At 39.4% G+C, this 57,671-nt stretch carries 53 protein-coding genes (2 of these 53 cut by a window edge); 11 read left to right on the forward strand and 42 right to left on the reverse strand.

The window, feature by feature from the left end:
* Positions 1-629 carry the final stretch of an ATP-dependent Clp protease ATP-binding subunit ClpX gene (gene clpX / locus BMY14_RS14700; protein WP_091833333.1) on the forward strand. Its footprint begins 679 nt before the window's first position, so the window shows 629 of its 1,308 coding nt (coding positions 680-1,308); its start codon lies beyond the left edge, outside the window; its stop codon occupies positions 627-629.
* Positions 630-689: 60 nt separating this feature from the next.
* Here clpX and BMY14_RS14705 read toward each other — a convergent pair whose 3' ends face one another.
* Positions 690-1,559, reverse strand: a complete 870-nt coding sequence (locus tag BMY14_RS14705) for a serine/threonine protein kinase (RefSeq protein WP_091833336.1) — start codon at positions 1,557-1,559, stop codon at positions 690-692.
* A 144-nt stretch (positions 1,560-1,703) separates the two neighbouring features.
* On the reverse strand, positions 1,704-1,850 hold the full coding sequence (locus BMY14_RS14710) for an aminoglycoside phosphotransferase (RefSeq protein WP_091833337.1): 147 nt from the start codon (positions 1,848-1,850) through the stop codon (positions 1,704-1,706).
* Positions 1,851-2,036: 186 nt separating this feature from the next.
* Here BMY14_RS14710 and BMY14_RS14715 point away from each other — a divergent pair, with 186 nt between their 5' ends.
* Together BMY14_RS14715 and BMY14_RS14720 are read left to right on the forward strand one after the other, a co-directional pair.
* Positions 2,037-3,824, forward strand: coding sequence for a MutS-related protein (locus tag BMY14_RS14715; protein WP_091833340.1), 1,788 nt, complete (start codon positions 2,037-2,039; stop codon positions 3,822-3,824).
* Positions 3,825-3,901: 77 nt separating this feature from the next.
* Complete coding sequence (locus BMY14_RS14720) at positions 3,902-4,252, forward strand: PTS glucitol/sorbitol transporter subunit IIA (protein ID WP_019553873.1); 351 nt, start codon at positions 3,902-3,904, stop codon at positions 4,250-4,252.
* Positions 4,253-4,314: 62 nt separating this feature from the next.
* Here the strand turns inward: BMY14_RS14720 and BMY14_RS14725 are convergent, their stop codons facing one another.
* From BMY14_RS14725 to BMY14_RS14760, 8 genes are all read right to left on the reverse strand, one after another.
* Positions 4,315-4,989 carry a uracil-DNA glycosylase gene (locus BMY14_RS14725; RefSeq protein WP_091833343.1) on the reverse strand — a complete coding sequence of 225 codons (675 nt, stop codon included), beginning with the start codon at positions 4,987-4,989 and terminating at the stop codon, positions 4,315-4,317.
* A gap of 254 nt (positions 4,990-5,243) precedes the next feature.
* Positions 5,244-5,771 (reverse strand): 2-oxoacid:acceptor oxidoreductase family protein, encoded by a 528-nt coding sequence (locus BMY14_RS14730; RefSeq protein ID WP_091833346.1) that lies wholly within the window; start codon positions 5,769-5,771, stop codon positions 5,244-5,246.
* A complete protein-coding gene (locus BMY14_RS14735) occupies positions 5,768-6,589 on the reverse strand; it encodes a 2-oxoacid:ferredoxin oxidoreductase subunit beta (RefSeq protein ID WP_091833349.1) in 822 nt (273 codons plus the stop codon). The genes BMY14_RS14730 and BMY14_RS14735 overlap by 4 nt, the downstream gene beginning before the upstream one ends.
* Positions 6,589-7,737, reverse strand: a complete 1,149-nt coding sequence (locus BMY14_RS14740) for a 2-oxoacid:acceptor oxidoreductase subunit alpha (protein ID WP_091833352.1) — start codon at positions 7,735-7,737, stop codon at positions 6,589-6,591. Before BMY14_RS14740 ends, BMY14_RS14735 begins: the two co-directional genes overlap by 1 nt.
* Positions 7,734-7,934, reverse strand: a complete 201-nt coding sequence (locus tag BMY14_RS14745) for a 4Fe-4S binding protein (RefSeq protein WP_091833355.1) — start codon at positions 7,932-7,934, stop codon at positions 7,734-7,736. The genes BMY14_RS14740 and BMY14_RS14745 overlap by 4 nt, the downstream gene beginning before the upstream one ends.
* A 253-nt stretch (positions 7,935-8,187) precedes the next feature.
* A complete protein-coding gene (gene ptsP / locus BMY14_RS14750; RefSeq protein WP_019553879.1) occupies positions 8,188-9,894 on the reverse strand; it encodes a phosphoenolpyruvate--protein phosphotransferase in 1,707 nt (568 codons plus the stop codon).
* 23 nt (positions 9,895-9,917) lie between these two features.
* A complete protein-coding gene (locus tag BMY14_RS14755; RefSeq protein WP_019553880.1) occupies positions 9,918-10,181 on the reverse strand; it encodes an HPr family phosphocarrier protein in 264 nt (87 codons plus the stop codon).
* A gap of 394 nt (positions 10,182-10,575) precedes the next feature.
* Positions 10,576-12,291 carry an HPr family phosphocarrier protein gene (locus BMY14_RS14760; protein WP_425438923.1) on the reverse strand — a complete coding sequence of 572 codons (1,716 nt, stop codon included), beginning with the start codon at positions 12,289-12,291 and terminating at the stop codon, positions 10,576-10,578.
* Between the two features lie 303 nt (positions 12,292-12,594).
* On the opposite strand from BMY14_RS14760, the gene BMY14_RS14765 reads away from it, so the two are divergent.
* The 3 genes from BMY14_RS14765 to BMY14_RS14775 all read left to right on the forward strand — a co-directional run bounded on the left by BMY14_RS14765 (position 12,595) and on the right by BMY14_RS14775 (position 15,924).
* On the forward strand, positions 12,595-13,605 hold the full coding sequence (locus BMY14_RS14765; RefSeq protein ID WP_091833360.1) for a tetratricopeptide repeat protein: 1,011 nt from the start codon (positions 12,595-12,597) through the stop codon (positions 13,603-13,605).
* Positions 13,606-13,623: 18 nt separating this feature from the next.
* Complete coding sequence (locus tag BMY14_RS14770; RefSeq protein WP_091833363.1) at positions 13,624-14,475, forward strand: PRC-barrel domain-containing protein; 852 nt, start codon at positions 13,624-13,626, stop codon at positions 14,473-14,475.
* Between the two features lie 114 nt (positions 14,476-14,589).
* Positions 14,590-15,924 carry a VanW family protein gene (locus tag BMY14_RS14775; RefSeq protein WP_091833366.1) on the forward strand — a complete coding sequence of 445 codons (1,335 nt, stop codon included), beginning with the start codon at positions 14,590-14,592 and terminating at the stop codon, positions 15,922-15,924.
* 125 nt (positions 15,925-16,049) lie between these two features.
* Here the strand turns inward: BMY14_RS14775 and BMY14_RS14780 are convergent, their stop codons facing one another.
* The 7 genes from BMY14_RS14780 to BMY14_RS14810 all read right to left on the reverse strand — a co-directional run bounded on the left by BMY14_RS14780 (position 16,050) and on the right by BMY14_RS14810 (position 25,997).
* Positions 16,050-16,988 carry an AEC family transporter gene (locus BMY14_RS14780; RefSeq protein ID WP_091833369.1) on the reverse strand — a complete coding sequence of 313 codons (939 nt, stop codon included), beginning with the start codon at positions 16,986-16,988 and terminating at the stop codon, positions 16,050-16,052.
* 69 nt (positions 16,989-17,057) lie between these two features.
* A complete protein-coding gene (locus tag BMY14_RS14785) occupies positions 17,058-18,170 on the reverse strand; it encodes a D-alanyl-D-alanine carboxypeptidase family protein (RefSeq protein ID WP_177177616.1) in 1,113 nt (370 codons plus the stop codon).
* A gap of 240 nt (positions 18,171-18,410) precedes the next feature.
* Positions 18,411-19,703 (reverse strand): O-acetylhomoserine aminocarboxypropyltransferase/cysteine synthase family protein, encoded by a 1,293-nt coding sequence (locus BMY14_RS14790; protein WP_091833376.1) that lies wholly within the window; start codon positions 19,701-19,703, stop codon positions 18,411-18,413.
* A gap of 227 nt (positions 19,704-19,930) precedes the next feature.
* Positions 19,931-22,996, reverse strand: a complete 3,066-nt coding sequence (locus BMY14_RS14795) for an efflux RND transporter permease subunit (RefSeq protein ID WP_091833379.1) — start codon at positions 22,994-22,996, stop codon at positions 19,931-19,933.
* A complete protein-coding gene (locus BMY14_RS14800; protein WP_091833382.1) occupies positions 22,993-24,087 on the reverse strand; it encodes an efflux RND transporter periplasmic adaptor subunit in 1,095 nt (364 codons plus the stop codon). The genes BMY14_RS14795 and BMY14_RS14800 overlap by 4 nt, the downstream gene beginning before the upstream one ends.
* 101 nt (positions 24,088-24,188) lie before the next feature.
* On the reverse strand, positions 24,189-24,626 hold the full coding sequence (locus BMY14_RS14805) for a MarR family transcriptional regulator (RefSeq protein ID WP_091833385.1): 438 nt from the start codon (positions 24,624-24,626) through the stop codon (positions 24,189-24,191).
* A 120-nt stretch (positions 24,627-24,746) separates the two neighbouring features.
* Positions 24,747-25,997 carry a M20 family metallo-hydrolase gene (locus BMY14_RS14810; protein ID WP_091833388.1) on the reverse strand — a complete coding sequence of 417 codons (1,251 nt, stop codon included), beginning with the start codon at positions 25,995-25,997 and terminating at the stop codon, positions 24,747-24,749.
* 264 nt (positions 25,998-26,261) lie between these two features.
* Between BMY14_RS14810 and BMY14_RS14815 the strand changes: the two genes are divergently transcribed.
* Positions 26,262-27,425: a TAT (twin-arginine translocation) pathway signal sequence gene (locus BMY14_RS14815; RefSeq protein ID WP_091833391.1), complete on the forward strand. Its 1,164-nt coding sequence runs from the start codon at positions 26,262-26,264 to the stop codon at positions 27,423-27,425.
* 64 nt (positions 27,426-27,489) lie between these two features.
* Here the strand turns inward: BMY14_RS14815 and BMY14_RS14820 are convergent, their stop codons facing one another.
* The 13 genes from BMY14_RS14820 to BMY14_RS14880 all read right to left on the reverse strand — a co-directional run bounded on the left by BMY14_RS14820 (position 27,490) and on the right by BMY14_RS14880 (position 41,495).
* Positions 27,490-27,918: a HutP family protein gene (locus tag BMY14_RS14820; RefSeq protein WP_019553893.1), complete on the reverse strand. Its 429-nt coding sequence runs from the start codon at positions 27,916-27,918 to the stop codon at positions 27,490-27,492.
* On the reverse strand, positions 27,890-29,353 hold the full coding sequence (locus BMY14_RS14825; protein WP_091833393.1) for a sodium:solute symporter family protein: 1,464 nt from the start codon (positions 29,351-29,353) through the stop codon (positions 27,890-27,892). Before BMY14_RS14825 ends, BMY14_RS14820 begins: the two co-directional genes overlap by 29 nt.
* 280 nt (positions 29,354-29,633) lie before the next feature.
* Positions 29,634-30,305, reverse strand: coding sequence for a deoxyribose-phosphate aldolase (gene deoC / locus BMY14_RS14830; RefSeq protein WP_091833396.1), 672 nt, complete (start codon positions 30,303-30,305; stop codon positions 29,634-29,636).
* An 11-nt stretch (positions 30,306-30,316) separates the two neighbouring features.
* Positions 30,317-30,772, reverse strand: coding sequence for a ribose 5-phosphate isomerase B (gene rpiB / locus BMY14_RS14835; RefSeq protein WP_091833399.1), 456 nt, complete (start codon positions 30,770-30,772; stop codon positions 30,317-30,319).
* A 215-nt stretch (positions 30,773-30,987) separates the two neighbouring features.
* Positions 30,988-32,019 carry a zinc-binding dehydrogenase gene (locus tag BMY14_RS14840; RefSeq protein WP_091833402.1) on the reverse strand — a complete coding sequence of 344 codons (1,032 nt, stop codon included), beginning with the start codon at positions 32,017-32,019 and terminating at the stop codon, positions 30,988-30,990.
* A 75-nt stretch (positions 32,020-32,094) separates the two neighbouring features.
* Positions 32,095-33,018 (reverse strand): transketolase family protein, encoded by a 924-nt coding sequence (locus BMY14_RS14845; protein ID WP_091833405.1) that lies wholly within the window; start codon positions 33,016-33,018, stop codon positions 32,095-32,097.
* On the reverse strand, positions 33,018-33,839 hold the full coding sequence (locus BMY14_RS14850) for a transketolase (protein ID WP_091833408.1): 822 nt from the start codon (positions 33,837-33,839) through the stop codon (positions 33,018-33,020). The genes BMY14_RS14845 and BMY14_RS14850 overlap by 1 nt, the downstream gene beginning before the upstream one ends.
* An 11-nt stretch (positions 33,840-33,850) precedes the next feature.
* On the reverse strand, positions 33,851-34,891 hold the full coding sequence (locus BMY14_RS14855; protein ID WP_091833411.1) for a galactitol-1-phosphate 5-dehydrogenase: 1,041 nt from the start codon (positions 34,889-34,891) through the stop codon (positions 33,851-33,853).
* Positions 34,892-35,050: 159 nt separating this feature from the next.
* A complete protein-coding gene (locus tag BMY14_RS14860) occupies positions 35,051-36,313 on the reverse strand; it encodes a PTS galactitol transporter subunit IIC (RefSeq protein ID WP_091833414.1) in 1,263 nt (420 codons plus the stop codon).
* Positions 36,314-36,382: 69 nt separating this feature from the next.
* Positions 36,383-36,670 carry a PTS sugar transporter subunit IIB gene (locus BMY14_RS14865; protein ID WP_091833416.1) on the reverse strand — a complete coding sequence of 96 codons (288 nt, stop codon included), beginning with the start codon at positions 36,668-36,670 and terminating at the stop codon, positions 36,383-36,385.
* Between the two features lie 55 nt (positions 36,671-36,725).
* On the reverse strand, positions 36,726-37,196 hold the full coding sequence (locus BMY14_RS14870) for a PTS sugar transporter subunit IIA (RefSeq protein ID WP_091833419.1): 471 nt from the start codon (positions 37,194-37,196) through the stop codon (positions 36,726-36,728).
* On the reverse strand, positions 37,186-40,128 hold the full coding sequence (locus BMY14_RS14875) for a sigma 54-interacting transcriptional regulator (RefSeq protein ID WP_091833421.1): 2,943 nt from the start codon (positions 40,126-40,128) through the stop codon (positions 37,186-37,188). The genes BMY14_RS14870 and BMY14_RS14875 overlap by 11 nt, the downstream gene beginning before the upstream one ends.
* Before the next feature lie 356 nt (positions 40,129-40,484).
* The gene (locus BMY14_RS14880; RefSeq protein ID WP_218144909.1) at positions 40,485-41,495 is read right to left on the reverse strand and encodes an ROK family protein; all 1,011 of its coding nucleotides are present in this window, start codon (positions 41,493-41,495) and stop codon (positions 40,485-40,487) included.
* Between the two features lie 287 nt (positions 41,496-41,782).
* Between BMY14_RS14880 and BMY14_RS14885 the strand changes: the two genes are divergently transcribed.
* Together BMY14_RS14885 and BMY14_RS14890 are read left to right on the forward strand one after the other, a co-directional pair.
* On the forward strand, positions 41,783-42,499 hold the full coding sequence (locus BMY14_RS14885) for a phosphatase (RefSeq protein ID WP_091833424.1): 717 nt from the start codon (positions 41,783-41,785) through the stop codon (positions 42,497-42,499).
* Positions 42,500-42,709: 210 nt separating this feature from the next.
* On the forward strand, positions 42,710-44,140 hold the full coding sequence (locus tag BMY14_RS14890; protein ID WP_091833427.1) for an amino acid permease: 1,431 nt from the start codon (positions 42,710-42,712) through the stop codon (positions 44,138-44,140).
* A 69-nt stretch (positions 44,141-44,209) separates the two neighbouring features.
* On the opposite strand, the gene BMY14_RS14895 is transcribed toward BMY14_RS14890, so the two are convergent.
* From BMY14_RS14895 to BMY14_RS14945, 12 genes are all read right to left on the reverse strand, one after another.
* Complete coding sequence (locus BMY14_RS14895) at positions 44,210-44,656, reverse strand: YaiI/YqxD family protein (protein ID WP_091833430.1); 447 nt, start codon at positions 44,654-44,656, stop codon at positions 44,210-44,212.
* A 105-nt stretch (positions 44,657-44,761) separates the two neighbouring features.
* A complete protein-coding gene (gene gabT, locus BMY14_RS14900) occupies positions 44,762-46,069 on the reverse strand; it encodes a 4-aminobutyrate--2-oxoglutarate transaminase (RefSeq protein WP_091833433.1) in 1,308 nt (435 codons plus the stop codon).
* A 164-nt stretch (positions 46,070-46,233) separates the two neighbouring features.
* On the reverse strand, positions 46,234-47,493 hold the full coding sequence (locus BMY14_RS14905) for a PucR family transcriptional regulator (protein WP_091833436.1): 1,260 nt from the start codon (positions 47,491-47,493) through the stop codon (positions 46,234-46,236).
* A gap of 279 nt (positions 47,494-47,772) precedes the next feature.
* Complete coding sequence (locus BMY14_RS14910; protein WP_091833439.1) at positions 47,773-49,188, reverse strand: aldehyde dehydrogenase family protein; 1,416 nt, start codon at positions 49,186-49,188, stop codon at positions 47,773-47,775.
* Positions 49,189-49,400: 212 nt separating this feature from the next.
* On the reverse strand, positions 49,401-50,087 hold the full coding sequence (locus tag BMY14_RS14915; RefSeq protein ID WP_091833441.1) for an energy transducer TonB: 687 nt from the start codon (positions 50,085-50,087) through the stop codon (positions 49,401-49,403).
* 6 nt (positions 50,088-50,093) lie between these two features.
* Positions 50,094-50,504, reverse strand: a complete 411-nt coding sequence (locus BMY14_RS14920; protein WP_091833444.1) for an ExbD/TolR family protein — start codon at positions 50,502-50,504, stop codon at positions 50,094-50,096.
* The gene (locus BMY14_RS14925) at positions 50,491-51,138 is read right to left on the reverse strand and encodes a MotA/TolQ/ExbB proton channel family protein (RefSeq protein ID WP_091833447.1); all 648 of its coding nucleotides are present in this window, start codon (positions 51,136-51,138) and stop codon (positions 50,491-50,493) included. The genes BMY14_RS14920 and BMY14_RS14925 overlap by 14 nt, the downstream gene beginning before the upstream one ends.
* A 71-nt stretch (positions 51,139-51,209) precedes the next feature.
* Positions 51,210-53,141, reverse strand: a complete 1,932-nt coding sequence (locus tag BMY14_RS14930; RefSeq protein ID WP_245741434.1) for a TonB-dependent receptor plug domain-containing protein — start codon at positions 53,139-53,141, stop codon at positions 51,210-51,212.
* Positions 53,142-53,157: 16 nt separating this feature from the next.
* Positions 53,158-53,322 carry a hypothetical protein gene (locus tag BMY14_RS20635; RefSeq protein WP_177177617.1) on the reverse strand — a complete coding sequence of 55 codons (165 nt, stop codon included), beginning with the start codon at positions 53,320-53,322 and terminating at the stop codon, positions 53,158-53,160.
* Between the two features lie 93 nt (positions 53,323-53,415).
* Complete coding sequence (locus BMY14_RS14935; protein WP_091833450.1) at positions 53,416-54,444, reverse strand: ABC transporter substrate-binding protein; 1,029 nt, start codon at positions 54,442-54,444, stop codon at positions 53,416-53,418.
* Positions 54,444-55,229, reverse strand: coding sequence for an ABC transporter ATP-binding protein (locus BMY14_RS14940; RefSeq protein ID WP_019553922.1), 786 nt, complete (start codon positions 55,227-55,229; stop codon positions 54,444-54,446). The genes BMY14_RS14935 and BMY14_RS14940 overlap by 1 nt, the downstream gene beginning before the upstream one ends.
* 11 nt (positions 55,230-55,240) lie before the next feature.
* A complete protein-coding gene (locus tag BMY14_RS14945) occupies positions 55,241-56,257 on the reverse strand; it encodes a FecCD family ABC transporter permease (protein ID WP_245741435.1) in 1,017 nt (338 codons plus the stop codon).
* Between the two features lie 252 nt (positions 56,258-56,509).
* Here BMY14_RS14945 and BMY14_RS14950 point away from each other — a divergent pair, with 252 nt between their 5' ends.
* Both BMY14_RS14950 and BMY14_RS14955 read left to right on the forward strand, forming a co-directional pair.
* Positions 56,510-57,181: a PDZ domain-containing protein gene (locus BMY14_RS14950; RefSeq protein ID WP_091833456.1), complete on the forward strand. Its 672-nt coding sequence runs from the start codon at positions 56,510-56,512 to the stop codon at positions 57,179-57,181.
* Positions 57,182-57,426: 245 nt separating this feature from the next.
* On the forward strand, positions 57,427-57,671 hold the beginning of the coding sequence (locus BMY14_RS14955; protein ID WP_019553925.1) for a ribonuclease J. 1,417 nt of this gene lie beyond the right edge of the window; only the first 245 of its 1,662 coding nucleotides appear in the window; it begins with the start codon at positions 57,427-57,429; its stop codon lies beyond the right edge, outside the window.

Here is a 57,671-nt window from a genome sequence, read left to right on the forward strand (position 1 = left end):
AAGCACTTTTAAAAATGCTGGAAGGCAGCGTCGTTGAGTTTACGGCCAGAGGTCAGCGCAAACATCCGGAAGCACCAACAATTAAAGTGGACACGAAAAACATTTTATTTATCGTTGGCGGTGCTTTTATTGGTATCGATAAGACCATTGCTAAACGTATCCAGCAAACCGACACCAATATAGGTTTTGGCGCTAAAGTAAAAAGCAGTGCCAATAAGCCAAAATACGATGAGCTCATCCATCAAGTTCGACCGGAAGATTTGATGAAGTATGGAATTATCCCCGAAATATTAGGGCGTCTGCCGATTATTTGTACTCTTGAAACCTTAGATGAAGCTGCTCTGCTGCGCATTTTAACGGAACCTAAAAATGCACCAATCAAACAATATGAGAAACTGCTTCGTATGGATAACGTTGAACTTACATTCAGTGAAGATGCCCTGCGGGCCGTAGCCAAAAAAGCAATAGAACGAAAAACCGGTGCACGTAGTCTGAAAGGTATTATTGAAGATGTGATGCTCGATATCATGTTCGATATTCCAAAGAGCAATGAACATCGCAGAGTAGTGATCACTGCTGACTGCATCAACAATCACACTGCACCACAGCTCACAGAACTCTCTGACTAACCAATTTGTAAAAATAGTAAAACCCCATTGGCTTTAAAGACCAATGGGGTTTTACTATTTTTATAATCCAGCTTCATTACAAGCTAAGTTAAATGCCGTTTCCATTTCGCTCATATTTTGAAATCGATCTGCCAGTTTTAAAGTACAAGCTTTGTCAGCCCATTGTGCAATTGCCACTGGCAAATCACCACGAAAATGTTCTAATGGAATAAGTTGCTGGCGCTCATCCACTAAACCAGCTTGGAATGGGAATTTTCCATTTGATAAGATGCCATATGCAATAAGTCCCACCGAAAAACAATCCGTTGCCAAGTTCAGTTTCCCATCACGGCTCTCGGGTGATAAATATTGCAAATACTCCGTTTTTTGTGTAGCTATATCAAGAACAGTATTCAGGCTAAAATCTAATAAAACCGGTTCATTCTCCAAATCAACGATAATATTAGCTGGTGTTATTTTAGCGTGAATGACGGGTTCAGGCTGTTTTTGCAAATAAACAACGACTGACAATAGTGATGTAATCCAATGTTTTTTCACAGTCCAGTCAATCGTTTGTATAGAATTTTCCAAAATATCCGCCATTGTTTTTCCAAACAGATATTCCATCGGCAGCACACCCAATTTTCCGTTAGCAATCCAGTCAGGTCGTTCCACGCGAACAATATTGCGATGTTTAAGCTGGGATAAACGGCGATATATATCTAATGCTAATGGTGTTTGTTCACCATTTTTAAATACTTTCACCGCAAAAATCTTTTTCATTGGAATAAATTCGGCCTTGTAAACACGCCCTAATGCCCCTTTGCCCAAATACTCTAAAATCCGATAACGATGATCAATTACTTGTTCCGCTGAAAAAGGAACTGTATCATCCGTTGTATCTATGCCTGTAAAAGAACCTGTTTTAAGAAAATCGAACTTTGACCTCATCTAAATCACGCTCCATATCCATACCATGCAAACCTATGAATTCTTTTTACATACTGTATATATTATATCATGATTTATCGTTTTTGCGCGAACTGCATTCCATTTAGGGACATAAAACTTATTCGCAAAAAAGAAAGGAACCCTCTATTTTTTATCCAAAACTCTTTGCAAATCACGCATCATATGTAAATGCGTTTCATAATCGAGATCATTTGCATCATATTGCATACGTTTTTTTAGTTCATCAATTTGTCCCTGGATTTTTATTCTGATTTCTGGTTTCAAACTCATATATATCATGTCTCCTAATATTATTTCTCAGTAACCATATATATATTATAAGCTTCAACAACAAGCCTGTCTATAAGCTCAAGCACAACGAGCAAAAATCTGAAACTATTTATGATTCATACAATTTTACTTTATGGTATAATTAAATAATTCAGGAAAAGTAGACTGAAATCGAGGAGACTTTGTATGAAAATCGACTATTTTAAAAACAGTTTAGCAAAAGCACATCTAGACGAAAAAGTTTGTCTTGATCGCATCAATCGAATCACATTCTTACGATTTGCTGCCTTTTGCAGCATGATTATCATCTGGGCCTTTGGTTATGATCAGCAAAACCGGCTGTGTTATTTTTTAGCAATGCTTTGTTTGGGGTATTTTGTATATTTAATCAAAAGCCAGCAAAAATTAAAAAATACACAGCGACTGCTAAAAAGTCGTCAAACCGTTTTACAGCAATACCTTGATCGTTTTTCGAAAAACTGGCATGCTTTTACCGAAAATGGCAAAGAATATTTGACCGAATATACAACGCAAGCGAAAGACTTGGATCTTTTAGGAAGTGCCTCACTCTACCAGTATATCTGCGCTGCCTATACAGCATATGGCAAACAAAAGTTATCGCATGCTTTGCTTGACGCACCGCAGACCCCAACAAGTATAAAAAAGCGACAGCAAGCCGTGTCAGACCTTGCTAGAAAGCAAGACTTATCAATTGATTTGCAAGTCTTGCTTAATCTTTTACCAGCAAAACAATCTACCCTTGCTGACAGTGAAAAATTTCTAAACCAAATCGAAGCAACCGAAGCTTATGCCGGACCAGTCTTAAAGTTTTTCATTTCAGTTCTGCCTATTCTGACGGTCTTAAGTTTAGTTTGTGGAGAACTTGGCATATTTTCATGGCAGATAGGCTTGATCTTTTTATTCGTTCAATTTTCCCTTTCAGGTTTTTTTTATGGAAAAAACAGTAGTTTTCTCGCACCACTTTCTTCATTTGATCAACAACTGAAAATGTATGAACAAATTTTTTATACGATCGAAAAAGCAGCCTTCACATCACCGTTACAAGAATTACAAAGCAAACTCACAAAAGACGGCGGCGCCTGCAAAAAAATTCGCAAATTATACAGGATTAGCGAATGTGCAAAAATGCGTGGTAACTTATTTTTTTATTTTCTCGCCAATTCATTATTTCTCTGGGATTTCCAGTGTGCTCTCCATTTCACAAAATGGAAACAAGATACGGCCCAAGACGTACGAATTTGGCTTGATACCCTGGGCGAATTCGAATTGACTTTGAGTCTTGCTGTGCTTTGCCGCATTAAAGACAATTATGTTTTCCCAACCATAACAGACTCAAACTCGCCCATCGTCCAGGCTATAGATTTATCACATGTCTTACTGGAAGAAAACTCCGCTATTGCGAATTCACTTGAAATCAATGCCACGACCTGTATTATAACGGGGTCTAATATGTCCGGCAAAACAACATTTTTACGAAGCATTGGTATCAGTAGTGTCCTAGCCTATGCCGGAGCTCCTGTTTGTGCGAAATCTTTTACGGTATCTCCGATGAATATTTTCACCTCCATGCGTATCGAAGATGATATTTCTAAAGGAATTTCTACCTTTTATGCAGAACTGCTTCGCATAAAAGGCATGGTTGAATTCAGCAAAAGCCATCAGCCTATGCTCATTTTAATTGATGAAATATTCAAAGGTACAAATTCTGCAGATCGCATCATCGGTGCTGCAGAGACAATCCGAAAGTTAACAAATCCCTGGAGTATTACTTTTGTATCAACTCATGATTTCGAACTCTGCCGCCTTGCTGAATCAGAACATCTCCCCATCACGAACTATCATTTCGAAGAATATTACACCGACAATGAAATCCATTTTGATTACAAACTAAAACCAGGTCAATGTCAAACAACAAACGCCAAATATCTACTCAAAATGGCGGGGATTTTATAAAAGAATCTATCATTTGATCCACTATCTGCTATAATATTAGATAGTGGATTTTATATTATATAAGGAGATTAGATTGAATGAAATACGAAGCTAGTATTACCTCAATTGGTAACCTCGCAAGAAATTTTTTAGAAAGCAATAAAAGTATCATTATCCTGGATGAAGGTATACGCCCAAATTTAGCTGAAATGGTCGTTGCACATACAAAAGCCGAACTGAAAGAAGATATTGTCGCTGGTGATACTTTAGTTTGGGGCAAACACGCTTTCAGCATAACATCCGTTGGTGAAGATGCAAATAAGAACCTCCGCGATGAAGGTCATTGCACCATCGTTTTCAATGGTGACAATAACATGCCAGGTCAAATTTCTGTTAAAGGCGATATGGAACCAAGACTGCATCGCGAAGATCTGATTCAAATTAAATAGCTATTGCAAAAGAGCATTCTGGAAATTTTCCCCGGGATGCTCTTTTTTTGTGAAAAAATCTTTTAAATATTTGGCAGCTGCCAATCAATAGCAGTTTGTCCTGTTTGTTCCAGAAACGCATTCGTTTTAGAAAATGGCCGACTGCCAAAAAAGCCTCGATGTGCCGAAAGCGGGCTGGGATGCGGTGCTTCCAAAATGAAATGATTTGGATTGGTAATCATTGCTTTTTTCTTGCGCGCTGGTGAACCCCACAAAATAAATACCAGTGGTTTTTCCCGCTCATTTAATAAAGAAATTATTTTGTCCGTAAAAGTTTCCCAGCCTGCATCATGATGTGAATTGGCCTGATGAGCCCGAACCGTAAGAACTGTATTCAAAAGAAGCACCCCCTGCTCAGCCCATGGCTGCAAGCAGCCATTATTGGGTAGTGAACAGTTTAAATCGGTTTTGAGTTCTTTAAATATATTCAGCAGCGATGGCGGTGGTTCAACTCCTGGCTGCACGGAAAAGCTCAAGCCATGTGCCTGCCTGGGTCCATGATACGGGTCCTGTCCTAAAATCACTACTTTCGTTTTTTGATAACTCGTATAATGAAGCGCATTAAATATATCATACACTCCGGGATATATGCTCTGCGTTTTGTATTCATGAATAAGAAATTCACGTAATTTTAGATAATATGGCAGCTTTAGTTCTTCCGATAAAAGCTCTGCCCAATCATTTTTAAAAATTTCCATATATGTCGCTCCTTATGTACACTATCCGATACTAAGTATATTATACTAAAAAAATCGTACAATGCCAGCCAATCATAAAAAAAACAAAAAAATAAAATGTTGAAATACCTTTGCAGCTATTTCAACATTTATTTTTTAAAGCATTGATTCTTATCTATAATATAAATACATTAAATAAATTACAGCTAGCCTGTCAAGCTGTCAGGAAGGGGATATAGAATATTTAATGCAACTTATATAGGATAAAATTACTCTTATTTTGTTACAGCATCGTAACCAACTTGGAGTGCCTGCATATTACGATCAATTGTAGCCGGCGGCACACGCTGGGCAACCGCTTTTTTTATTGTCTCAAAGTCTACCAATTCCGTAATTTTAACAAGCGCACCCAGTGCTACAATATTCGCAAATAAAGATTTCCCTATTTTATCCACTGCAAGTTTTGTTATCGGAATCGAAATAATATTAGGGAAGTTTGGTGGATTCGGTACCAGGTCTGTATCAATCACCAGAGTCCCTCCCACCGCTAAATCCTTAGAATATTTATCAGCTGCAGCCTGCGTAAGTGCCAACACTAATTCCGGCACTAAAACTTTAGGATGATATATCGGCTGATCGGAAATAATAACTTCCGCTTTCGAAGCACCACCGCGTGCTTCCGGGCCATAAGACTGTGACTGCACTGCTTCTTTACCTTCACGCACTGCTGCCTCCGCTAAAATAATAGCCGCCGTAATAACACCCTGACCCCCTGAACCTGATAATCTTATTTGCGCCATTATTTTGCACCTCCTGCCACGTCAATAACTTCTTGATATGCTGTCGTATATTCAAGAAAATCAGCTTGGTAGAATAAACCAATGGGGAATTTTCCTTCTCTTTTATCTTCTGGTAATTTATCCCAAGCTGCTTTCATGACCGCTGTATCTCGCATCCATTTCATCATATCCGGTGCATCCCCCATCTTGTTTTTACGGCCAAATGCAGTTGGACATTGAACAACAGCCTCAATAAAAGAAAATCCTTTGTTATCAAATCCAGCAGCGATCATATCAGAAAGATGTTTTACATGAAAAGCTGTACTGCGTGCTACATAGGTAGCACCAGCAGCTTCAGCAAGATGACAAGCATCAAATGGACGGTCAACGGTTCCGTATGGAGCTGTCGTCGCTTTTTTATGAAGCGGGGTCATCGGCGAAGCCTGTCCACCCGTCATGCCATAAATGTGATTATTAAACATGATAACCGTCAAATCAACATTACGTCGTGCACCATGGATAAAGTGATTACCACCGATAGCCGTGCAGTCGCCATCGCCAGTAATAACAACAACATTAAGTTCAGGATTCGCTAATTTAATCCCTGTAGCAAACGGAATAGCCCGGCCATGTGCCGTATGGAGTGTATCAAAATTCATATACCCGGAAGCTCTCGATGAACAGCCAATACCAGATACAATAATCGTTTTATCTTGATCAAGATTTTTCGTTTCAATCGCCTGCACGATTGATTTCATAGCCGTACCATTGCCACAACCAGGACACCATAAATGCGGTAAACGGTTTTGTCTAAAATATTTCTCATATGATCTTTCAAGCATTATTCATCAACCCCCGCACAAAGATTTTCAATAGCTTCGACCAGTTCCTGCGGTGTAAAAATCTCAGTATTATATTTCGCCAAAAGTTTGACACGAGCACTGCCGCCTGCAGCACGTTCTACTTCGCCGACCAACTGTCCATAGTTAAGTTCTGGTACAAGAATCGCTTTGACCTGTTTGGCTGTTTTTTTGATAATTTTATCAGCAAATGGCCAAATGGTCATCAAACGAACCATTCCGACTTTCAAACCATGCTCACGTGCCGTACGAACTGCTTCATAAGCTGTACGAGCCGTACCGCCATAGGCTACAACTGCATACTGGGCATCTTCCATAAAAAATTCTTCAAAGTGAGTAATTTCATCTTGCACATGCATAATTTTTTCATGCATACGGCGGATGGCATCTTCTGTTACCTTTGGACTGCCTGATGGAAAACCTGTTTCATCATGGATTAATCCTGTCACATGAATATGGTAGCCTTGCCCAAAATCAGCAACATTCGGAACCATATCTTCGTCCGGGCGATATGGTTCATACCCTTCCGCCCTGGTTATTTTAGGTACACGCCGCGGGTAAATTTCAATATCTTTTAATTCTGGTAAAACTACTTTTTCTCGCAAATGACCCACAATTTCATCCATCAATAAAATAACAGGCGTCCTGAAACGTTCGGAATAATTGACTGCTAAAATAGTAGCATCATATGCTTCTCGAACCGTCCATGGCGACAGTGCGATCATTGGATGATCACCATGTGTTCCCCAGCGTGCCTGCATCACATCGCCTTGAGCAGGTGAAGTTGGCTGGCCAGTAGATGGCCCCACACGCTGCACATTCACAATAACAATTGGAATTTCTGCACAGGCAGCAAAACCGATCAACTCTTGCTTGAGTGAAAACCCCGGTCCGGATGTTGCCGTAAGCGCTTTTTGGCCAGCGAGTACCGCCCCCAAAACGACGCCCATACTGGCAATTTCATCTTCCATTTGGATAAACTTACCGCCTAAGCCTGGCAGCTTTTGTGCCATCGTTTCTGCAATCTCTGTAGAAGGTGTAATTGGATAGCCGCCGAAAAAACGCACACCAGCAGCCAATGCGCCTTGGGCACAAGCTTCGTTTCCTTGAATCAATCTTGCTTCACTCATAATTCCACCTTCTTATCTACAAAAATCGCATAATCCGGACAGCGCAATTCGCACTGGCCACAGGCAATACAAGCTTCGCTATCAACAACTTGAACTTTTCCTAAAAGATTGATCCCCAAAACTTTTTTCGGACAAAAAGCGACACAAATGCCACACCCCTTGCACCTGACCGACTTAATCGTAATTTCGGACTTCATTTTGCGTTCCTCCCCTATGCATAAGTGAAAATAATCACCACATTGAATTTATATAAAATTCATTCATGAGTTCACTAATTACAATAATAACAAATATACAAAAAAAAATCCATTGTCTTTGTACATTTATTCTCCAAGTATCCAAGTATACAATACAATTATGCAAAGACAGAATAATTATACAAAAATTTAATAACAAAAGAGATGGCAGGTGCAAAGCACCTGCCATCTCTTCATTGAAATACGCAATAATTTATAAACTTTTATATAAGTATTCTTTAATTGCGTCGCCATCTTCCATTTTCATAATGGCATCAAGCGTTGCTTTTGCTTTCGTAAATGTAACCGAACGAATCTTATCTTTAACTTTTGGAATCGACGGTGCACTCATGCTAAGTTCATTAATCCCCATAGCCATTAAAATAACAGCTGCATATGGATCACTAGCCATTTCGCCGCACATCCCAGCCCAAATACCATTATCGCGTGCTGCTTTAATCGTCGTTTGGATTAAGTTAAGTACGGCCGGATTGAAATGATTATACAAATAACTTACATTGTGATTTACTCGGTCGACAGCAAGCGTATATTGTACCAAATCATTGGTCCCTATACTGAAAAAGTCAACATGTTTTGCCAACATCGGTGCCATAACAGCAGCGGCTGGTGTTTCTACCATAATGCCCAGCTGAACATTATTAGAGAAGGCTTTTTCTTCATGAGCAAGCTCTATTTTTGCCTGTTCGATGAGTTCTTTTACTTGCTTAATTTCAGCAACATTAATTACCATTGGAAGCATAATTGCTGCTTTACCATAAACACCCGCACGTAAAATCGCTTTCAACTGCGGCATAAACAAATCACGTCTCTGTAAGCTGATTCGAATAGCCCGCCAGCCAAGAAACGGATTTTCTTCTTTTGGTATTTCCAGATAAGCCAATGGTTTATCTCCGCCAATATCCATAGTCCGGATAACACAAAGATTACCATTGCATTTTTCTACAGCTTCTTTGTAGGTTTTAAACTGATCTTCTTCGGTTGGGATATTCTGACGTCCCATGAACACAAATTCTGAACGGAACAACCCAACACCTTCGCAGCCATACGCAAGGGCACTTTCCACATCCATATGGGTTCCAATATTAGCCATTAGCTCTACACGAACTCCATCGGTAGTTTCAGCTGGAAGCGGTGCAAGTTTCGCATAATATGCTTTAATTTCCGATTGTTTTTGCATTTTTTCTTTATAGGAAGTGATCATATCTTCCGTTGGTGAAATAATAATTTCACCCGTTTCACCATCAAGTAAAACGGAATCACCATCTTTGATTATATCCACGCGTTCACCCAAGCCAACCACCGTAGCAATCGCACGAGCTTTCGCAATAATAACAGCATGACAAGTAGTACTGCCTTGACCTAAAATAACGCCAGCAATTTTTTCAGTTGGAATATTGGCAATAACCGATGGTTCAATTTCGTTACCGCAAAGAATAACCGCCGCTGCACCAAGTTCCGGCTCTTTTACGCCTAAAATATATTTGGCAATGCGTTTACAAACATCGCGGATATCAACAGCGCGTTCACGAAAATAGGCATCATCCATACGTTCAAACATTGCAGCGGACTCTTCAGCAGCCGCAAGAACAGCACGAGGTGCTGAACCAAATTCTTCGACTTTGCTTTTCATGGAATCTTCCATCATTGGATCTTGCGCCATCATACGATGCGCTTCCATAATAGCTGCCTGTTCCGGCATGTCTCTTTCCTGTAATGTTTTCACATTTTTCTGTAAAATCTCAGTAACCGCCTGCAGTGCTTTTTCAACCTTTGCAAGTTCGGCATCTTTGCTTTCTGGTTTATAATCGGCTAAATACCCATCGATATTCTGTCCGACAAGCAAAATTTTGCCAATTGCAATTCCAGAAATAACACCTTTTCCACGTAAAACTTCTGGCATTTCCCGGGTCCTCCTCTTGTTTATTATTCTTCACCGAATTTTGAATTTACTAAATCTTTTAAAGTAGTTACTGCTTTATCCGCATCGTCGCCTTCAGCACTGATAACAACTTCTGTACCATTTACAAGGCCCATGCTCATAATCATAAGAATGCTTTTTGCATCAACCGTTTTACCTTTTGCAGTTAATTTTATTTTAGATTTGAATTTGGTAGCTGCCTGTACGAGCATTGATGCTGGACGTGCATGAATACCTGCTTTGTTGCTGATGATTACTTTTTGTTCCATAATTAAAATCCCCATTCATTTTTTATTTAGATCTCACATAGACAACCGTCTAATTGAAAATCAACATTAAATACATTCGACAACCAGACGTTTGTTTCCCTGCTTTCACTAACAAAATAACGATCTCTATGATAAAAAATCACTTTATTTTATGTAAGTACAAGCCGTTATATATTATTGCAAGTATCGTGCCAACTTTCATCACACGAGTTTTTAGACAAATTAAGTTACACACAGTCCTTAAAACATCACTTTATTTTTAAAATAGTGTAACAAAATTGTAAATTTTGAATTTTATGAAAATATTTTTATTTTACACTATAGTAAAAAGTATCAGATTTAGGTGTTTCCTTGATACTTTTTACTATATCTTGATATAAATTACCATGGTAAATTATATCAACCCATACTTTCTAGCTTTTGCTGCGACCGTTTTATGCGTTAATTTCAACATTTTTCCGGCTGCATTGAAACTACCACACTTTTTTAGAGCATTGCCGATTATTTGTTTTTCATACTCTTCCCACGGCAGTACTGCATCAAAAGCAAAACTTTTCATTTGTTTCACAACAGCTTCACCAGTGATATAGGATGGCAGGTGCTCAATTTCAATAAAATCAGAATCCGTCAACGTAATAACCCGTTCAATGATATTTTCCAGTTCTCTAACATTCCCCGGCCATTTATAGGCCATAAGAACCTCCATAGCCGCAGCCGTGACGCCTTGAATGTGTTTGTGATTTTGCAAACTGATTTTATTGACAAAATGTTCTGCGAGCAAGGGAATATCTTCTACCCGTTCACGCAATGCTGGTAAAAAAAGCGGGATAACATTAAGACGGTAATATAGATCATCTCGAAAGGTTCCCTCACGAACCATGTCTTCCAAATTTCGGTTCGTTGCCGCAATAATCCGTACATCAACCTTTACCGTTGTTTCACCGCCAACACGATCGAATTCCCGCTGCTGTAGTGCCCGCAGAAGTTTTACCTGCATGTTTTTATCCATCTCCCCAATTTCATCAAGAAAAATCGTCCCATTATTCGCCAATTCAAATTTGCCTAATTTACGTTTAACAGCTCCGGTAAATGCACCTTTTTCATGCCCAAAAAGTTCTGATTCCAACAACGTTGACGGAATCGCACCGCAGTTCACACGAATAAAAGGCCCCTTACGCCGCGTACTTGCATAATGTATCCCTTCAGCAACCAATTCCTTACCCGTCCCGCTTTCACCACGAACCAGTACCGTGGCACTGCTGGCAGCAGCTTTTGATGCCATAGCAAGCACATCGACAACACGACCACTGCGACCAATATAATTTGTAAAGGCTTTGCCCATTTTTTTGGTTCGCAAGAGCTCCTGTTCCAGATATTCCGCTTTCGCTGACATTTGATTTAATTTTTCTATCAAAGTTTGAACTTCTGTAATATTTTTTATAACGGATACAACCCCAGATATTTCGCCATCCACAAAAATTGGATTTACATTGGCCACAATGGTTGTACCGTCTTTCTTGTGACTGAGGCTGCCAATACGGGCAACCCCTGTTTTTAAAACATTCGCCCGATTCCCGTTTGGTGCTACCTCATAGACATTTTCACCAATCACCATCTCTTCTGTTTTATGGAGAATCCGTAAATAAGATGGATTTACATAGGTAACTGCACCAGTTTTATCAACAACACAAATTCCATCCTGTACTGCCTCTAATATTAGTTGCAGCCGTTCCTGCATCAAAGCATTTTCATGTAATAGACGATCTACTTCGTGAAGCTCACCCGGTGTCTGAACCATAAAATCCCCTTCAAGAAATATCACCATCGCCAAAACAGCTTCTTCTCTATTTTCGCCTTCCGCCGACACAAAGACAGAATCGCCATTATTGATTTTCAGAGCAATCAACATCATAAGACTGCGCATCTCAACCCGCTGACTATGTTCACTGCGCAAATAAATTTTACAGGCATATTTTTCGTAGAGTTCATGCGATTTTTGGACAATCATAGCTGCAACTCTGGCATGGATTCCACTTTCATAATGAATGATTGCTTCTTTTTCAAACAGCATACTTTCAGCTTCCTTCTCTTTCAATAAAACAGATATCATTACTATTATACTTGATAAAAAAAATCCTGACTATGCCTGAAAAATCAATTATTTTTTTTGTTACTAAAAAAGCAGGCAAAAATAGTGTATAATATTAAAATATCGATAAAAACCGCAAAAAACTATTGGATTATTTAGAAAAGTTACAGGATTTTTATTAATTTTGTCGAATTGAAAAACCTTGTATACATATTTAATGTTGATAATATTATATAGTTATAAGTTTTTATGTAAAATTGTGTTTATAAATAAATCATCTATACATCTTAATGTAGAATAAATTCAGAAATTATGGTGATGTGAATGAATTTCATGATGATTACACTTGTCGTAATGCTGATTAGCGTATTGGTAATTTTTAAAACCACCAATTATTTTGGTTTACAGCTAAAATTCAAGCCTTTACTGCTTTGTGCTGTTTGTGCATTTGCGGTAAATATCATCACACTTTCAATCTCTTCTTATTTAACGTTTTCTCATTTAATTTTTATTTTTTCTGCAGTGCTGCTTTCTGCCTGCGCTGTAACATTTTATAATGAGAAGTTAACGCTGCGGAGTGATTCCAGCATGTTAACTAAGTGCAACAGTACCGACATCGCACCCATTACCAAGGAAGATGTTAATCACGCAAGTACCGAAACTGTACCACCACCCATTGTCCCATTTGCATTTACAAACCGTACAGTTGAAGAACCTGATTTGAATCAATATATTACGGAAACACCCGATGAACTTGTTACTGTGGAATGGTCTCAAGTTGATGAAGGTCTTAGCACTACCGAACCAATCATGCAGAAAAATTTAGCCAAATCCACGTATAACCTGCCCGCACTTATTCCAGTGACAGTGCAGGAACAAATCAAAGCCGATATAGAAAAACACAAGCTAGCTGAACTAGATACTGTACTGCAAAAGCTTACTTCTTTAGATGCCCTGCTTGATTATGCTTATGCACAAAACACGCGGCATAATTATTCAATCGCGATTGCAGCATTTCAAAAGACTTTACATAAATACAGCAGGGACAGCTATGCACCTTTTATCATTATCGAGTTAGGCAACATTTATAAAAACATCGGTTCTTACGATGAGGCACTTGCTATTTATGCAAAAGCATTTACCTTACCTGCAGTTTCAGTCGATAACGTAGTGAAAGAAAATTTTCAAATGAATATTGATTATCTACGTATCATAAAAGTGATTCTAAACAAACATAATTGTTTTAAAACACCATTTAGTCAAATTCCAAAAAACATTATGCAGGAAATTGAAATGACGCTCCAAGAGGAACAAAAAAAAGAACAGGCACTATAATAACTAGGAGGACGATTCATGAAAAAAAGTGTAGAAATTTTAGGTTTACCCATTATCAGTATCACCGAAGGTCGTGAGCTCGGTATTAGTAAATCCCTGTTGATGGATGCGCAAAATGGCCGCGTCTCAGCATTAATTATTGAAGATGAAGATTGGTATCGCGGGGTCAAACTATTACCTTATGAATCCGTCATCGCAATTGGTGATGATGCTATCACGATTATCAGCAGTGAAAATATCTTAAAACTAAATGAGGCTACTGAATATGAACCTTTGCTGGATGCAAATGTCCGTGTAATCGATACAAAAGCTATCACAAAATCCGGCAGTATCCAAGGTAAAGTTACGGAAATATTTATTGATGATGATGGACGAATCGCAAAATGCGAAATCAATGCCGAACATCCTGACAATGCTGGTGAAGTAAAAGAAATCACCGCCGATCAAGTGTCGATTTTTGGTAAACAAGTTACCATTATTGACAGTAAAGTACCTGAAAAAGGCACAAAACTCGTCGGTACAGAAAAAAAAACTGAGCTCGGTAAAATAGAAACAAAATCGGCCGAAAAAGTCGAAGTCGCTCCAGCCATTGAAGTTGCTGCACCAATAGTACCAGAACCAGCAGCAGAATCAGAAAAAAAACCTGCTGAAACGATAAAACATGAATCAGAACCTGCTAAATCAAATGCTGATACTAAAGCCGCTGAAGAAAGACATCGCCGTTTTCTACTCGGCAAAAAAGCTGGCCGTCGCATTACAACCGATAATGGCATTGTGATTGTCGAATCTGGTGCGGATATCACCGAAGAAGTATTGCAGAAAGCAAAATTGGCAAATAAATTTGTTGAGCTTTCCATGAATGTTCAATAAACGTATTCTACTAAAAGCCCCTGCTGATTCACGCAGGGGCTTTCTGCTTAACAATGCGTAAAGGGAGGACTTTGTATTTTTCTAAAAAAGTTTAATCTATCGAAACGCCAAACCATGATTCTGCTTTTTTTTAGCATCATCCTTGTTTTTTCTACGATCTCCATACTCACATCTGCTCTCGTCTTAATAAATTCAAGCCGCATCAGCTATGGAATAAGCGTAAATAATGTACCACTCAGTGGACTCAGTAAAGAAGCGGCACTGGAAAAACTAAAGCAAGCCTATGCAAAAATAACCGAAACATCAGAGCTGGTACAGTTGCACTATCAAGATCAGTCCTGGTCAATCCACCCGCAGGATATTGATTTTAAGATTGATATGAATGCTACCGTCAATAAAGCCTATTTAATTGGTCGTAATAAAAATATACTTCAGGGGTTCATTGACCGTGCGGACAGCGCGATCAATGGCAAAGAGCTGCCTGTTACTGTGACTTATGATGAAGACAAGTTGAAAACAATCCTACGAAATATAGCAAAAAAAACAGATCATCCCAGTAAAAATGCGGAATGCAATCTCAGTGCAAAAGGCGAACTGCTAATTACCCCCGAAGTACTCGGTCAAGTTCTACCAATTGATGAAGTTGCCGATGACCTCAAAAATTTCATTACTACGGTGGATTTGCCGAAATCCATACAACTAACCCTGACTGAATCGCCCCCACAAATAACCACCAATGATTTAAAGAGCATTGACACCATACTAAGTTCCTATTCAACTAAATTCAACAATGGCAACTATAATCGCAGTGAGAATATTCGGATTGCTGCGGCAAGCCTGAATCATGTTATCAGCAAGCCAGATGAAACCACTTCATTTAATGCTTTAACAGGGCTTCGTCTCGCTGAATCCGGATATCAGGAGGCGCCTGTTTTGATTGATGGAAAATCCGTCCCAGATATCGGTGGGGGCGTCTGTCAGGTGAGTTCTACATTATACAATGCCATTTTATTAGCTAATTTAAAATCTGTTGAACGCACTTCTCATTTTTATCCATCTGCTTATGTTCCCATGGGGCTTGATGCTACTGTTGCGGATCATCTGCTTGATTTTAAATTTCAAAACAATTTGAAACATCCAATCTATCTGCTCACTCAAGTCAGCCAGGGAACATTATCGATTTACATAGCCGGTAATCATGAAGATTTCAGTCTTTATAAAATCAGCTTACAGTCAATAGTCGATAAAACGACACCACCATCCATTACATTCAACTATGATAAAACGCTGCCAACCGGACGGCGTATCACTGTCGACAGCGGCAAAACAGGGTATACTGTATCTGCCTATCGCCTCAAGCTGCAAAACGGGCAGGAAATAGACCGTGAGCTTTTGCATACGGATACATATTCACCCGAAAACAAAGTTATTCTGATTGGCACAAGATAAAAACATACAGAAAAGTCCAGCTAATGCACATCATTTAGCTGGACTTTTTATATAATAAAATTTTTAAAACTCGACTGCTTGAAAGAAATTGCCTGTACCTCAATCATCAAACTATAAATTATAATTTATGATAACAATAACATAAAAATGGGGATTGTCACAATGGATAACAGGGTACTCGCTGAAACAACCACCGTCGCATATTCTGTATCCGTCTTATAAAAACTCGATAAAACGACAATTTGTACCATTGCCGGTAAAGACGCCATGATGACAAACACTTTATACATGAGTGCCGGAATTGGAATAAAATACGCAACCAGCATGATACTTAGGGGGCTAATAACAAAACGTCCCAACAATACCCAGAGCAAATCCCGATTCAAACGAATCTTTTTTAAGTCCATACCATACAACGTTATCCCGATCAAAATCAGTGCCAGCGGCGTTGTCATATTGCCTAAATATTGTGCGGCATTTAAAATAAAATCTGGCAGCTGAATGTTTAACAAAATGAGTATAACAGCTGTTAAAAAGCCGATAATCGGTCCAGAAAAAATTCGTTTTACTGTGGAACGACTAAATAATTTTACTTTTGCCTGTCCTGAATCTCCACTTAGTGAATAATTACCAATCGTCCAAAAAAATGTCGTATTCGCAAAAAAATACAGTAAAGTATAAGGTATGGCTTTTTCACCAAAAAGCGCTAAAGTCACCGGTAATCCAATAAAAATAGAATTTGATGTCGTAAAAGCTGCATGGAATATACCGATATGTTTTTTATTGATATGCAGCAATTTACCTAGCAATAGACTCAAGACAAAGCAAATAATCATCGAAATAAGCGGCACAAGAGCACCATATACTAAATGGATTAACTCATCACGATGAAAAGCATGGACTAAGCTGTATAATAAAAATAAGGGCAGAGAAACATAATTCACCAGCTTCGGAATAATCGCTTTTGTATCCGGAGTAAACCATTTTTTATATGCTAACACATACCCAACCAACCCCATTAAAATAAGTGTTAACACGCCTTCAACTGCCTGTATTAAAACCATTGTATCCCTGCTTTCTTTTTTCTACCTTTATATTTTACACAAAAATTCATACAGCTTTTCGTTCTCGTATTAGGCAAAACCTAAAAGTGAAAAAATTCCGTCATATAGTTCACCGAAAAAAGAAAAAAGATTAAACCCTGCCGGAGCAGACTCATCTGCCAGCAAATCAATCCGATTTACTTCCTGACCATCATACAAGATAGAAACATATCCTACGACGGTGTCTTTTTGCACAGGTGCCTTTACATAACGATCTGGCTTAATCTGAATCGAAAAGCGACTACTGTCATCACCTGATATTGGATATAGAATGTCCGCTTTAGGACGTGCTGTCAGCTGATATATTTTACCGCCATGCACGCGAATATTCTGTACAACTTCATCTTTGGCAAAAGCTTTCACCATCTTCACATTTTTAAAGCCATAATCAAGCAGCTTCGCTGCTTCTATAAAGCGTTCATTATCCGCTGCATGCATGACAACAGCAATCAGGTTAACCCCATTACGCTCAGCTGAAGCAACCAAACACTCGCCAGCTGCCTGTGTATAGCCAGTTTTCATTCCATTTGCACCAGGGTATACACCTAAAAGCTCATTGGTATTTTCAAATTTTATTTTTTTTGCAGACGGAAACTGCCATTGAATTTCTTTTTCTTTCGTACCAACAATTTGGCGAAAAATTGGATTTTTATAACCATATGCGGCTATACGTGCCAAATCATGTGCCGTTGAATAATGGTCGGAATTTGGTAAGCCGCTCGAATTCGCAAAATGGGTATTTGTTGCACCAATCGCTTGCGCTTTTTCCGTCATGTATTCAGCATAGTCCTGCACCGAGCCAGCTAAATAATCAGCGACAGCGACGGTGGCATCATTGCCTGATGCCAGCATCATCCCCGTCACAAGGTCTTTCAATTTTAGTTGATCATCGGTCTCCAGATGCATTGAAGAACCTTCGACAGCTGCCGCTTGAGCATCTACGGTAATTGTATCGTCAAGATTCGCATTTTCAATCGCCAAAAGCAGCGTCATCATTTTTGTTGTACTTGCCGGATATTGCCTGGACTCTGCATTTTTTTCATAAATCACCTTACCAGTCGAAGCTTCAATCAAAATCATCGATGTCGCTGTCATATCATCTAATGCCTGCGGATTATCCTCCGCAAAAACAGTTGCTATCATTGAAAAACAAAATATAGAAATTAAACATATTCCCTGTAAAAACCGCACATTTATATCCCCTTATCGTATCGCCAAACATTCTCATAAATGTCATTCTACCACTCCTTGCAGACTCCTGCAAACATTGGAAAAAGCGAAGCATGACGGCAGATTGCCATTGCTTCGCTTTTTGCATTGTACTTTATAGATTTATCGTGATTTTGCGGGGGCAAATTCGCGATAATATTTTTACAAAATGGTTTAAACAACAGCCAGCGCCTGTGTTAAATCATCGATAATATCATCAATATGCTCCGTACCAATCGAAAGACGAACCGTGTTTGGTTTGATACCACTAGCCAGGAGTTCTTCACTGTTCATCTGTGAATGTGTCGTACTAGCTGGATGAATAACCAACGATTTCACATCAGCTACATTGGCAAGCAAAGAGAATATTTTTAAATGATCAATAAAGTCTTGTGCTTCTTTTTCTCCACCTTTGATTTCAAAAGTAAAGATAGAAATTCCGCCATTCGGAAAATATTTTTTATAAAGTTCATGATCCGGATGCGAACTTTGCACTGGATGATTTACTTTTTCTACTTTAGGATGTTTGCTTAAAAAATCAACTACTTTTAGAGAATTTTCTACATGCCGTTCCACGCGCAATGACAATGTTTCAACGCCCTGTAACAATAAAAATGCATTAAAAGGCGAAAGAGTTGCACCGGTATCTCTAAGCAGCAGTGTTCTGATATAAATAACATAAGCTGGTGCACCCACATCTTTGGCAAAGCTCAGCCCGTGGTAACTTGCATTTGGTTCAACCAAATGCGGGAATTTACCGGAACCAATCCAATCAAATTTACCACTGTCAACAATAATACCACCAAGCGTGGTGCCATGGCCGCCAATGAATTTCGTTGCAGAGTGAACAACAATATCTGCACCATATTCAAAAGGTCTTAATTGGTAAGGTGTGGCAAAGGTGCTGTCAACAACGAGGGGAATTTTGTGTTTGTGAGCGATTGCGGCTACAGCGGCAATATCAATTAAATTTGCATTTGGATTACCAATGGATTCAATAACCACAGCGCGTGTATTTTCTTTTATTGCATCTTCAAATACCTGTACACCTTTTGTTGGGTCAACAAAGGTGGTTTCTATACCTCGATCGGGAAAAGTATGCTCAAGCAAATTATAAGTACCACCATAAATTGTTGTGGCTGCAACGAAATGCTGACCATTATGAGCTAAAGCCTGCAAGGCATATGTAACAGCCGCTGCCCCTGATGCCACAGCAAGTGCCGCCACGCCGCCTTCAAGAGCAGCAATTCGTTTCTCCAGTACATCTTCCGTAGGATTTGTAAGACGTCCATAAACGTTACCAGCGTCTCTTAATCCGAAACGATCGGCAGCATGCTTTGAATTATGGAACACATAAGATGTCGTCTGATAAATCGGTACGGCTCTCGCATCCGTTGTTGGATCTGCTTCTTCCTGACCTACATGTAATTGCAGTGTTTCAAACTTATATTTTTTTTCTTCACTCATAACAATCTGCCCCTTTTCCTATTATGTATTAAATATTTTCGAGTAATGACCATCGGCTTCGTTTCCTTAAACATATATGATTAATATGTTTACAATTATATAGTCCAGTTTACAATATGTCAATAGTTTTGTAAGAAATATTTAATTTTGCTCTGATTTTATACGCATTTGTTTTTTTAATATTCCATAAAAAAATCGGCACAGTTTTCACTGTACCAATTTTTCAATCAATCTGTTTTTTCTTTATTTTTCTTTACACGAAACCATGAAGCATACATGGTAGGTAAAACCAGTAACGTCAAAATGGTTGCAAGGAACAATCCGCTGGCAATTGCTACTGCCATAGGTCCCCAAAACGTATTGCGAATTAAAGGAATCATACCTAAGATAGCTGCTACTGCCGTAAGCATGATTGGGCGAAACCGCAAAACTGCAGAATCAATGATTGCATCCCATTGTTCTTCACCATCAGCAATATGTTTTTGGATCTGATCAATGAGAATTACCGCATTCCTGATAATCATCCCACTTAATGCCAAAATACCAAGTTCAGCCACAAACCCCATAGCTTGATTTGTGACGAGCATACCGATACTGACACCAATAAGGCCCAAAGGAGCTGTCATAAGCGTCAAGAACATTAAGGACATACTTCGAAGCTGGAACATCAACAATGTTATGATTGTAATAAGCATAATAGGGATTGGCACCATAAGGAATTTCATGGAATCATTACTATTAGCTAAAGCACCATCAACATCGATTGAATACCCCATTGGTAAATCTGCACGGATAGATTGTGTAGATGCATAGGCCTTCTGTGTTTCATCATTCGCTGTACCGGAAATAATATTCGCGCGAATGGTAATTGTCGGTTCTAAATTACGCCGCCAAATTAAGCCATCTTCCGCATCATAGCTTATTTTAGCAATCTGTTCCAGCGGCACATAACCGCTTTTGCCAAGATAAATTGGAATATCTTTCACTTTTGCCAAGTCTGAACGGTCATCATCTTTTAGTTTAAAAACAATATCAATCGTTCTATCTTTCTCATAATACTCCGCCACAGATGCTCCGGAAAGCTGCGTATATAAAGTTTTTGATAAATCCTCTCCCGTAATGCCCAGGTTACGAAGTTTATCCTGGTCCACCGTAAGATGCATCACCTTGCTTTTTTCATTCCAATCATAATTGATCTGCTCAATATTAGGGTTCTGCGCCATTTGTTCGCTAACCCTGCCGGCGATTTCACGAACTTTTTCATGATCATAGCCGGAAACGCGCAGCATAATTGGGTAAGCTGCTGGCGGACCCGTTTGAATGAATTTTATATTCCCTCGAACATTCGGGAACTTCATATCAAGTTGTTCATTAATTTTTGCGGTAAGTGCCTTACGCGATGCAACATCTTTCGACACAACCACAAATTGCGCATAGTTTTTCGCTGGCAAAACAGGTTCTGTCGTGAGCACAAAACGTGGTGCACCTTCCCCCACATAATATGAATAGTTTTTAATATCACCAGTTTCCTGATCGAGAAAATCAGCAAAACGTTTTGCTTCGTTTTCGGTCGACTTAATGGATGACCCCTCCGGCAAAGTCATTTCAACAATAATTTCCGGACGCAAAGATGGTGGGAAAAATTCCTGTTTGATAAACTGCATCATATAAACAGATATACAAAAGCTTACCAAAGTCGCCCCAAGAATCAGTTTGCGATGATCCAAACACCAAATGAGAATTTTTTTAAATATTTTATAAAATTTACTTTGATAAGGATCAATTTTGCCATCTTCTTTTTTATGAACCTTAACCTTAATAAGCTTATAGCCAAATAGTGGTGCCACCATAACCGATACCACCCAGGAAATAAGCAGCGCTATACCGATAACTGGAAACAATGCTTTGGTAAACTCCGCTGCCATCCCCTTCGAAAAAGCGACTGGTATAAAGCCGGCACAAGTAATCAAGGTACCCGTTAGCATTGGCATAGCCGTTGCTGAATAAGCATAACAGGCGGCGCTGAAACGATCACAGCCTTCTTCCAGTTTAACGCTCATCATTTCAACCGCAATGATAGCATCATCAACCAAAAGGCCCAACGCTATAATCAAGGCCCCAAGTGATACTTTTTGCAAATCAATTGACATAATCTGCATAGCACAAAAAACACCGGTAAGGACAAGTGGAATACAACAGGCTACCACAAGGCCCGTACGCCAGCCCAGGCTCAAAAAGCTGACAGCCAAAACAATAATAATTGCCTCCCGCAACGTACTGACAAAATCACTAATAGCGTCTTTAACAACGAGCGGCTGATCGGAAACTGGATTGATCTCCAGTCCCAATGGTAAATCTTTTTTGACATTCGCAACAATATTGTTTAAGTTGTCACCCAGTGTCAAAATATTGCCACCCGATTCCATCGACACAGCAATCCCGATTGCTTCCTGCCCATTATAAAACATTTTCGGTTCGGCAGGTTCGACATAACGCCTGTCCACCGTTGCAATGTCTGCCAAACGAAACGTTTTGCCATTCCCCCGAATCGGCAAATTGCGAATTGCTTCAATATCATCAAACATGCCAGTAACACGCATATAGACATTATCCGTTGATGTTTCGATCATTCCCGCGGGTGTCACTGCATTTTGTGTTTTTACAGCATTGGCAATCGTATTGGCATCAATACCAAGCTCAGCCAATTTATTATTAGCAATTTCGATATAAACTTTTTCCGGCTGTTCGCCGACCAGTTCTACTTTTTTTACATTCGGCGTTTGCAGCAAAAGACGGCGAATTTTTTCTGCCTGCTGCCGCATTTCTTCATATGAATATCCATCTGCCGTCAACGCATAAATCGAACCATATACATCATCAAATCGATCATTAAAATACGGACCAGCTACACCCTCTGGCAAATCTTGTTTCATATCGTTGACAAGATTGCGAACTTCCAGCCAGGTGGATCGAATCTTATCAGAATCGACATCCTGACGCAGCGTTACATAGATTACCGATGAGCCAGCTCGTGAATAACTTTTTACATAATCAAGACCTGGCGTATCCTGTAATTTTTTTTCAATTTTATCAGTAATCTGTTCTTCCATCTGTGATGCCGTTGCCCCTGGCCACGCAACGTTGACAATCATTTGCCTGATAATAAATTCTGGATCTTCCATCCGACCAAGTCTCATATAGGAAAAAATCCCCATGACAAATACAACAATAATGAAATACCAGACGAGTGTTTTATTGTTTAATGAAATTTCACTTAAATTGAATTTTTTCATTGGTCATCACCAGACATTACACGAACTTCTTGATTATCTCGTAATTTATGCACCCCGGCAATCACGACGACGTCCTTATTTTTAAGCCCTGACGTCACCTTCACTTGATTGTCACCAAATGATTCCACAGTAATATCCGTCAAATGAACGAGGGAATCATCATCAACTACCCAAACTTGCGGCTGTGCACCCGTCTGATAAATAGCTGATAAAGGCAATAAATATAAATAATTGCTATCTGTGCCTGTTGCATTGACCGCATTCACGCTCGCCGTCATTCCTAACTGAATAGATTCCGGTGGTTCTAACAAACTAATACGAACTTTATAGGTACGCGCTACACTATCTGCCATAGGAGATACTTCACGAACTTTCCCCTGCAGCTGCAAGTTATTCATGGCCCAAAAACCAACTGTAACATCTTTGCCCACTGACATATCCTGAACACGATTTTCTGGTACATTGATTTCCACTTCAAGTTCATTCGTTTTTATGAGAGTAAGGACACTTTGTCCCGATGCTACAACCTGTCCCACTTCTCCATTTAAAGCTGATATGACTCCGTCACTATCCGCAATTAAATCCGTATACCCAAGCGAATTACTGTTTTGTGCATACTGTGCCTGCGCCTGCTGATAATCTGCTACTGCCGCATCATAAGAGGTTTGATATTGATCAATTGTTGATGCACTGATTGCCGCTTCATTATAGAGCTGCTGATACCTGGCAAGATTGGCCTGCGCTAAATTAAGCTTAGCCCGGGCTGCTTCGACTTGAGCTGCACTCATATTAACACTTTGTGCAACATCTTTCGCATCAAGCGTCATAAGGATATCACCGGCCTTCACCCGACTGCCAAGCTGCACATTCCGTGCAATGATCTTACCACCAACCTGAAAAGCCAAATTACTTTCATAGCGACCACGTACTTCACCTGAATAAGTTGACGTCTCAGCTCCGTCTCCCAGTGAAACCATCTGTGTTTTCACCATAGGCGGCACCGCTTGTTCTTCTGCTTTTTTCCCACATCCCGAAAACAATAGAATGACGACAAAAGCAATCAACCACAAAGAATTATATTTATTTCGCATAAAAATCTCCTTTCAAAATGATTATCAAATATGGAATCTATCCTATTTCTATCAACAAAACGATATTGCACAATCAAGCTATATAAGTTGCATTATATATGTTAAATTTTATCCAAATCGGCACTATACGCTTTTTGTGATAGATAATGGAAGCCCTGCAAAACAATTTCTACGGTTTTCGAGTCTAATCCCTCACTCAAAAAATCAATCCAGCGACAAACTACATTACGCAGGAATTCTTCCTGTTCATTTCCTTTTTCTGTTGTATAAATTCGTTTGATCCGCTTGTCCACTTTACCTTGTACGCGTCGTACATAGCCTTTCATTTCCAGCGATTTAATCGTCCGCGCAACGACAGCTTTATCAACGAACATTAACCCTGCCATATCCTCCTGACTTACTCCCTCATGATCATAAAGGTTCAGAATCAATACATATTCTGAAAATGTAATATCCAAAGGCTCACAAGCTTTCACAATATACGCCTGCGAACGACGATTTAATATACCAAACCAACGACTTGCATTTCTATAATCCATAGTTTCCTCCCCAGATGGTTGATTTAATCAACTTAATTGTAACAAACAATTCACCTAATTACAATCATTTACGTAAAAATAGCCGCTGAAGCAACTGCTTCAACGGCTACAATCTAATAATTATACAGACTGCTTCCAGCTAAATTCTTTTTGTGACAATTTACAGATAACTTGATAGAGCACATCTGTCGCTGCTACAATATGTTCCATCGATGCCGATTCAGCTGGATTATGGCTAATGCCGCCTTTACATGGAATAAAGATCATTCCAGTCGGAGCAAAAGCAGCAAGGTGCATCGCATCATGTCCGGCACCGCTTGGCAGCTTCATATAAGAATAGTCTGCCTCTTTGCAGATATTGATTAAGGCATCCTGCACCATTTCTTGAATGATGACAGGAGTTTCATTGACGATTGTTTTAATATGGACTGGAATATCCCGCTGTGCGGCAATTTCTTTTATCTTTGGCAAGAGCAGCTTTACCATATGAACTTTTGCTGGCATAGATATGCTGCGAATATCAACCCCAAGCTCAACACGCCCTGGTATGACATTCATGACACCAGGCGAAACTTGAATCGCGCCCACTGTACCAACAAGCTGACCCTTGGCTTCTTTAGCCAATGTTTCGACCAGCAAAATGATTTCGGCTGCCGCACATAAACCATCATGCCGCAAGTGCATCGGCGTGGCACCTGAATGATCCGCATCACCTGCCAATATTATTTTTAAGCGAGTTGGTGCAGCGATGCCGGTAACGATCCCAATTTGTTTACCAGCCGCTTCTAATAGTTTACCTTGCTCAATATGGATTTCTATAAAAGATTTAATTTTTCCCGTATATTTTGCTGTAGCAAGCAAAGCAGGATCAAGACCCCGATAACGCAGCATATCAGCAAGTGAAATCCCCATATCATCAACCAAAGCATCCAATTCCGGGCTGGTTAACGTACCGCAAAAAGCTCTGCTGCCAAGATTTGCCGCGCCAAAACGACTGGATTCTTCCGCCATAAAAACAACAACTTCTAATGGGTTTTCACTGACAAAGTTATTTTCATTGAGCCAATTAATTACTTCAATTGATGCCAAAACTCCCATAACACCATCAAAGTTCCCACCCTTGGGAACACTGTCAATATGAGAACCAAACATAACTACATCTGCTGCAGGATCTGAGCCTTCACGACGACCGATTAGATTACCAAACGAATCGCTGCGAACAGCAAGACCAGCTTTTTTCATCAAACCGATAATAAACTCACGCGCCCGCCAATCTTCATCTGAAAAAGCCAGTCGTGTAATGCCGTCTTCTGTATCCGTAAATTCTTTCATAGCATTAAAATTATGCAATAATCTTTCTTGTGATAACATATCCATACCCCTTTTCCTTTGCCAAAATGTGCTTGTTGCCCACCGTATATGGTAATAAAAAATACATCCATCCTGTTTATATTGTTTACACAAAAGAACATTTTCTTAGGCCTTAAGTAGTGGCTTATTCTTGTATCATAGCACATCTATATCAAAAATCACATATCGAAACCAAAAATCTTAACAGACAATTTACATTACGATAACATGCCAGCTTGGCAAAATCATTATAATGAAAATAGATATATACAGGAGGTAGATGCAATGAATCCATTCTTTACTTTTGCGAACCAAAAATGCAGTCGTAAAAATTTTTTGCAAATATCCATCGGAGCCGCAGCAGCTGTTGCACTTATGAAGATGCCCTCTTTATCGGCAGCTGCACAAATTGAGTTTACCCCGATTCCACTTGCCCAATGCCCTACTGATCCTTTGATCATAGCGCAAAAATCACAAAATGTTCAAAACGCTTATAAAAAAGTTCTAACTTTTGTTAATAAAATTACCGATCGGACTTTACGAGAAAAAGTTTTAGCTATCATTCAATATCCGGCACCAACGGTAATGGAACAATATACCAGCAATAGTTCTGTTGAAAGAACGTATCAAAAATTATTGCAGAAAAAGCTTGTCGATCCAGCCATTATCACTTGGGAAACTTTATTCCCACCGTATCAAAAACCAACAAAACCGGTTCAGCTTTTTATATCCGCCCCCGGCAGCGGCTATAGCAGCCACCATTCTTATCCTGGTGGGCTTGCCATACATACTGCTATTAATCTAGGTATTGCGGATGCCATCTGTAGCATCTACCAAGATACTTTATCCTATGAAGTGAATCGTGATGTTGTCCTGGCCGCAGAAGCCTTACATGATTTGGCCAAGCCATGGGTCTTTCAATGGAATACAGACGGTTCCTGCCTTAAAGAATTAACAATCGCCGGCACTGGTTCCCACCATATATTAAGTATTGCGGAATCCATCCATCGCAAATTGCCTGCAGAAGTTATTGTAGCGCAGGCTTGTGCCCATAATCATCCGGGTACACCAAAAGACGAAGCCGATGTCGTCAGCTGGATTCAATCTAGTTCGATTATTGCTGGTGTTGACCCTGTTGCGTTAGGTTTATTAGCACCTGATGGCAAGACCCTTCCACTCCCGCATAAACAAGAAGGTTATATCACGCATCTTGGGGATCATGATTTTGTAATCAGTGTTCCTGCCGCACAAAACAGTATACAATTATTAAAAAAATTAGCACAAACTGATTACGGGATGAGTTCAACTGACCTTGAAACCATCCGTTTCAATAAATTCCGCAACTACATTGGAGCCCAGCTAAGTTTTATGCAGTTAAACCACACGGCTGCATCTCCCGATCCTTCGGCTGGCATAAAAAACCTCGTCGCTCAGGTTATTACAAAATAGTTTTTGCCTTTCGACAAAAAAAATCAGTGGATTCTGTATCCCCCATACAGAAACCACTGATTTTTTATATTTCTTTAATGGACCGATGTGCAAGCCCCACACAAAGTTCATTTAAGTTAAGCACCCCAACGCTCATATAAATCGCTACGCAAAGATGTTCCCCATAACGAGCAATACCAATCTTCCCGCCAACATTAAAACCGATTGCTTTCATTTTCACCTGTTCAAGTGCCGCACTAGCAGCACCCGCAACCGCACCAGCACCGATATGATTTTCCGGCACAATTTCCTGACGCTGTGCAGCGACCACAGCTCGTTCAATAATTTTGACGATAGAATTCACGAATTCGCCGCCAAAATCAACCGCAGTGGCTTTTATTGCTTTATTTGCCAGGGCTTGTTTAATCTCATTTTCTTCTTCACGGCTGGCCGTCACAGCAATTTTAAGGGCTGCCCGGCCAACATCAACGCTCGTAAATTTTGACGTCTCCACAAAATGCCTCCTTTGTTTCATTATCTTCTATTCCTATTTGTGCCGGTTTTTTAATTGGTTCTGAATCAAATACAGCGGTCAAAAGGAATGCAGCTGTGCAAATAATCCATTCAAAATAAATAGGGTGTCCCAATACTTGAAGTTCAGGGAATATCCCCCATATAACAAGTCCAATAAGACCAACAACCGTCGTATAAAAAGCAGAACTTTTGCGGCATAGCTGCGGCATAAAAACAGTAAATAAAAACACTACGGTAAATGCCGTTGTCAAACTAAGACCCGCCAGCATTGTTTTGAGAATCCCCACCGCATTAAATGCGAGCCATAACGTCCCCAACCCCAATACTAAAATGATAATTCGATTAACCTTGATAAACTCTTTATCGTTTATATTCGGTTTAAAAAAACGTTTATATATATCCTGTGAAACGAGAGTACCTGCCCCCAAAAGTATCGTACAGGCTGTTGATACATCTGCAGCCCACAGTGCTGCCAGCGTAACACCCGAAGCAATCGGATCTAAACTCATAACGACTTGCGGCAAAGCCATCGTTGGATTCACATCGGGAAACTGGACCTTGGCGGCAAGACCTAAAATAGCGCATAAAAAACCAATTGGGAAAATCAAAATCCCACCCCAGATAAAGCCGCGTCGAGCTGTTTTTTCGTCTTTCGCCCCACAGGCGATTTGCACAGTACCTTGTAATGTAAGAGCTTGCGTTGACATGACACAAATCCAGCCAACTACCACAGCCATTCCCAGACCGCCCAAAGGGCTGAGCCAGCCAAAATCAACGGGTGGAAGCTGTTCGACAATATGGCTAAGCCCACCATTATTATACAAAACCATCGCCGTCGAATACAAAATACCAATATAAATAAGCGCCACACTCATAATATTCGAAAGCCCCGATGACCACAACCCACCAATCAGTGTTATACCGATAAATACCACCGCACTGGCAATCATGCCTCCCTGCATGGTAAATATATCTGGCATAAGCGAAGATAAGATTGCTCCGCCCGCTACATATTGTAAAGAGGTAATAACCAATAAAATAACGGCAAGACCGACCGCACTGATCATACGTCCTCGTTTATCATAATATCGCTCAAAAAGTTCCGGGATTGTCGAGCAGTCTAAGGCCCGATATTTTCCCGCAGCAACTACGCCCATAATGACAGCGCCAATTGCCCAGGCAGCATTGTACCAGCCCGCCGCCAAACCAACACTGATTGCATTTTCAGCAACACCTACCGTAGAAGCAGCCCCAACTGCCAATCCAGTTACATTAAAGGCAATCAGCGTCACCGTAAGTTTTCGCCCTGCGAACAAATAATCGGCCGAACCTTGATCCGCACGATGTTTTACATAAAAACTAATTCCAAACAAAAATGCAATATATACACAAACAATTATAAATTGAATAGACACAGCTATCCCCGCCCTTCTACCATCCTACACAAATACAGACATCAGTCGCTATATTTGAAACTACAAAAACTCACCAGCTCCTGCCACCATCCTACACTGCTACAATGATCCTCCTTTTGGCAGATCTATATTCTTTGCATTATATAAGAAATAGACTCAAACTTCAATCTTTTGCCATAAAAAATATGAATTTTCAATTCTTAAAAAAAAATCCTGTATTTTACAGGATTTAAAGAAACCAATCGTTCTTATTTAATTATCGTACCACTATAAAGCAAAATCAATAATCACCATTTATTTTTTCTCCAGTGATTATTTTAACTGCATTGCTTGTACCCAGGCGGCTTGCACCAGCATCCAGCATCGCACAAGCATCCTGCCAGGATCGTATGCCGCCAGCGGCTTTGATTTTAATCGAATCTCCCGTCACCAACTTCAGAAGTTTGATATCTTCAATCGTTGCGCCACCGCCATTGAACCCCGTTGCTGTTTTAACATAATCGGCGCCGGCTTCCATAATAATGTTGCAAGCTGTCACTTTTTCCGTCTTAGACAGCAATGCGGTTTCAATAATAACTTTTGTCAAATGACCACTAGCTGCTTTTACCACCGCAGCAATATCCTGTTTGACAACATCGTACTCTTGAGATTTCAAAGCACCAAGATTAATCAGCATATCAATTTCTACTGCACCATTTTCAATCGCTTCTGCCGTTTCAGCAATCTTAGTGTGTGTTGTCGCTCCACCCAAAGAGAATCCAATCGGAGCACCGACCTTAATACCATGTGGTGACAACAACTTTACTGCATAGGGTATCCAGTACGGATTGACAAAAACTGTCTTGAAGCCATATTGAATCGTTTCCTCACAAAAGGTTTTGATGTCCGTTCGGCTGGCCGTCGGTCTCAGCAATGTTGAATCCAATACAGCAAGCATAGCTTCTTTATTCATTGAATCACACCTCATTTGTGTTTATTCGCTTCATAATCGGCAATATATTGAATTCGCCTTTCATGTTTCCCACCTAAAAACTCTGTATTCAGCCAGACGGAAGCAATTTCCCACCCCATAGCTGGAGAAATGACCCGTGCTCCCATACATAACACATTTGCATTATTATGTTCCCGCGTCGCTTTCGCTGAGAACAAATCATGTACCAACGATGCTCGAATTCCTGGCACTTTATTGGCCATAATCGACATGCCTATACCAGTACCACAAACCAAAAGTCCTTGTTTAGAAACATCGACTGCTACCGTCTCCGCTACCAACTGGGCAATCGGTGAAAAATCGACGGGTTCTTCACTATAGGTACCTTTATCTTCAATACAAAAGCCCTGCTGCTTCAATTGATGAATTAAATACGTTTTCATTGAAAACCCTGCATGATCACTGCCAATTACAATTGTTTTTTGCATACTGCACCCCACATTTATTATGGATTTTTCTTATATTTATATAAAACGAACTTGGTATCTCGTAAATAATCAAAATAAAAATTTATTTTCTGTTAAAGATGAAACTGAACATACTACATTCTAAAATTTTCCATTGAGCTCAATAACTGCAGAATAACCTGCAAGCTGATGTATCATCCGGCCGAAATCTACAACAGGAATTATTTATTAAAAATTTACGCTAAGGGTTCCAAAGCAATTTTAATGGCTTCCCCGCTTTTTAAGAGTTTGTATGCTTTATCCCATTCATCAATTTTCATTTTATGTGTAATCATTGCTGCCGCTTGAATAGCCCCACTGTTCATAAGATCCAATGTTGGTTCCCAATCATGTGTATTTTGGCTTCGACTGCCTGAAACAACAAGTTCCTTTTGGATTATTTTTGAAAAATCAACTACCACTTCATTTTTGGCAAAAATACCAACTTGAATATATTGCCCTTGTTTCCTTAATAAATCCATGCCCATCTGCATAGATGGTACTACTCCCGTACAATCGAAACAAATATCTGCACCATAACCTTCTGTTAATCCATCAATCACCGTTCTCGGACTTTCCGTTTGTATATCTACCGTATAATCAATCCCCAAGGTTTTCGCTTCAGCCAGACGTTTTGCATCTTGACTAAGACCCGTCATAACAACCGTACCACCTTTTGCTTTAACAATTTGTGCCACTAACAGCCCAATTGGTCCGGGGCCAAGTACCAGAACAATATCCTTTTGATGGATCGTTGCTTTATCAACGCCATGGTATGCACAAGCTGCCGCTTCGGTGATCGATGCATCTAAAAATGTTACATTTTCCGGCAGACGGTGTACACTTTCCTTTCGAGCAATGACATAATTCGTAAAAGCTCCGTCTTGCTGCGTACCAATACCTTTACGAGTTGCACAAAGATTATATTTTTTTTCTTTGCAATAACGGCAGGTTCCGCAAATTTCAAATGTTGTTTCCGATGTAACACGATCTCCTATTTTAAAATCTTTTACATTAGCACCCAGTTCAACAATTTCACCAGCAAATTCATGACCTAACGTTACTGGGGCAGCTACTTTATAATTGCCCTCAAATGTATGGATATCTGAACCACAAATACCCGCATATTTCACTTTTATTTTAACCTGATCCGCATTTATTTGCGGTTCTTCACGTTCAATTACTTCTAAGTTTCCTGCACCTAAAGCCGTCTTTACTAACGCTTTCATAATTATCCCTCCATGAAGTCGAACTTATAAATTTAGCATTTTTATCACGATTGATGTAAGCCATATCCACGACACTCAACGCAAAAACTTTGCCGCTTTTATAATATCTATTTCTGTTAATTCATATTTTTCCAAAAGTTCTGTTGGTGAACCCGAACAACCAAACTGATCCTTTACCCCAACCATTGCTATTTTAACGGGATAATGCTGTGAAACAACTTCACTAACGGCACTGCCAAGTCCACCAATCACACTATGCTCTTCTGCTGTTACAATTTTGCCGGTAAGTTTCGCTGTTTCCAGAATCAATGCTTCATCAATTGGTTTAATGGTATGAATATTGATAACCCTGGCTTCAATACCTTCTTGGTGTAATTTTTCCGCGGCTGCCAGAGCCTTCGCAACCATAATTCCGGTTGCAATAATTCCGACAGACTTACCTTCACGCAGCACTTCACCTTTACCCCAATTAAACTGGTATCCTGCATCATGCAAGTCCGGCGTTGCTGCTCTGCCAAGACGAATATACACGGGTCCATAATATTGTACCGCTGCCTTAATTGCTTCTTCTGCTTCTTTTCCATCGGATGGATTGATCACCGTCATGTTAGGAATGCTGCGCATCAAAGCAATATCTTCAATCGCCTGATGACTTCCGCCATCTTCACCAACTGTTACGCCGGCATGCGTTGCGGCAATTTTCACATTTAATTTTGGATAAGCAATGGAATTACGAACTTGCTCAAAAGCACGACCTGCGGCAAACATGGCAAATGTACTAGCAATTGGTATCTTACCGCAAGTCGCAAGACCCGCTGCCGTTCCCATCATGTCCTGCTCGGAAATCCCCATATCAAAGTAACGCTCCGGCGCCACTTTTTTAAATACAATTGATTTTGTAGCATTGCCTAAATCCGCATCTAAAACTACGACTTTCGGATTTTTGCTTAACTCTTCCTGCAAGACTTTTGCATAAGCTTCTCTTGTTGCTGCTCCCATTATTTTTCACCGCTTTCTAATTCTGCAACAGCTTGATCGCGTTGCTCAAGGCTAGGCGCTTTACCATGCCACCCCACTTGATTTTCCATAAACGATACACCCTTACCTTTGATTGTTTCAGCAACAATAGCTGTTGGTTTGCCCTTTATAGTTTGTGCCATCGTAATGGCTGCTTCAATCTGTTCATAATCATGTCCATTAATTTCAATTACATTCCAGCCAAATGCCCTAAATTTTTCTGGAATTGGATTTACACCCATGATTTCATCATTTGAACCATCAATCTGCAAACCATTATGGTCAATAAACAACGTCAAATGATCAAGTTTATAATGCGCACTGCTCATGGCCGCTTCCCAAATCTGACCTTCTTGTATTTCTCCATCCCCGGCAATAGCATAAACTCGATAATCTTTTCCATCTAATTTTCCTGCCATAGCCATGCCATTTGCTACGGACAGACCCTGCCCCAAAGACCCGGTAGACATGTCGACACCAGGTGTTCCTTTCATGTCAGGATGACCCTGGAGCATCGCGCCACATTTGCGCAATTTAAGCAGTTCTTCTTTTTTAAAAAATCCTCTTTCAGCAAGGACCGCATAAAGCCCTGGTGCACCGTGTCCTTTCGATAAAACCAAACGATCGCGATTTTCCCATTTAGGATTTTTTATATCTATATTCATCTTCTCAAAATAAAGTACCGTTAAAATATCCACCATTGAAAGCGATCCACCAGGATGTCCTGACTTTGCCTCCGCCAGCATCTTAATAATATTGATGCGTACATTCTGAGCGATTTTTTTCAAGTTCAATGTATCCATAACAGCCTCCATCACTCTACAACTAATAAAATTTTATTATATTCTTCTTTGCGCCCTTTAATCATCGAAAAAGCAGCCTCTACCTCAGACAACGCAAAACGATGTGAAATCAATTTTTCAAGTTCAATCCTGCCATCCTGGATGTATTCAATACTCTTTTCCCATGCGGCTCCCGGGAATGGTGCAGAATAAGAATTCCAAAACCCTTTCAGCGTCAATTCATGGCGAAATATACTTTCAAACGATTTTTCTTTCAATAGAATATCACTGCGGGCAATACCAAGATAGCCGACTTTACCACGTTTTTTAGTCACCACAAGACACTGCTCTTGTGTGATTTTTGATCCGGCAGTTTCCATGGAAATATCAACTCCCACCCCGCCTGTTAATTCCAAAATTTCTTTTTCAACATCTGTTTTTAAACCATTGATACAATAATCCGCCCCCAAAGCTTTGGCTTCGGCAAGTTTTCGTTCCGAAATATCAACTGCAATAATACGGCGTACACCATAAATCTTACACCACTGTAAAACAAGTTGACCAATTGTTCCCATACCTAAAATTGCCACTGTATCACCCATTTTAGGTGCAATTCCCAAAACTCCATAGGCTGCTACTGCACAGGGTTCAATCAAGGCCGCTTTTTGCAGTTCAATGGAACCAGTACGCAAAACATTCGCTGCCGGAACCTTAACATATTGAGCATATCCCCCGGGGACATCAGCACCAAGCATCGTGATATCATCACAAACAGAATAAAATCCCGATTTACAATTAATACATTCTCCACATGGAATCAATGGCTGGGCAACAACGGCTTCGTCTACCGAAAATTCTTTAACATTTGCGCCTGTTTCAACAATTGTGCCAGCAAATTCATGTCCCGGTACGCCCGGAACCGGATATTTCCAGTTTTGCAAAATACGCGGACTGTCTGAACCGCAAATTCCACAGGCACTTACTTTGATAATGACATCATCTATTCCACACTCCGGATCCGTGATGTCCCCGTAACGGATATCACCCGTTCCATAAATTACTGCTGCTTTCATCTTCAGCACTTCCTATCCTTTATTTATACCAAGAGATGAAAGAGTACTTTCCTGCTGCATAGCTGCCAATTTTACAACTTTAAAGTACTCTTTGACCTGCTTAAAAATTTAAAACTTATATTTGTTTCACACTAAGTCGATTGATAAACCCTTTTCAACTTATATTAATTGGAATATTTTAATCACGATCCAGTTTAAGAAATTACCACCCATATCTAAACTTGAAATCATGGACGTTCCTTCCGGCATCGTAAATTGTGCCAGAAGTGCTGCTTGCGTATGGAACGACGCAATGTTCGTTGCCATTAACAATGCCAATCCCATAACGATCGTGCCTGCGATAACGGAATGAACGATATTGCCTCGTGCTGCACCAACTATAAAAGCAACGTAAAAACAAATTGTCGCCAAATCACCAAACGGAAGCACTTGATTTCCTGGTAAAATAACAGCTAAAAACAAGGTAATAGGAACCAATACCAGTGCTGTTGCGATTACAGCAGGATGACCTACGGCCACTGCCGCATCCAACCCAATCGTAAGATTTCTGTCCTTACCAAAATTCTTACTTTGCAAAAACTCTCTAACAGATTCTGAAACAGGGATCAACCCTTCCATTAATATTTTAACCATACGTGGCATTAAGAACATAACGCCCGCCATGGAAACACCAATTTGTAAGATTTTATCCAATCCATAGCCAGCAAGAATCCCCAGCAGCATACCAAGAATAAGTCCCATCATCAACGGTTCACCAAAAATACCAAAGCGTTTCTGAATCGTATCCGGATCAGCTTTTAAATTTTTAATTCCAGGAATTTTTTGCACGAGTTTAACGATAGGTATCCCGATAAGACCACAGGCAGCTGTTGAACCAGTTGGTAAAGATACACCATCCAGTCCAAAAAACTTCTGAACCATTGGTGCGGTTTTATCAGCAATTTTCAAAACAGCAATTTCATATAAAATACCAGCTAAAATAGCAAGCAGCCAATTACCATTTGTTAATACGTAGACGGTGGCTGAGGCTGAGGCGAAATGCCAATAATTCCATATATCAATATCGACTACATTTGTACATTTTGTTATGAGCAAAACAATATTTACTAACATACAAATCGGAATCATGATTGCAGCCACTGGAGAAGCCCATGTTATAGCGGCCGCTGCCGGCCAGCCTACATCTATAATATTCAAAACCAAACCAAATCTTGTAACCATTTGTTGTGCCGCACCGCCCAAATTCGTTACAAGTAAATTAATGACCAGATTAATACCAACAAAGCCAACACCAATTGTTATCCCAGATCGAAATGCTTTTTTGAAACCTTGTCCAAATGCCATCCCTATTAAGGTAATTACGATTGGTAACATAACAGTAGGCCCTAAGTTCAAAATAAATTGTACGGACTCTAATAACATATTATTTCCTCCTACTATACTTAAATTAGACCTTTAAAAATAATGCATTTTACATAAATATCCCTGTTTTTATTTTAATGCGTCAAGAATTTCCTGATCAATTTTACCGGGATTGATATTTGTTAAATAGTTTACAGCCTTCACTACAGGAATTTTATAGGCTCTTGATAAGATGGTAGTTGTCACTAAAAGATCCGCTTGCTCTTCATAGCTTCCTACTTCTGTGATTTTACACTGAATAACTTTTGCATTAACATGATTAGCAGCCAATAAAGTTTCCACTTTTTGTCCTACAACAGTTGAAGTAGCAATACCTGTACCACAAGCAACTAAGACGATTTTTTGTCTATCCATCATGATCACCTCCTTCCGCTCATAAAATTATATAAACAGTCACTCTATATAAAACTGCTTATTTCTCTTCAATGCCTAGTTTGTCTAACATAAACGATTTAATGTCTCTCTTGTTTTTTTCTTCAGCTAAATAAGCCAGGGCCGTCTGATCTTGTAAAATTGCCATGAGTTTCTGCAATACTCCAAGCTGAGCATGCTGTTCTTTCATTGCCATCATAAAGGCCAGCTTAACCGAGATTGTTTCTGTTTCCTCCCCCATAATAACGAAGTCCACCGCTTGCTCAAACCTTGCCATGCAGATTGTCGGCTCGTTTACATGAACAATATCCGTATGCGGAATCGCTACCCCGTAGCTAGCCGTTGGCAATCCTGTGGCAAATACCTTTTCTCTGGCAATTACAGCGCTTTTATAGCTGTCTTTCACATAACCACATTGAAAAAGCTTATCCGCCATCTGGGATAAAATTTCTTCTTTTTCTTTTCCTTTGAGTCCCAATAGAATTAAATCTTCATCTATTTTAATTTGCATTATAAATCAATGCCTCCCTTAGTTCTGCTTCTGTTACTGCTTCTTCAATTTTTTGAATAACTTCATCATTTTGGAAGCGCTGATATAAATACCGCACACCATCTTTACCATTAATGTCGAGCCCCAATAGGCATATAATCTTCGTTGATTTTTTATCAGCCCAAGTAATACCGGTATTAGACTTAGCAAGTATGATGATCGATTCATTAACATAAGAACTATCTGCGTGCGGTAATGCAACCTTCTCGTTAATTAAATAAGACCCCATTTTTTCTCTGGCAAAAACAGCCTCTGTATAGCCTTGTTTTACATACTTTTCTTCCATTAATATCGTACACATTTTTTTCAAGATCTCTGTTTTTGTATAATGTACGTTGTCTAACATAAGAATTTTCATTTTCTTTACCACAGCTGGTACCGTAACCTGCTTTTGTTCAATCAGCACTACTGGATTCATTGCTTCATTTAAGAGGTACGCCACACTGCTGTTACCATCAGGCTGCGATAAAAGTTCACTCATCGAAATATACGGTATCCCTTGTATCTGCGGATCAACACTGCCAACCATCGCTATGACATCATATTGCATCAGAATTTGCTGAATTTGTTTATAAATATCATGACGACCAATCATTCCCACATTTAAAAAGGCAATATTCTGTAATCTGTCACCAAACATTTTTTTCATCTGTTCCTGACAATAGAGTGCAACCCCTTCACCCGTAAAGCAAATTGTGATAATGGCTTTTTGCCGCAAAATATTTTGTGGTTGTGCTCTCATTTTTGGAAAAATATAGTTTAATTTTTCAATATCAGAAATCAACTCTGTTAAATGCGTTCCTGGTAAAATGCTGCGCCGCAAGGCTTCAATTACCATCATCGTATCCACACGGCCAATCGTTTCAACGTTTATTTTTGTCCTCGTCTGAATAATTTCACCAAACGTTAAAAGCGACCCAAGGTCTACCATTATTAATACACCTTTACCTTCATCCGCACTTACTATAACCGTCATTAACCGTTCTAAAGCATCATGCGGGCTTTCTTCAAAACTCATATTGAATGATTTTCCATGTGTTACATTGAGCAGTTTATGGGCAATTTCCAGCATGTTACTGCCAACATTACCATGTGTTGCCACTACAATACCGACATTACCTTCGTCTTCTCTCTCATTACCATGTAAATATAAAGCAATATAACTAATTTCATCATCTGGCAAATCTATTTGATATTTCTCGCGAATCACATTTACCATTTTTGCTGCAACTGCATATTCTACATGAAATTTCTTTTTAATATCCTCTAAATTAGGATTGATAATTTTCGTTCCCTGACTGATCCTGGTAAATGTAGCATTTAAATGAATAGCCAAACAATACACCAGCGATTCATCCAATTTACCAAGCTCATTTTCTGCCACTCGCAAAATATCTTGTGCCAGATATATTACTTCATTCCCGACAACTTTAGAAACTTCAGCTAAAGTAAGCGGCGTCAAACGATGCTTAATATGCGTGATGACATTTTGTAGTTTTTGTTCAATCTCATCACCTATTAACTGTTTGATTTGCTGTACATCCATCCCCTGACTAGCATATGTGGTATGTCTTTGTTCAATGTATCCATAAAATTCTTTAGGAAAACTATAAACATCATCTTCCATCGAGATTGGCTCCTGGCACAATTTGGGCTCAAAATGAAAATCTTTCCAGACCAAAGCGTCTAATTCTTGACGGTTGCTCTGTATTCTGAGCAACCCTTTTTTTACATACAGACTTAAATTCGGCAAATCAACTTTGACAATTTTTTCTTTTTTAGTCACGTATGACAAAAAGCTCTTGGCACACGTCACTTGAATATCACTCTTAAGCTGACCAATGTTACCTTTACATTCATAAAGAAGGTACGCTTTGATAACATCAAGGGCCACCTGCATCGGTGCATTCATTCGCGCTGATTCGTACCCAAAAAATCTTTGAATCAACTGTAGTCTTTCTATTAAAGGACGATCTACTAAGGATGGTATATTGATCAGCATAGGTATCCGCCGTTTAAACGTTATGAGTAAGCTCGTTTCAATATTTTCCGTGGTTGCAGCAATCAGCTGCACATTTGCCTGCCTTACAGCATCGGCCTCTCCTAATCTACGAAAATGCCCTTTATCAATAAGTTGAAACAGCATTTCCTGCCCTTCCGAAGATAATCTATGTACCTCATCAAGAAATAAAATCCCACCATCTGTTTGTTCTATCAGACCCCGGCGTTCTGTTACTGCGCCCGTGTAAGCTCCTTTTACACAACCAAATAATTGCGTAATTAACAGTTGTGAATTTTCAGCATAATCCGCACAGTTAAATATCGTGAATGGTGCAGTTTGAGGCAGACATTCTGCCTCAATGGAAAAGCGGTACATCGCTTCGGCAAGTTCACTCTTACCGACGCCAGTCTCACCAACAATCAAACAATGCAGTCCATGTGGTGGATATAACATCGTCGCCTTCGCCTGCTGAATTTGCGTATGCAGACTCCCGCCCGTACCGACTAAATTTTCGAATGCATGATATGATTTTTCCACGGTTTCTAAAAGAGAGCTTTCTTTTGGTAATCCACCGATGAGATCTGCATGAATGTTTCGTAATTTGATATTTTTCATATATTTATGCAATAAATAACTTGATATGGAATATCCTTGTTTTTGCAGCATATTTTGTATTTCTAAATTAGAAATAGCCTTATGATCTGAAAGCATACTTCTGATTTCCTTGCAGATGTACTCTTGTTTTCTTTCTCTTGAATCCAAAATTTTCAATTCTTTGCGAAGTAATGTTACATACTCTCGACTCACTAACAGCTGTTTACAAAGTTCTGTATCCGTATACGGCTCATTATGATTTTCTTCTGCAATAAGATTTTGGATTTTCTCTCTCATGATTCGACCTCCTGCCTTTCTATATTGCAAGCCTCGTGCCAAACAAAAGTAAGTTTTACCGAAACCGCATTATTCAATGTTTTCTGAATATTGCCATTTACATATTTTTGTGTTCGTATTTACATATGTATATCCAGCGATGCATTTTTCAAACTAATATCACATCCTTCTATCCTCAGCTTACATATTTTTAGTTTTTTAACAACATATATAAAATACTTTTACAAATGTTATTCGTAATAAATCATAACAAGAGAAAATTGACTCGTCAATCTCAATAATTTCCTTTTGCGCAATAAAAAAGCCTCGAATAAACAGTTTCTATAAATCAACTGTTTATTCGAGGTTTCTGTTTTTCAAATTGCCTTAATAAATCGTTCAATATGACGTAACGCCGCACCTGCAGCAATCGCTTCTGTCTTATATTGGCAAATCTTAATGACACTCCTGTTCATTTTAAAAGGATTTTGTGCTTCAACTTTTTCTTGTAATACTTCGTTATATTTTTCCATATACATACCAACATAACCACCCAAAATAACCGTACAATCAAATAACATAATTGTATTATGTATCGCCAGTGATAGATGGTCCAGATACACATTCCAAATTTCCACAGCTTTTTTTTCGCCTTGCTCTAATAACAGGAAAAAGTCCTCTAAACTGCCTTTGGCAGTATCCGCTAAAACGGTCGCTGCACAATATGTGTCAAAACAGCCCTTTTGTCCACAATAACATTTTTTTCCCTCTGGAACAATAATCATATGCCCAATTTCTCCGCTACAGCGTGTATCTCCCAGATATTTCATATTGTCAAAAAATACCGCACCACCGATACTGTTACCAAGCGAAATATAAAAGACATTCTTCACATCGTTTGCTACCCAAAACTCTGCAAAACCTGCAACTTCCGAATCATGGCATAAAATGCAGGGATATGCTATATAACGAGAAAAGCGCGAGCAAGTCTCCCCTGTATTCTGTAAAATAGCCCCATAAACAACCATCGATTCATCTTCGGAAATTAATGCCGGAACAGCAATACCGACACCAATAATTTTTGCTGAATCAAATCTATTTCGCTCCACAAACGCATCAATAAACGATCCAACATTTCTATAATACTCATCATTCGAACCAAAGGGAAAACGAATTCGCTGCGTTGCCAAAATATCACCAGCAAGATCAATTGCAACAATACCAATATGGTTTCGCGTAATATCAAGACCAATAGCCATCTTGACATCATTGACACATGTAAGTACCTGTGCTTTGCGACCGCCAGTAGATTCGAACGTTCCAGCATTGGTGATCAAACCCATTTCACTTAAATCTTTAAGATTTTGCGTAACAGTTGGTAAACTCATTTTAAGTTCATAGACAATATCTTGTTTGGATACTTTTTTTTCTTTGATAAATTAAATTAAAAACATGCTGGCGATTCATTTTTTTGATTTCCATTGTCGTACTTGCTTCATTCCTCATTCCACCACATCCATAAAAAGTTTTTAAAAAGTCCTTTCTATATATTATCATAGAATGAAATATTTGATAATATCATCTCAAAAAATCAACAATTTTACTTCTTGATCTATAAGGACTATAATAAAATTTATTGCTAAATATTTTAAATTGAAAAGAGGTCTTCTTATATATGAAAGATATTTTAGATGCACATATGCATACCCTTATGAGTGGTCATGCTTACAGTACGATTCGCGAAATGACGCGTGCCGCGAAAGAGAAAGGTCTCGAGCTCATTGGCATAACCGAACATGCACCCTTGATGTCTGGAACTTGCCATGAAATCTACTTTCATAATTTCAAGGTAATTGATCGCAGCGCGTACGATGTCGAACTTCTTATGGGTTCTGAGGTGAATATTAAAGATTTTAACGGTGGTCTCGATTTACCAGAAAAGGCCTTGCGCAAAATCGACTATGCCATTGCTAGTTTGCATGACATCTGTATAAAAGCAGGCAGCATCGAACAAAATACTCGTGCTGTAATCGGTGCTATCCGAAACCCATTTATCAATATCATCGGACATCCTGATGATGGCTGTTTTCCACTTGATTATGAACAAATTGTTCTTGCAGCAAAAGAACATCACGTATTGCTTGAAGTGAACAACAGCTCTTTTCATCCATTGGCCAGTCGGCAAAATTCTCATGCTAATGCCACCACAATGTTAAATTTTTGCAAAAAACATAATGTCACTATTATTATGGATAGCGACGCTCACATTGATCTTGATGTTGGCAATCATACATATGCCCAAGCTTTACTAAAAGAATTGTCTTTCCCTGAAGAATTAGTCGTCAACACGTCCGTGCAAAAATTCAAATCTTATCTTAACCTGATAAAATAAATCACCTCAACAATGTCTCCCTCTTATTAATATTTTATATATTATCACCAATATAAGGTATTAATTCAAAATAAAATAATTAAAAACAGCTATATAACTTTAATAAATAAAGTTATATAGCTGTTTTTAATTTGACATAACACTTACAAGTTACTATACTTTTATAGATTGCTTAAATTAACTTTATAGAAAACAGGTGTTTTTGAATTGATGAACTTATTTCGTACGAAAAGTATTGAACAAATGCGTAGCATGGCTGAAAATTCAGGCATGAAAAAAAGTTTAGGTGCCGTTGATTTAATTTTACTCGGCATTGGCTGTGTAATCGGCACCGGTATTTTTGTATTGACGGGTGTTGCAGCAGCTAAATACGCTGGTCCTGCTGTTATTTTATCTTTTATTATTTCTGGTCTTGCCTGCGCATTTGCCGGACTCGCGTATGCCGAATTCGCTTCGATTGTTCCCTCTTCAGGTAGTGCTTATACTTACACGTATGCTTCATTAGGTGAATTTTTAGCCTTTTTAGTTGGTTGGAATCTCATTCTTGAATATACTGTTACAGCTAGTGCTGTAGCCTCTGGCTGGTCTGGTTATATGGTTGGGCTGCTTAAATCAGTCGGAATCGAATTATCCCCAGCCTTTACACTGGTACCTAGTGATGGTGGTATCATCAATCTCCCCGCTATTTTCATTACTTTATTCTTGAGTTTTCTCTTAGTTCGCGGCACACAGGAAAGCACGAAAATAAACCGTATCCTGGTTTTTGTAAAACTTATTGCTGTATTTATTTTCCTTATATTAGCTGGTCCCAATGTTGATACCGCAAATTGGGAACCATTCATGCCCTTTGGTTTCTCTGGCGTCACGGGCGGTGCGGCCATCGTATTTTTTGCCTATATTGGATTCGATGCCGTAGCAACCTCGGCCGAAGAATGTAAAGATCCCGCACGGGACTTACCAGTCGGCATTATCGGTTCTTTGGTTATCTGTACTGTTTTATATGTCGTTGTGGCCGCTGTCTTAACCGGTGTTGTACCTTATACCGAACTTAACAATCCCGAACCAGTTGCTTTTGCCTTACGCTATATTGGTTATAATATCGGTTCAGCCGTTGTCGGAGTAGGTGCTATTGCTGGCATTACAACGGTATTACTTGTGTTATTATACGGTCAGGCCCGCATCTTTTTTGCGATGTCTAGAGACGGAATGGTGCCTGCAAATATTTGTAAAATTCATTCTCGTTATAAAACACCTTACATCGTCACAATTGCCGGTGCTGTATTTGTCTCACTCATTGCCGGTTTTGCCCCAATCGGTCTGATTGCCGAAATGGCAAACATCGGCACGCTCAATGCTTTTCTGATCGCCGCAATTGGCGTCATGGTGTTGCGCCTGACGAAACCTGATCTGCATCGCACCTTTCGTTGTCCAGTTGTCTGGCTTATTGCACCACTCGCCATCCTCTCCTGTGGCTATCTCATGTACAACCTGCCATTTGACACCTGGGTTCGCTTTTTTGTTTGGTGCGGTATTGGCTGTATCGTTTATTTCACTTACAGTTATCAACATAGTACCATCAATATAAAACAATCTTCGAAAAATCCAGCACCACAAATAGACGATATAAATACTTCTTTATAAACAAAAAACGTCGAATCAAACGGTTCGGCGTTTTTTTTCTTGCAAAAAATAGAATCAGGTTTTATTCGGCTATTGCGGTAGTGCGATATTTTCTAAGATTTTCACTAAAGCAGCCTCAAAACGTTCATCATCTTGCACTGTTCTTTTTTTAGGTCCTTTTGTTCGCCCGCCCCCACGACGTAATTTTGCTTTCACTTCACGTTCTTCCAATAAAAAATCCATTTTATTTACATCATAAGGAATGCCTGCCGGGCTCAGACAAGCCGCTTTTTTGCTTAAAACCATGGCTGCCAATCCCCAGTCCTGCGTAATCACAAGATCGTCTGCTTGCGTTATATTGATAATCTTTAAATCCGCTTCCTGCGAGGTATTATCGACCATTATATGATGATCATTGTCTATTTGATGGTCAAAGCTGGCAACGGTGTAGACTTCCCGTTTATACATCTGACCAACTTGTTTACAGATTGCTAATACTGGTTTCGGACATGCATCCGCATCGATAATTATTTTCATGAAATCCTCTACTTTATTTCATATTTTCAAAGACATACCAAAAATGCCCTTATTCATGATGTATTATACCATAAATAAGGGCATCCATTCTTTGATAAAATCTACTTAAACGTCTTTTGCTGCTTCTAAGATACTGTTTTCTATAATAGACAACCCACGGTCGAGTTGTTCATCTGTTGTAACAAGTGGAATCAAGAGGCGAAGTACATTGCCATAAATACCAGCATTAATCAAAATTAATTTTTGGTCGAGGCATAATTTGATTACTTTTGCCGTAAGTTCTTTTGCTGGTTCTTTCGTCTTTTTATCTTCTACTAACTCAATACCAATCATGGCGCCAAGTCCTCTGACATCGCCAATAATCGGGCATCTGTCTTGCAAAGCTTTAAATTTCGTTAGAGTCTTTTCACCAATAGTAATGGCCCGCTGACAAAGATTTTGTTCTTTAATCATTTTAATAACTTCAACACCAGCTACACAAGCAAGTGGATTCCCACCATACGTGCCACCGATACTGCCACCACCCGGTGCATCCATGATTTCAGCCAGACCCGTTACTGCGCTTAACGGAACACCCGCAGCAATTGATTTTGCCGTAGTCATAAGATCCGGTTCCACGTTCCAGTTTTCGATCGCAAACATTTTACCACTGCGAGCAAATCCGCTTTGCACTTCATCCGCAATAAAGAGAATATCATTTTTTTCACAAATGCTCTTAAGCCCTGGCAAAAATTCTTTTGGCGGAATAATAAAACCGCCTTCCCCTTGGATCGGTTCAATAATCATTGCTGCAATTTCACTTGGATCCGCTGTTGCCGCAAAAAACTTATCAAAAGCTTCCAAGCAATGCATTCCACAGCTTGGATATGTGGAATGATAAGGACAGCGATAACAATAGGACGCGGGAATTTTATATAAATCCGATGGGAATGGACCAAATCCATATTTATAAGGTTTAACTTTACTAGTCAGCCCCATAGTAAGCGAAGTCCGACCATGGAAACAACATTCAAACGAAATAATCCCTGTTTTCTTTTTTGCATGGCGAGCTATTTTAATTGCATTTTCTACGGCTTCTGCTCCGCTATTCGCAAACATCGTTTTTTTCTTTGAAGACCCTGGGGCAATTTCATTCATTTTTTCCGCAAGGTCAATATATGGTTCATACATCACAACTGAAAAAAAGGAATGTAATAATTTTTCCGCTTGGTTTTGGATAGCTTTAACAACTGGTTTCGGACAATGACCTACATTTAAAACACCAACGCCCGCAAAGAAATCAAGATATTCATTGTCTTCCATATCGGTAATTATAGCACCACTGGCTTTTTTGGCAAAGATCGGCGTCGAATTAGCTATACCACTAGGGACTGCCGCTTGTTTACGTTTCAATAATTCTTCTGATTTTGACATATTTAGCCCTCCCCTGCACAAGCTCCAGAAAAGAGAAAAGCTGCCAAAAAGATACGAAATAATCTCTTTGGCAACTCTGCCCATCTTGCTTTATTTTCTAACTCATGCGATTGATTATGCTTTTATTGTAACAGACCTTTTGCCTCTAAGTCTATGTGCATTTATTACAATATATGTGATATTTTTTCATACTTTCTCACATTATAGGTATTTCTATTATGTCCTCCGCCAATCTGTCTGGCGATAATGACGCCCAGTTGCAGCATCAGTCGATCATACGAATTTGCAAGTTTTTTACCGCTGACATCTTCAATTTTCTTAAGACGATAATCCAACGTATTGCGATGCACAAAAAGACGTTTTGATGTTTTAACAACATTGCCGTTTTCCTCAAAATATACAAACAGGCTGTTAACCAAATCCATTTTATAATGCTGATCATGTTCTTCAAGTGTTCCAATGATTTCTTCGCAATATGCCTGCAATTTTTCTAGTGGAATTTCAAATAAAAGTTTATAGATACCTAACGATTCATAGGTGTACACGCATTGTTTGGTTGCTAATGATTCCGCAAACCACAAAGCTTTATTCGCTTGCAAATAACTTTCCCGTATATTTTGCAAAGACGGGGCCGGGCTGCCAATACCAGCGGCCACGTTCAAAGCAGTAAAATGTTCACCTAATTGATCTACTAAAAGCTGAACAATACTACGATTTTTCTTTTCGTCTTGCACATTTTCCGGCAGCAAAAATAAAACTTTATCCATCCATAAAGTCAAAAGGATTTTTTGCCCGCGCATAACAAAAAAATCACGCACAAACTGTTCCATTTGTGTTTTGATTAAAACAAAATTATGTTTTGCATTCTTACGAGTGAGCTTCTGTTCCGTCAATAAAATTGCACTGATCACAACGACTTGCTGTGATTGCGATAAATCATAGCCATAAACAGCTGCATGCTCCATCAATTCCTGTTCGGCTGCTACAGGTTTTAACAAAAGTTGTTCAAAAAAACTGCTAATGGAATGTTTTTCGGTTTGCTGCATCACAATATAACTGCAAATTTCCTGCATAACACCTACCAGTTTTACTTTCCATGGCAGAGTAAACAAGGGAAAGTTAGCCGCCTCAGCAATAGTTACAACATCATCCGGCACACTTTCAATATAAGGACCGAGATTGATGACCATACCAGCCAGTTTTTTATCAATTAATCCTTGTACCAGCCTTTTCAATTCTTCCGGTTTACCTTGCAACCCAATCCCCGTGATAATCAACAGCTCACCGCCCTGAACCCAAGGCAGAACATCTGGTAAGTCTATAAAATGAACCCAGCGAACGAGTCGATCCAGCCCTTGTGCTCCAGCAACAATCTGAACTTCCGCCATACTATGGAGTTTAATGACCTCTTGACAACTGACCATAAAAATTGCCTCCTTATTTTAAAACGAAAAAAAGACCGCTCATATAAATGAGCAGTCTTCTTTGACTTCAATTCGATACTGTAAGCATAACAAATATCGCACCATCGGTCAATATATAGAACGCATTAAACATTTTATATGGCAATCGTCAGGAAAGGGGTATAGGGCTGAGTGGCACGTTACGTAGGAAGCAAACGATGCCATATACCCCTTTCCTGGCAGACTGATAGACGGGATGGAATTTTTTTAGTGCGTTATATATATCTTATCTTGAAGCTTCTAAAAATTAAGTACAATCAATTTTTCTTCCGTCATTTCACGCACAGCATATTCCGGGCCTTCACGACCAATTCCACTTTCTTTAACCCCACCATACGGCATATTATCCGTACGGAATGTTGCCCCATCATTGATAATGACTCCACCAACTTCAATTTTTTCCGCACAAAGATGAGCAATTGCCAAAGAATTTGTAAAAACACCCGCCTGTAGACCATACACCGAATCATTCACTGCGACAATCGCTTCATTAATATCGGTATACGGTACAATCACAAATACTGGTGCAAAAATTTCATTACAAACTACTTTCATATCGGCTTGAACATTCGTCAAAATCGTCGGTTCGAGATATGAGTGGGTACGTTTACCGCCAGTTAAGAGCTTAGCACCCGCTGCAACTGCTTCTTGAATCCATTCTTCCGCACGGATTGCTTCTTTTTCGTTGATCATCGGACCAAGTTCCGTAGTGTCGGCCAATGGGTCACCACTGACAACAGCCTTGGCTGCTGAAACAGCCGCTGCGCAAAAAGCATTGTAAATCGCCTGATGCACATATACTCGCTGACAAGAAATACAAACCTGTCCTGCATTTGTAAACGCATATTTGGCACAAAGTTGTCCGGTTTTAACTGGATCGGCATCACCATGAACGATATTCGCTGAATTAGAACCAAGCTCAAGTGCGACACGACGCAATCCCGCATTTTTATGCAGCATTTTTCCTACTGCTGCACTACCGGTAAAACTATAAAAATTGATACGTTCATCAGCTGTAAGCAAATCACCAAGTTTACTTCCTGATCCCATAACAAGATTCAAGTAGCCCGCTGGAAGACCTGCTTTTTCAAATATTTCACATAAAATAACAGCAGAAAGTGAAGTTGCCGTTGCCGGTTTGTAAAGCACTGAATTGCCCGCAGCCAGCGCTGGACCGATTTTATGGCAAGCCAAATTTAAGGGAAAATTAAATGGTGTAATCGCACAAACAATCCCAACCGGCACTCGTTTTGTATAGGCAATACGACTGCCACAACCAGGTGCACCCGCTAGCGGAACCATTTCCCCTGTCATTCGTTTAGCTTGTTCCGCGGATAATAATAAAGTCTGGATACCACGCTTCACTTCACCACGTGCATCTTTAATCGGCTTACCCACCTCAATCGATAATGCCCTTGCCATTTTTTCGCTATCAGACTCTAAAAGATTTGCTGCTTTCATCAAAACTTCATAACGTCGATACGGTTCCATTGGTATTTTAAGCGCTTGTTGTGCAGCATCCACCGCAGCTGTAACTTCTTTTGCTCCAGCCACCGAAAGCATTGCAGCCGTTTCATTTGTATATTTATTGACCAAAGGCGTTGTTTCTTCTGTCAAAATCCATTTACCAGCAATAAACAGTCCATATTTTTCCATGCTAAATCCTCCCTTACCTTGTGGTAAACAATTAATGAAATAAAAAAGACTGCCTGCCAAAACAAACAGTCAACATTGACTCATTAATCGAATACTATCATAACTTTAGATTAACAAACTTATCTGATCCGGTCAACCTACTTTTATCGTAATATATAACAATAATATACGATTTTGTTCGTAAAATATTACACATACGATCATAACCGGATTCACTTTAAGCCAAAAGTAATTGGCATCGCCGCATAGCAGCCTACGGATTGCCCATCTGCTCGTTTTGCTGGGATAAATAGCCAATTTTGCATTGCACTGACTGCTGCAGCATCCATTGCTTCATAACCTGAAGATCCAGCAACTTCAACAGAGCCAACACTTCCATCAGCATGAATCTGAACACGCAGGCGAACTCGACCTTCTATCCCACGATTTTTCAAATCAGTCGGATACACAGGCTCTACCATACTCAAAACGACTGGTTTTTGTATAACCCCAGTAACCTCTGCTCCCATATTAGAAGAAGTTGAACTGGTTGCAGATTCGGGGCCATCTCCAGAAACTGCTGTCGACTCAACCGCTCCAATCGCCCCTTTGACGACAACAGCTTGACGCGGCTGTTCTCCATCTGCTTTTACGGCCTCCGCTGCATGTGCTGTTGCTTGCAAACTCGCCTTTGCCGCTGGGAAATTTTGCTTGGAAATCATTGTGTTTTTCGTATTAAGTTCTGCCTGTTTCACGGGAACTATATCTTGCTGTGCAGCTAACTCAAGTTCCATATATTCTTCTGGTAATGGCGTAACCGAAATTTCAGGTAAAACCAACAACGAAAGCACCGCGATCGCCACATGGCAAGTCAACGAAACTCCAAATGCCTTTTTCCACTTCCAGCGTTCCTTTTCCATATAAAATTACCTCACTTTACGTTCTGTAGCAATCGAAATATGTTGTGCCCCCGCTGCTTTCATTTCATCAAGCACCTGAATTACCTCCCCATAGTCTACCATTTTATCGGCACGTAAAATAAAAATTTGGTTATCGTTTTTCCCCATTGCCATTGCGATGTGCTTTCCTAATAATTCCAGGGGGATTTTTTCTTCATCGATAAGCACCACTGCATCTTTGGACACCGTGACATTCATGCTTTTTGGTTTTTCCTGCTGTGCATAAGCGGATTGTGGCAGTTGAACTGGAATTGTATGCTGCTCAACCATATAAAGCGTACTAATCATAAAAAATACCAAGAGAAAAAACATGATGTCAATCATCGGAATAATCATCAATTCTGGTGCTTTTTCTATTCGCATACTACGCAGCTTCATGATTAACTCCTTTTTCATCCGTAACATTAGGCAAATTCTTTTCCACTTCACCCGCAATCTGTTCAAGATCGGTAATAAAGCCATCTAGCCTATACGAAAAATAACTATGTCCCAAAAGGGCTAAAACAGCCACACTCAACCCCGTTGCTGTAGCAATTAAGGCTTCACCGACTCCGCCGGTAATCGCCATTGGCTGCCCACTTTCAAGACTGAATATGCTGAAGGACTGTATCATCCCCACTACCGTTCCCAGAAGACCAAATAGAGGTGACAACGTAACGACTGTACTTAAAATAGACAACCCTTTACGCAAATGCGCCACAGCAAGCTGTGCCGAACTTTCCATAGCGGTTGTAATATTGCGACCCATTTTTTGCGCATCTAATGCGGCAATCACAATTTTATGCGCCGGTTTTGCCGAAACACTACAGCTTTGATAAATCGCTTCATACTCTTTATTTTGAAAACCACTTACAATATATTCACTAAAGCCTGCTACATCCAAGTTCATTTTTCTATAGTAAACAAAACGCTCCACCAAAATCGTCACAACAACCAACGATGATAAAATCAACAAATACATAACCGGTCCACCTTTGTGAAACCAACTCATTGCCTCTATCAAAAAATCCATATCTGCCTCGCTTCTTTCTTTTTTATATTTAGCTATATTAAAATAACACTATGCCATACCGTAGCATTTACTTAGAATTTACGTTCTACACCAAAAACAAAATATCGCCCTGGCATCGCATAAGCACCACGACCAGCCGACGAACTCAAAATTTCATAACCTTCATTTGTTAAATTATAGCCCTTAATATAAGCCTTGGTTTTATCATTAAATTGATACCCTACATTAAGATTAACGGTGGTATAAGAAGTATCCGTATATACTTTAGTGTTACGCCCTGTAACTTGCTGCGTTGTTAAATCCGCATTCCATTTGTCTTGCGTATATTGAATGCCTATTGAATATCCGTTTGGACGACTATTATACATATAGTCCGTATATTGTCCATTATCCCCAACATTTTTCTCAATCCGAGAATATGAGTAACCTGTATTTAATGACCACCGATCTGAGAATTTATGTGTAGTATTTAACTCCAAGCCGCGACGCTTTTCGCGATTGATATTGTAATAAACCGTTTTACTAATATTCGTATCCCATACCCAATCAAGTGCGTTGTCTAATTTGCTGCTGTAAATACTAGCTTGAATATTAGTTTTTTTATCGATTTGCGAATTTAAACCCAAGGTGACAGTCTCGGACTTTTCTTGTTTTAAATTAGGGTTGCCAATCCAATAAGGCGAATTTGCATAACGCTGCTTCAATGTAGGGTTATTGATTGCCTGTCCCCACGATAAATAAGCATTTGTCTGTGGTGATAATACTTTATTGATGGCAACATGCGATGTGAAATCACCACCAAAATCACTATGATTTTCATAGCGTGTTCCAAAATTCAACGACCAGCCATCAATTAAAGTCCAATGATCTTCTGCGTAAATCGATGTCATATTGGCTCCACGTTGAAAAATTGCACCAGAATTTGTTTCATTAATATCTTCACTAATATATTCTGCACCACCAATAAGTGAATTTTTATTATTAAGTTTCCAGCTTTTTTGCCATTGCGTTCCCAACGTAGTCAAATCATGCTCATAGGGCGCACCAGCAAAAGATGTATCAGATTTTTCGTTATTGCGATAAAGTCGCAGATAATCGCCAGCACCAGAAGAACCCCCTTCCTTCCACGTATATGTCAAGGCAAAATTGAGATCTGTTGTCTGCAGTGGAGCCCCATCACCATAGACAGTCGGAATTTCGGGATCTGTTAAATAAAGACCGTGTCCATCATTTTGTTTTGACCGTTCAAGTTCAAATGACAGGGTATCCGCACCGAAAGATTTATCCAGACGTAAACTTTCATATTCTTTATCAATATTACTGTAGGGGAATTCTTTTTCATGTCCTGTTACAGCATTTTTATACTCATAATTATCGCGTTTTTGTTTGTCGTAGGAAAATAAATAACGGACATCATCGTCTCCACCTTGTGTCGTCAATGTATAACGTTGCGAGTTCCATGTTCCAAATTCTGTATTAACAGTTGTCGATGCAGCAGCCACTGGTTTTTTTGTAATAATATTAATAACACCGCCTACTGCATTGCTACCATAAAGAGCCGAATTTGGACCACGGACAATTTCGATACGTTCGATATTTTTCACAGGTAAACTATCAATATTAATTGCGTTATCATCGCCACTCACCACAAGATGTGACCAATTCATTTTTCGACCATTTACCAAAACCAACACTCTACTATCTCCGTTAAGTACTGGATAAGAAGCAAAACTTGTCGTACTCATATTCACATTATTGGAGCGAAGAACATCTGATACCGTGCTGTAATTGCCTCGTTCAATTGTTGCCTGATCAATTACCGTAACAGCCGCTGCAACCTCATTTGCTTTCACAGGCATACGGTTTGCGGTTACAACATATTCTTCCATATCAAAAATCTTGTCATCGTTCACTATTTCAGCAGCAAAAACCTGACTCGCAAAGCCAAGCGACATTGCTCCCAAAATCAAACCTGTCAAAATTTTTCGTTTTTTATGTATCATATTTGCTATCTCCTCCTTAGTGGTTTACTTTCATATCAATACTCTGTTCGACAATTTCTCGTGCCATTCTCGCATAATCCTCGGGAGAAACGTAGTCGTTATTGGCTATGCATAATAAACAGGACATCATATAAATCGCAAAAAAAGCGAATATTCCTGTACCAACAATTTTCTTTTTCAAATCTGCGCCTCCTCGTATAATAAGTTTTGTAAACTATGTAAAATTCCCAAGCAATGCATGATTTCAATTATCATTCTCATTTAAAATTGAAAATTAATTACCTGAGAATTTATTTGGATACAATTCATGTGCTATTTTTTCCACAACATACACCGCACGACTATTACAATTATTTGCATCATTAAATGGTATATTGATAATATTTCGATTTTGAATTGCCCGAAGTGAGCGCAGCTCTATTTTATTTTGTAATTCATGAATCGCTTCTGCATCGGTAAGGTCTTTGCCTGTTTCCATACTAGAGGAAACATAAATAATATAATCTGGATCATATGCCAAAATCCGTTCTGGTCCTACAAAAGAAATTTGCTCCTGCACAAGATTTTCAGCTTCCGCCTTCTGGACGAGGTCGTTAATAAGGTAATTTTCACCATATAAAGAGTACGTACCATTTCCATGAGATTGTAAAATCAATATTTTCTTAGGACTTGCCATTTGACCAAGTTTATCCTTTACCACTTGGATTCTTGCTTTCGATTGAGCAATTAAAAGCATCGCTTTTTCTTGGATTCCAAAAATTATCCCCATATCATCCATAAATGGATATACTGAATTTTCTACAGTTGGTTGCTGATTGGGCAAAGTTCCCGGTACAATGTAAGTGCCAATTTTATGTTCATGCCAATTTTGTACATCCCCCATCTCATTATCTGTAAAATTATGAGCCCAGCCAATAATAAGATCTGGCTGCATATCATAAATCTCTTCTTGCGATGGAATATAGACCGCCTCCAGTAATGGAAGCTTGGCATAAGCATTCGCCATAGCTCGCGGTGCAGCGCCATAAGGCTCAACCGTACCAATAATATGTGCATCCATTTCCAGTTCCAGCAAAAGTTCAGTCGCTCCAGGATATGTTATTAAAACTCGTTTTGGTGCTGACAGATACGTGTACACAGACGATCTTTGCAATGCATCATAATTTTCTATTTTTACAGGAAACCCGTTTTCCACGACTGGATCGATCGCCTCCATTTCTATTGAAGAAGCACAGCCTGTTAAAAACAAAAAACCAAAGCCTATGAAAAAAACACTTACTTTTATCTGTCGCGACCAGCCCATCAGTTGTACCCCATCGCTAAATCAAGCGGACGATAAACAATTGAAACGCACTTCGTTCTTAAATCCACGTCAACATGGCAGTCAATGTTATAGACATCACGAATTAAATCTTCCGTTAATACATCCACTGGCATTCCTGCAGCAACGATTTTTCCATCTTTCAATACGTACAATTTATCGCAATACATAGCCGCCAAATTCAAATCATGTAAAGCCGCTAAAATGCCAATACCTAATGATTTGACTGTTCCCAAAAGCTGCAATTGATATTTAATATCTAAATGATTCGTCGGCTCATCCAAAATTAAAAATTTGGGTTGCTGTGTTAATGTTCTGGCTAAAATAACACGTTGTTTTTCTCCACCTGAAAGAGTCAAAAAACTGCGATTGATTGATTCCGTCATGCCAACTTTTGCAATTGCTGCTAACGCAATCAAACGATCCTGCTCGTTATCTGTACTCAACATTTTTTTATGAGGTGTACGCCCCATCAAGACCATTTCCATAACTGTAAAATCAAAATTCACATTATTGAATTGCCCCACAACTCCCATATTTTTAGCCGATGCGCCAATTCGCATTGACTGTATATTTTCACCTCCAAAGAAAATTTTGCCGCCACTTGGTTTGAGCACACGATACACTGTTTTTAGCAATGTAGATTTCCCACTACCGTTTGGTCCTATCATACCAACAAATTGTCCCGTTGCAACACCTAAAGAAACATCCTTAACAATTTTTTGGTGATCTAATGCTACACTAATATGTTCCAGTTTCAAATCCACAGTCACACCTCCTAGCTATTCCCAAAATTAAACGACTGTTGAAATAATAAATACATAAAAAATGGCGCGCCAATCAACGCAGTGATAATACCAATTGGCAGGTCGCCGCTTTTAAGCAGTACACGAGATAAAACATCAGCCCAAATTAAAAAAAAGCTGCCAGATAGTATCACGACCGGCATTAATTTGCGATGATCTGACCCTATCAGTGAACGCACAATATGCGGTATTACCAAACCCACAAAACCAAAAACACCACAAGCTGAAACAATGATAGCTGTCAACAATGCCGTCAGAATCATATAAAATCGTCGCACACTTACCAAATCAATGCCTAACGTCAAAGCAGCCTCTTCACCAAGCAGCATGACATTAAGTTTTCTTGCTTGTGAAAGGAACAAAATACCTGCAAAACCCGTACCAACTGCTGGTAAAAACAAAGTACTCCACTTCGCTCCAGCAAAAGACCCCATAGTCCAAAACGTAACACTGCGCATGCCTTCCGCATTGTTTGACATATAAATTATAAAATTTGCTCCTGCACTCAACAAAGCACTTACCACGGCTCCAGCTAATACCATCTTGACGGTCGACATTTGTCCTCGCAGTCCTGCTAAAAACATCACGAGCACGGTTGCCAGTATCGCTCCCCCAAAAGCCCAGATTGTCGTTCCCACGAAACCTCCGATACCGCCAATTAAAATAGCAATAACTGCACCGAATGAAGCCCCCGATGCAATACCCAAAATATAAGGTTCTGCCAGTGGGTTCTGCACCGAGGCTTGCATAACAGCCCCAGACATAGAAAGTGCTGCGCCCGCAATTGCAGCCATCAAAACACGAGGCAGCCGCAGCTGCCAGATAATATCAATATGGGATGGCTTCAAATCTCCCATTATTTGCTGTCCAAATATTTTATGTGCCATAATATTATAGACCTCAAAGAGCGGAATTTTCACGGATCCAAGACAAACCGCTACAAGCATTGATAGCAAAACCAACCCCAGCAAAAAAATAATACCTATCATAAAAAAATAGTTTCGCCTGATTTTCATTTATCCTGTATTCGCCTCTTTCCTATTGCAATTACAAATGATAACGATACTGGTAATCATTATCGTTTGTAATTATAATATAGATAACCTATTGCGTCAACTTGATTTTTCTAAACATTTTTAGCAAAATATTCTATTATTTTCTTTCACTTTCGCTAACCGACAATGTATAATAAATCTAAAAAACGGTTCTTATTATTGGTTTCAATGAAGGAGTGTATGATTTTGAAAAAATACTGTTTCACTATATTGATAATACTTGCCCTAACAACAACCTGTTTTGCTCAAACCAATATGCCTTTTACCAAAGGACTCGTTGTGGACAATACCTTACAAGTCATTGGCGTTAATCTTTTCGGGCCAGCTTTCAAAGCCGGAATTAGACCCAACGACAAAATGCTCAATACTAGCAAAGAATTGTTATACAGCCACGCCGCTTATCGTGCCCATGAAACGATCGAACGTAAAAATAAAAATTATCAATGTTTTATTGTCCCTGAACAAATCGACCGCCCCACAACACAATCTGTATTTTTACTCGCAACGAATGGTTTGACCATACCTAAAATTCAGAATATCATCGCACAAAGTCCCGAGCTGCAAAAAATCTTTCTTACCAAATCAATAGATACGAACTGGGGAATTTTGTATACAATCGGAGAACTTGACCCGGAAAGAGCCACGTTCTTGGATTACATTATAACAGACAAACAGCCCTCTCTTATTCGCTTAAAAACGGTCATGTTTTTTACCAGCGGCGAATTTAATACATTTCAGTTGTTCCATATGGATATGACATTCGAAGCAAAAAACGGGACGGTTTGGGAAAAAGTCCCTTCCAGCGGCGTATTAGAGCAACAATTCATTGAAAAAATAACAAAAGCCAACTCATTTTAATCGCTATATCCCCTTTGGGGCAGATTGATAGACGGGATGGTATTTTTTTAATGCATTATATATAGCTTACTTCAAGTCATGAATATTGCACCTCTCAACCTTTTGTTGTCCTTTTAATATATGTATGTTACAATGTAAAGATTAATAATGAGCGGTTAATCTGTTGATTTTTACAGATCAGACAAACTATTTTGCATAGTTTTTTTATAAAATTTAGTATATATATTAAAGGAGGATTTATTCTGTTGGAACAAAAAAATAAATTACGTATTATCCCCTTAGGCGGTTTAGGCGAAATAGGGAAAAATATGACAGTCTTCGAATACGGTGAGGATATCGTGATATTAGACTGTGGTCTTGCTTTTCCTGATGATGATATGTTGGGGATTGATTTAGTTATTCCTGATATGACATATGTGTTGGAAAATAGAGAAAAAGTCCGTGCTGTTGTTTTAACACATGGACATGAAGACCATATTGGATCTTTATC

This window comes from Propionispira arboris, from assembly GCF_900109225.1.
In the GTDB taxonomy this organism is placed as follows: Bacteria; Bacillota; Negativicutes; order Selenomonadales; family Selenomonadaceae; genus Propionispira; species Propionispira arboris.

Coding starts and splice junctions, on each gene's coding strand:
- BMY14_RS14895 (WP_091833430.1), bottom strand. CDS start 44,656: ATGAAAATAATTATCGATGCGGATGCATGTCCGAAACCAGTATTAGCA.
- BMY14_RS14945 (WP_245741435.1), bottom strand. CDS start 56,257: ATGATAGGTATTATTTTTTTGCTGGGGTTGGTTTTGCTATCAATGCTT.
- BMY14_RS14925 (WP_091833447.1), bottom strand. CDS start 51,138: ATGGATTTTTTGATAGAGGCAATGAGTTGGTTTCACAAAGGTGGACCG.
- BMY14_RS14780 (WP_091833369.1), bottom strand. CDS start 16,988: ATGGTTTTAATACAGGCAGTTGAAGGCGTGTTAACACTTATTTTAATG.
- BMY14_RS14860 (WP_091833414.1), bottom strand. CDS start 36,313: ATGTTATTAGAGTCCGTACAATTTATTTTGAACTTAGGGCCTACTGTT.
- BMY14_RS14740 (WP_091833352.1), bottom strand. CDS start 7,737: ATGAGTGAAGCAAGATTGATTCAAGGAAACGAAGCTTGTGCCCAAGGC.
- BMY14_RS14915 (WP_091833441.1), bottom strand. CDS start 50,087: ATGGAAAAGGAACGCTGGAAGTGGAAAAAGGCATTTGGAGTTTCGTTG.
- BMY14_RS14885 (WP_091833424.1), top strand. CDS start 41,783: ATGAAAGATATTTTAGATGCACATATGCATACCCTTATGAGTGGTCAT.
- BMY14_RS14880 (WP_218144909.1), bottom strand. CDS start 41,495: ATGAGTTTACCAACTGTTACGCAAAATCTTAAAGATTTAAGTGAAATG.
- BMY14_RS14795 (WP_091833379.1), bottom strand. CDS start 22,996: ATGAAAAAATTCAATTTAAGTGAAATTTCATTAAACAATAAAACACTC.
- BMY14_RS14770 (WP_091833363.1), top strand. CDS start 13,624: ATGAAAAAAAGTGTAGAAATTTTAGGTTTACCCATTATCAGTATCACC.
- BMY14_RS14810 (WP_091833388.1), bottom strand. CDS start 25,997: ATGTTATCACAAGAAAGATTATTGCATAATTTTAATGCTATGAAAGAA.
- BMY14_RS14910 (WP_091833439.1), bottom strand. CDS start 49,188: ATGGAAAAATATGGACTGTTTATTGCTGGTAAATGGATTTTGACAGAA.
- BMY14_RS14705 (WP_091833336.1), bottom strand. CDS start 1,559: ATGAGGTCAAAGTTCGATTTTCTTAAAACAGGTTCTTTTACAGGCATA.
- BMY14_RS14720 (WP_019553873.1), top strand. CDS start 3,902: ATGAAATACGAAGCTAGTATTACCTCAATTGGTAACCTCGCAAGAAAT.
- BMY14_RS14920 (WP_091833444.1), bottom strand. CDS start 50,504: ATGAAGCTGCGTAGTATGCGAATAGAAAAAGCACCAGAATTGATGATT.
- BMY14_RS14710 (WP_091833337.1), bottom strand. CDS start 1,850: ATGAGTTTGAAACCAGAAATCAGAATAAAAATCCAGGGACAAATTGAT.
- BMY14_RS14715 (WP_091833340.1), top strand. CDS start 2,037: ATGAAAATCGACTATTTTAAAAACAGTTTAGCAAAAGCACATCTAGAC.
- BMY14_RS14840 (WP_091833402.1), bottom strand. CDS start 32,019: ATGAAAGCGTTAGTAAAGACGGCTTTAGGTGCAGGAAACTTAGAAGTA.
- BMY14_RS14725 (WP_091833343.1), bottom strand. CDS start 4,989: ATGGAAATTTTTAAAAATGATTGGGCAGAGCTTTTATCGGAAGAACTA.
- BMY14_RS14815 (WP_091833391.1), top strand. CDS start 26,262: ATGAATCCATTCTTTACTTTTGCGAACCAAAAATGCAGTCGTAAAAAT.
- BMY14_RS14845 (WP_091833405.1), bottom strand. CDS start 33,018: ATGGGAGCAGCAACAAGAGAAGCTTATGCAAAAGTCTTGCAGGAAGAG.
- deoC (WP_091833396.1), bottom strand. CDS start 30,305: ATGAATAAAGAAGCTATGCTTGCTGTATTGGATTCAACATTGCTGAGA.
- gabT (WP_091833433.1), bottom strand. CDS start 46,069: ATGTCAAAATCAGAAGAATTATTGAAACGTAAACAAGCGGCAGTCCCT.
- BMY14_RS14935 (WP_091833450.1), bottom strand. CDS start 54,444: ATGGGCTGGTCGCGACAGATAAAAGTAAGTGTTTTTTTCATAGGCTTT.
- BMY14_RS14735 (WP_091833349.1), bottom strand. CDS start 6,589: ATGCTTGAAAGATCATATGAGAAATATTTTAGACAAAACCGTTTACCG.
- ptsP (WP_019553879.1), bottom strand. CDS start 9,894: ATGCCAGAAGTTTTACGTGGAAAAGGTGTTATTTCTGGAATTGCAATT.
- BMY14_RS14785 (WP_177177616.1), bottom strand. CDS start 18,170: ATGATAGCAACTGTTTTTGCGGAGGATAATCCGCAGGCATTAGATGAT.
- BMY14_RS14760 (WP_425438923.1), bottom strand. CDS start 12,291: ATGATATCTGTTTTATTGAAAGAGAAGGAAGCTGAAAGTATGCTGTTT.
- BMY14_RS14755 (WP_019553880.1), bottom strand. CDS start 10,181: ATGGAACAAAAAGTAATCATCAGCAACAAAGCAGGTATTCATGCACGT.
- BMY14_RS14850 (WP_091833408.1), bottom strand. CDS start 33,839: ATGGATACATTGAACTTGAAAAAAATCGCTCAGAATGTACGCATCAAT.
- BMY14_RS14745 (WP_091833355.1), bottom strand. CDS start 7,934: ATGAAGTCCGAAATTACGATTAAGTCGGTCAGGTGCAAGGGGTGTGGC.
- BMY14_RS14855 (WP_091833411.1), bottom strand. CDS start 34,891: ATGAAAGCAGCAGTAATTTATGGAACGGGTGATATCCGTTACGGGGAC.
- rpiB (WP_091833399.1), bottom strand. CDS start 30,772: ATGCAAAAAACAATTGTAATTGGCAGTGATCATGCAGGGTTTTCAATG.
- BMY14_RS14805 (WP_091833385.1), bottom strand. CDS start 24,626: ATGGATTATAGAAATGCAAGTCGTTGGTTTGGTATATTAAATCGTCGT.
- BMY14_RS14870 (WP_091833419.1), bottom strand. CDS start 37,196: ATGCAAATTAAAATAGATGAAGATTTAATTCTATTGGGACTCAAAGGA.
- BMY14_RS14930 (WP_245741434.1), bottom strand. CDS start 53,141: ATGATACATAAAAAACGAAAAATTTTGACAGGTTTGATTTTGGGAGCA.
- BMY14_RS14765 (WP_091833360.1), top strand. CDS start 12,595: ATGAATTTCATGATGATTACACTTGTCGTAATGCTGATTAGCGTATTG.
- BMY14_RS14865 (WP_091833416.1), bottom strand. CDS start 36,670: ATGATGGATAGACAAAAAATCGTCTTAGTTGCTTGTGGTACAGGTATT.
- BMY14_RS14890 (WP_091833427.1), top strand. CDS start 42,710: ATGAACTTATTTCGTACGAAAAGTATTGAACAAATGCGTAGCATGGCT.
- BMY14_RS14905 (WP_091833436.1), bottom strand. CDS start 47,493: ATGGTCAGTTGTCAAGAGGTCATTAAACTCCATAGTATGGCGGAAGTT.
- BMY14_RS14800 (WP_091833382.1), bottom strand. CDS start 24,087: ATGCGAAATAAATATAATTCTTTGTGGTTGATTGCTTTTGTCGTCATT.
- BMY14_RS14875 (WP_091833421.1), bottom strand. CDS start 40,128: ATGAGAGAGAAAATCCAAAATCTTATTGCAGAAGAAAATCATAATGAG.
- BMY14_RS14775 (WP_091833366.1), top strand. CDS start 14,590: ATGATTCTGCTTTTTTTTAGCATCATCCTTGTTTTTTCTACGATCTCC.
- BMY14_RS14790 (WP_091833376.1), bottom strand. CDS start 19,703: ATGAGTGAAGAAAAAAAATATAAGTTTGAAACACTGCAATTACATGTA.